At 59.9% G+C, this 47,270-nt stretch carries 22 protein-coding genes (1 of these 22 cut by a window edge); 14 read left to right on the forward strand and 8 right to left on the reverse strand.

What is annotated here, in order from left to right; genetic code table 11:
* Together TU73_RS10885 and metR are read left to right on the forward strand one after the other, a co-directional pair.
* On the forward strand, positions 1 to 243 hold the end of the coding sequence (locus TU73_RS10885) for a dermonecrotic toxin domain-containing protein (protein WP_057012175.1). The gene continues 5,331 nt to the left of window position 1, outside the view; the window shows 243 of its 5,574 coding nt (coding positions 5,332–5,574); its start codon lies beyond the left edge, outside the window; the stop codon is at positions 241 to 243.
* 82 nt (positions 244 to 325) lie between these two features.
* Positions 326 to 1,243: a transcriptional regulator MetR gene (metR, locus tag TU73_RS10890; protein ID WP_057012200.1), complete on the forward strand. Its 918-nt coding sequence runs from the start codon at positions 326 to 328 to the stop codon at positions 1,241 to 1,243.
* A 498-nt stretch (positions 1,244 to 1,741) separates the two neighbouring features.
* On the opposite strand, the gene TU73_RS10895 is transcribed toward metR, so the two are convergent.
* Both TU73_RS10895 and TU73_RS10900 read right to left on the reverse strand, forming a co-directional pair.
* Positions 1,742 to 2,239: a GNAT family N-acetyltransferase gene (locus tag TU73_RS10895; protein ID WP_057012176.1), complete on the reverse strand. Its 498-nt coding sequence runs from the start codon at positions 2,237 to 2,239 to the stop codon at positions 1,742 to 1,744.
* Positions 2,236 to 2,646, reverse strand: coding sequence for an NUDIX hydrolase (locus TU73_RS10900; RefSeq protein WP_057012177.1), 411 nt, complete (start codon positions 2,644 to 2,646; stop codon positions 2,236 to 2,238). The genes TU73_RS10895 and TU73_RS10900 overlap by 4 nt, the downstream gene beginning before the upstream one ends.
* A gap of 197 nt (positions 2,647 to 2,843) precedes the next feature.
* Here TU73_RS10900 and TU73_RS10905 point away from each other — a divergent pair, with 197 nt between their 5' ends.
* Entirely contained in the window at positions 2,844 to 6,959 is a 4,116-nt protein-coding gene (locus TU73_RS10905) for a DUF6543 domain-containing protein (protein ID WP_057012178.1), read from the forward strand.
* Here TU73_RS10905 and nosR read toward each other — a convergent pair whose 3' ends face one another.
* Positions 6,960 to 8,273 (reverse strand): response regulator c-di-GMP phosphodiesterase, NosR family, encoded by a 1,314-nt coding sequence (nosR, locus tag TU73_RS10910; RefSeq protein WP_057012179.1) that lies wholly within the window; start codon positions 8,271 to 8,273, stop codon positions 6,960 to 6,962.
* Positions 8,274 to 8,471: 198 nt separating this feature from the next.
* Here nosR and TU73_RS10915 point away from each other — a divergent pair, with 198 nt between their 5' ends.
* Genes TU73_RS10915 through TU73_RS10930 form a run of 4 tightly spaced genes read left to right on the forward strand, consistent with a single transcriptional unit; the run spans position 8,472 to position 14,530 of the window.
* The gene (locus tag TU73_RS10915; protein ID WP_057012180.1) at positions 8,472 to 10,346 is read left to right on the forward strand and encodes a putative bifunctional diguanylate cyclase/phosphodiesterase; all 1,875 of its coding nucleotides are present in this window, start codon (positions 8,472 to 8,474) and stop codon (positions 10,344 to 10,346) included.
* A 25-nt stretch (positions 10,347 to 10,371) separates the two neighbouring features.
* Positions 10,372 to 11,340 (forward strand): cytochrome-c peroxidase, encoded by a 969-nt coding sequence (locus TU73_RS10920; protein ID WP_057012181.1) that lies wholly within the window; start codon positions 10,372 to 10,374, stop codon positions 11,338 to 11,340.
* The gene (locus tag TU73_RS10925; RefSeq protein ID WP_057012201.1) at positions 11,337 to 13,154 is read left to right on the forward strand and encodes a DAHL domain-containing protein; all 1,818 of its coding nucleotides are present in this window, start codon (positions 11,337 to 11,339) and stop codon (positions 13,152 to 13,154) included. Before TU73_RS10920 ends, TU73_RS10925 begins: the two co-directional genes overlap by 4 nt.
* Entirely contained in the window at positions 13,151 to 14,530 is a 1,380-nt protein-coding gene (locus tag TU73_RS10930; protein WP_057012182.1) for an ATP-binding protein, read from the forward strand. The genes TU73_RS10925 and TU73_RS10930 overlap by 4 nt, the downstream gene beginning before the upstream one ends.
* 20 nt (positions 14,531 to 14,550) lie before the next feature.
* Here the strand turns inward: TU73_RS10930 and TU73_RS10935 are convergent, their stop codons facing one another.
* On the reverse strand, positions 14,551 to 14,823 hold the full coding sequence (locus tag TU73_RS10935) for a type B 50S ribosomal protein L31 (RefSeq protein WP_016970719.1): 273 nt from the start codon (positions 14,821 to 14,823) through the stop codon (positions 14,551 to 14,553).
* A 715-nt stretch (positions 14,824 to 15,538) separates the two neighbouring features.
* Here TU73_RS10935 and TU73_RS10940 point away from each other — a divergent pair.
* The 5 genes from TU73_RS10940 to TU73_RS10960 all read left to right on the forward strand — a co-directional run bounded on the left by TU73_RS10940 (position 15,539) and on the right by TU73_RS10960 (position 24,284).
* Complete coding sequence (locus TU73_RS10940) at positions 15,539 to 17,158, forward strand: FMN-binding glutamate synthase family protein (protein WP_057012183.1); 1,620 nt, start codon at positions 15,539 to 15,541, stop codon at positions 17,156 to 17,158.
* Between the two features lie 12 nt (positions 17,159 to 17,170).
* Positions 17,171 to 17,455: a putative quinol monooxygenase gene (locus TU73_RS10945; RefSeq protein WP_057012184.1), complete on the forward strand. Its 285-nt coding sequence runs from the start codon at positions 17,171 to 17,173 to the stop codon at positions 17,453 to 17,455.
* 61 nt (positions 17,456 to 17,516) lie between these two features.
* Positions 17,517 to 17,813, forward strand: coding sequence for a cupin domain-containing protein (locus TU73_RS10950; RefSeq protein ID WP_057012185.1), 297 nt, complete (start codon positions 17,517 to 17,519; stop codon positions 17,811 to 17,813).
* A gap of 132 nt (positions 17,814 to 17,945) precedes the next feature.
* Entirely contained in the window at positions 17,946 to 19,076 is a 1,131-nt protein-coding gene (locus TU73_RS10955; RefSeq protein ID WP_057012186.1) for an OpgC family protein, read from the forward strand.
* A 99-nt stretch (positions 19,077 to 19,175) separates the two neighbouring features.
* The gene (locus TU73_RS10960) at positions 19,176 to 24,284 is read left to right on the forward strand and encodes a hypothetical protein (protein ID WP_057012187.1); all 5,109 of its coding nucleotides are present in this window, start codon (positions 19,176 to 19,178) and stop codon (positions 24,282 to 24,284) included.
* Between the two features lie 80 nt (positions 24,285 to 24,364).
* Here TU73_RS10960 and TU73_RS10965 read toward each other — a convergent pair whose 3' ends face one another.
* The 3 genes from TU73_RS10965 to TU73_RS10975 all read right to left on the reverse strand — a co-directional run bounded on the left by TU73_RS10965 (position 24,365) and on the right by TU73_RS10975 (position 33,460).
* Positions 24,365 to 29,572 carry a dermonecrotic toxin domain-containing protein gene (locus TU73_RS10965; RefSeq protein ID WP_057012188.1) on the reverse strand — a complete coding sequence of 1,736 codons (5,208 nt, stop codon included), beginning with the start codon at positions 29,570 to 29,572 and terminating at the stop codon, positions 24,365 to 24,367.
* Between the two features lie 288 nt (positions 29,573 to 29,860).
* A complete protein-coding gene (locus TU73_RS10970; protein WP_167347561.1) occupies positions 29,861 to 31,720 on the reverse strand; it encodes a M3 family metallopeptidase in 1,860 nt (619 codons plus the stop codon).
* A gap of 318 nt (positions 31,721 to 32,038) precedes the next feature.
* Positions 32,039 to 33,460 carry an amino acid permease gene (locus TU73_RS10975; protein WP_057012190.1) on the reverse strand — a complete coding sequence of 474 codons (1,422 nt, stop codon included), beginning with the start codon at positions 33,458 to 33,460 and terminating at the stop codon, positions 32,039 to 32,041.
* Positions 33,461 to 33,894: 434 nt separating this feature from the next.
* Here TU73_RS10975 and TU73_RS10980 point away from each other — a divergent pair, with 434 nt between their 5' ends.
* A complete protein-coding gene (locus TU73_RS10980) occupies positions 33,895 to 36,990 on the forward strand; it encodes a transglycosylase domain-containing protein (RefSeq protein WP_057012191.1) in 3,096 nt (1,031 codons plus the stop codon).
* On the opposite strand, the gene TU73_RS10985 is transcribed toward TU73_RS10980, so the two are convergent.
* Positions 36,977 to 41,614, reverse strand: coding sequence for a hypothetical protein (locus TU73_RS10985; RefSeq protein WP_057012192.1), 4,638 nt, complete (start codon positions 41,612 to 41,614; stop codon positions 36,977 to 36,979). The genes TU73_RS10980 and TU73_RS10985 overlap by 14 nt on opposite strands.
* A 133-nt stretch (positions 41,615 to 41,747) precedes the next feature.
* On the opposite strand from TU73_RS10985, the gene TU73_RS10990 reads away from it, so the two are divergent.
* A complete protein-coding gene (locus tag TU73_RS10990) occupies positions 41,748 to 46,814 on the forward strand; it encodes a dermonecrotic toxin domain-containing protein (protein ID WP_057012193.1) in 5,067 nt (1,688 codons plus the stop codon).
* Positions 46,815 to 47,270 lie beyond the last annotated feature (456 nt).

Genomic DNA, 47,270 nt, shown 5'->3' on the forward strand with positions numbered 1-47,270 from the left:
CTTCACGACCGCCAGCAAACATCGGATCAACCGCTGTGGTACGCCCATTTTCACTATGTCGAGGCCAACTCAGCGTTCGACACCTTTGCCAAGGCACATGTGAAAATCCCTGAGCAACGTTTTCAGGGCCTGCACTGGCAAATGGCGGCAGAAGGGCGTGGCGTCGGCTTCGCCGACTTGAAAATCTGGCGCGGAAATATTGAAAAGCCCTTCGCCAATAAACACTTTGCAGCGATCGAATAACCATTGCGGGCGGCCTCGCTATAAACATGAACAGAACTCAATGGGTTAACATTGAACACAAATTCTGCTCATGGAGGCCACCGTGCTGGAAATACGCCACCTCAAGACCCTGCACGCCTTACGTGAAGCCGACAGCCTGGTGGAAGCCGCTGAGCGCCTGCACCTGACCCAGTCCGCTCTGTCCCACCAGTTCAAAGAGCTGGAAGAGCGCCTGGGCATGCAGCTGTTCGTGCGCAAAACCAAGCCGCTGCGCTTCACCAGCGCCGGCCTGCGCCTGCTGCAATTGGCCGATGCCACCCTGCCGCTGCTGCGCGGCGCCGAGCGGGACATTGCGCGTTTGGCCGGTGGTACCGCCGGGCGGCTGCACATGGCGATCGAGTGCCACAGCTGCTTCCAGTGGCTGATGCCGACCATCGACCAGTTCCGCGATGCCTGGCCGGAAGTCGAGCTGGACCTGGCCTCGGGTTTTGCCTTCGCGCCGCTGCCAGCGCTGGCCCGTGGCGACCTGGACCTGGTGGTGACCTCCGACCCGCTGGAACTGCCGGGCATCACCTACGTGCCACTGTTCACCTACGAAGCCATGCTGGCCGTGGCCAACCAGCATGCGCTGGCGAACAAGTCCTACATCGTCCCGGAAGACCTGCTGACAGAGACCCTGATCACCTACCCGGTGGAACGTGACCGCCTGGATATCTTCACCCGCTTTCTTGAACCGGCCGACGTCGAACCCGCCCAGGTGCGGACCTCGGAGTTGACCGTGATGATGATGCAACTGGTGGCCAGCGGCCGTGGGGTGTGCGGCATGCCCCATTGGGCACTGCATGAATACAGCTCACGCGGGTATGTGAAGGCCAAGCGTTTGGGTGAGAAAGGGTTGTTCGCCACGTTGTATGCAGGCATTCGTGCCGACATGCTGGATGCGCCCTATATGCGCGACTTCTTGCTGACGGCCAAGGACACGTCGTTTTCCACATTGGATGGGGTCAGCGCCGTGCGTTGAGCGGGCTTGTGTGGGAGCCGGGCTTGCCCGCGATGCAGGCACCGCGGTGGTTCAGTTACGCCGTGGTGATGCCATCGCAGCATGGGTATCTACACAACTTTGGTACGCCGCTGCTCCTATGCAAGGGTGCTTGCTGCCTGGCAGCTTATAGCTATCTAACTGATGCACCGCGATCCAAATGTGGGAGGGGGCTTGCCCCCGATGGCGGCCTGACAGCCGACCAGGATGTTGGATCAGACTGAGTACATATCCGTTATTTAGGTAACGGCCACTTAGGGTTCCGCCCTTACGGCGGCTAAACCGCCATCCCTGCCGGTTTACCCCCCAAATCCCTGTCGAATTCCGGCCAGCGTGGTTTAACGGGGCGCCTAAGATCAAAAGCAGATCAAGAGCGGCTCGCTTCGCATCGTGGTTACGGTTGAGTCGGCTGATATAAAGTTGTGTAGATACCTATGGCCATCGCAGGCAAGCCAGCTCCCACAGTGAACTTCAGTCAACCTATAGTTCGCGCCACATATGGATCTTGTCGAAATACTCGACGCCCACCCGCACCGCCAAAGGTTCCAGGCCGTACTGGATAAACCCGCACCGCCGGTAGAGCGCAAAGGCTGCGTCATTGCCGGCGGTGACGGTCAGTTGAATCAGCTTGAGGCGAGGATGTTGGCGTGCCTCTTCGAGCGCCGCTTCCACCAGCTGGCGCCCCAACCCTTGCTGTTGATAAGCCTCGGTCACGTACATACCGAACAAGGTCACCTTGTGCCGTGCCTTTTCCCGGGGCTCGAACGCCAGGCCGACAATGCCCGCCAACTGATCGCCCTCGAACGCGCCAAGCAGCCGGTCCAGCGGGCTGTCGAGGCGCTTCTCCCACCAGCTCAACGGCATCGCCGCGCGCTCAGCCACGCTGGAGGTGAACGCCTGCGGGTAAGCGCTGTAAGCCTCGAGCATCAACGCCCGATAGGCTTGCGCATCGTGGGTGAGCAGTTGACGGATCATCAATCGGTAGCCAGCGAATCGCGATAGAACGGCAGGATCAAATCGCGCGTCAGAGGTGCCAGGTGCAGGCCGCCGTCGCCCGCAGGATCGATCCAGCATATTTCTTCGATCTCCGCAGCAGGGGCCACCACCTCGTTGACCTGCATTTGGAACAGCTCGGCCTGCACGGTAAACCCGGGTTCATTGGCGGCAGGCGCCGAGAACTGTCCTAGGTAGACGGCGGTACCCGGATCGATGCGCAAGTTCAACTCCTCATACAATTCACGAGCAAGCGCCTCGACGGGTTGTTCACCGGCGTCGATCTTGCCACCAGGCTGCATGAAGGCCTGGGTACCGCGCTTGCGTACCAGCAGAGTCTGACCATCGTCGCGGATCAACAGCGCGGCGGCAATGCGGATTTTTTTGGCCATGGGAAGCCCTTCCCCTCAGATTAAAAAGTCGTCAAGGATCCCATGCACAGTCGGCGCAAGCAACTCGCTCACCACGACGACATTTTGCCGACATACATGCACCGCAAGGCCCACTGCCGCCAACTCTACACTCGCAAACTCAATTTAAGCCGCGCTCGCCGCCCCTGTGCGCCATGCCCTTTTACAAGAGTTTATCCATGCATATTTCCGCTCAAGAACCGTCTGCCGACGAACCACAACCGCAGCAGGCCGATGAACAACTGAATGACCTCATCCGTAAACTCGACCAGCTCAATGCCCAGACATCACAGTTGATCCAGCAACAGCCCAGTGTGGGCGGCGTATACCAGCAACAACTGGCAGAGATGTTTCCCGATGTGCATTTGCCCATCGATCCAAATCAGATTTTTTACAGTCGCTATCGCGAGGTCCAGGACGGGCAGAAGCAATTACTGTCCTGCGAATCTCTGGGCTCGCTGCTGACCAGGTTACGCGCCCCGGATGCCAAGACCTATCTGACCGAAGAGAGTGGTGCTTTCTACCGGCAATGCGACACGCTGGACGCTGACCAGCGCCTCAGCGCCACTGCCTCGCCGGCGATCTTGGCCGTCAGGCTGGAAATGGCCATTACCCAGAGCCTGAACACATTTTGGGAATCCGCCGAGCCTGGTCAACCCACTCCAGAGTCACAACTGATCGCATTGCGTCGCCAGGTGCTGGCTCAACAACTGGCATTGCGCACACTGGATGGCACGCTGTCGGCCCAAGGCCGGGCGCTGGCGGACGCGGTTCTCAAATATCCCAGTGATGCGGCGCGGGAAAAGGCGCTCGCCGCCGAAAACCGGCCGCAGGTCTATCAGTTGGCACTGGAGGACGGCAGTGAGTTCGCCGCAGCCTTCATCCTGAGCCCCCCACACGACACGTCTGCCAAGGGCCGCGTGATGCTGTATAGCCCGAGCGAAGAGTTTGAGGAATTTGACAACCTGCAACGTTTGAATGAAACCGTCTCGGCGCGCATAGCAGAAGGTGGCCCGGCAGGCCAACTGCTGATCGCCAGCCTGTTGAACGCCTCGGGCGCCGCTCTGAGCGGTGCATACATGCTGGCGGCACAACCCCCACGGATCAGCACAGACGTGATTGCAGCCAGTGTTCGCTCACTGCGCATGCTGCAACATTATGCGATCCGTTACGCCGTGCGCAGGGCAGTATTGCCGGAGCCAGACGAGCTCGATCGGGTTGCAGACCTGGCGCTGCAACTGGATGTCGCCGGCGCTTTCGCCGCACGCAACCTGCGCCTGGTGGACGTAGAACCGACGTGGTTGAAAACCGTCAGTGCGCAAGATCAAGCCCTTTACCGACAACTGGACAAGGCGTTGCTCGACAGTAACCAGGTGCTTATTCCGTTACTCGAGAACATATCGAGCCTGGAGGCGTTCTCTGAAACGGAAACCGACAGGGTACTCAAAACCCAGAAACCGGCGTATGCCGACGTGGACGTCGACACTTACAGAAGCCTGGTGTATTTGCGTGCGTCAGCGGAGCAGGCATCCAGGTCGGTGGAGGTGCGCGGCTATCGCGACATAGACAGCGCCGTCGTCTACGTCAGCGAAGACCCCAAAATCGATATCCCGCAGTTTTTACAGGGTAAACACCTGACGTGGGGCACCTGGAGGACCTCCGTTCTCGTAGACCTGCGCACATTGGCCAGTTATGCCCGACGCAACGTCGAACCGTTTTCCGTGGGCGGCCTGCTGACAACGATCAGCGCTACCGCCAGTATCGTCGACACCGCCGGCGTCCAGCATGGCAGGCTCGGCAATAGCGATTTGCGTGCGCTCGCCCAGGCGGCCGACATTGGTCAGAAATACGACACATACCTGCGCAGCGCCTTCGCGCACAGTGGCGCCGGGCGCACCTTCGCCACCGCCTGGCAAAATGCCTGTGCGGCGCAATTGAACCTGGATGCCCTTGAGGCTCGGCTGAACCCCGATGCCCATAAGCTGTTTACCTTTCACACCCCCGGCAGCGGGCTCGACTGGATACAGGCGATAGCGCTGCACCCCGACTCAACCAACCGCCCCAAAGTCAGCGACCACGATATAGAGGTCAACCTGCTGGTAATGGGCGGTGCGCAAGCCAGGGGGCAAGGTGGGCAAGTGATCAATCGCGTGCTGGTCATCAATCGCAAGGGCACCCAGCCATCCGGGGTCAGTGTGCTGTATACACCGCAGTCACCGGATGGCATGCCCTTCAGGGAGCTGGCCAACGGCCTGGCAGACCTGGATACGCTTAAGGCAAAACCCGAATGGCAGGCTTACTTCAGGCCGCGAATGGCGACTCAGGATGCACAGGAAGTTGAACGCATTTTCAACGATAAGCGCGATGTACACCGTTATGTCTTGACGCCCATCACCGGGCATTTGCATGCGTACTTGTATTCGGCGCAACTGGGCTTTCAACTGGCGCACGCCGATTACCGTACCCGCAGCAATGCGCAGATTTTGCGCGAATCGGTGGTGAACACCCTTATGTTTGGCGTTGATGCAGCCGATTTGCTGGTGGGACTGATCCCCGGTAAGGCCACGCTGTCGCTGCTGCGTCGAGGTATCAATCGTGGCCTGGCCCTGTCCAAACGGCTGGGGCGTCGGCTCCCTGGGCTGGTCAAGAAAATCGGTACTGATAAGCACACCAGCATCGTGCTGACCAAGGCCTCAATCCGCCCGTTGGAACCGGCCTGGGTCGATGTGGCGCCGTATCGGTTGCCTGAACGAATCGAGGCGTTCTTTGACGTCGAGGAGTTTGCCCTAACTCACCGATACAAGTTGTCACGCCAGTCCGGCAGCGCGCCGTTTTTTTTGGACAAACACAATAACCAGTTCATCGCAATGCGCGACCAGACAGGCCGCTATCACCTGTATCAATCCTATGTGGACGACGGCGCACGCTATGTAAAAGACCCGGCGGGCAACAAGGTGGACTTTATGGTCGTGCCGGGAGACGCAAAAAGCTGGAAGCCGCGCTTCCAACGCAACGCCCAAGGCGGCGGTTCCGTTCTAGGTGCCCTGCGCGCTCCTCTCACCCCTGAACAGCAAGTGGATGCGGACCTGATCGCCGCCACACGGATTTTCGCAACAAACGAACGGGAGATGCGCGACTTCTTGAGCGTCATAGAACAAACCGGCGCCTCCCAGAAACTCAACTTGATCACGCACGCCCGACAACGGCTCGGCGACCTTGATGAAGCTGAATTTCGTCGTTGGCTGTCGAACCAGAAACGCTTGAGCCGCGCCAATCAGGAGCGATTACATAACGCCCTGTTAAACCTGCGGTTCGAACTGGCCACGCTTGAACATATACACCTGTCGACACAGCACTTTACGCCCCCTCTATCTGCGCTGGACAAGGAGGAACTGTTTAAAAAAGTCAAAAGGCTCATTGGCAAAAACGACAACTTCAACAAACAAATCAGAACTTCGATTGCCGTTGCCGACCCCGATACAGGCGCACAGTTTGTCGGGTATGCCATCACGAATAAACACCAGACGGCGATGGATAAATTCTCGGCTAAATATGAACTTGCTACCTGGCGAGACGCTGCGCTAATAGAATTTGCAAACGATCCCGCACGCCTCGCACGCATTCATGAACTCGCCTCAAATCTCGGCATTACACGACAAGAGGCGACCTATCGATTCTTATTGCTGCCTGAGACCCAAGAAACCCTGAAGGCATTCCTCAGAGATACCGTCAAGGCAAAACTCGCCAGGCTTCAAGTCCCCTCCTTTTCAGAAGATTTCAAAAAAGCCGGCATTCCCTATATCGCCCTATCCCGAGGCCAGCCTGGTGCAGGCGCTGGCGTAGCCATGGTGGACAGTCAAGACGTCACAGCTTTTGAAAAAGCCCTGCCCAAGTTTTCAACGCCTCTGGAGTTTGAAGTGCCCCGCGCTCAAACCCATAGGGTTGACAGGCCAGGGCTGCCACCGCAAGTCGTCCCGGAAGTTCTGCCCACTCGCGATCCACTGATCAACATCGTGAAGCTGGATGATCTGGCGCAAACCCAGAAAAAACTCCTGCCCGCCTCCGCCACCGCCAAACTTGAGCAAATCACCCAGGATATCCAGGCCGGCCGTCTCAGCCGCAAGCGAATAGGTAACTTCACCTATGTCGATCTGCCCCAGGTACAGGCAGGCTCGGGCCGTGGTCTCTGGCGCGTGGCAATTGAACAAAACGGCATAGAAGACGGCAAAGATGTCTACATCATCAGGGGCATCTTTGATTACCACGGCAGCAAGCACGTAGCCTGGGGCGTATAGCTACAGGAGTGGCGCCACCTCGTCGGGCATCTTGATAAACACACTGTACTTGGCGCCCTCCATGGCCTCGAACGCGATCAGCTTGTCCACCAGCGGCAAGTTCAGTACCTTGCCGGCATTGAGCAATAACATGCCGTTGTCGGCATTGAGGTTGCGCGCCAGCACCATACCGGCTTCCAGCTCACGGGTGGTGAGGACTTTGACCGTAGGATCACCCAGGGTCACATCGCTGAGGAAAGCCGCGCAGGCTTGCACAAAATCTTCCACCAGCGCCGGGTCATACAGGCGCCCGGCGTACTTGCGGATATACAACAGCGCTTCGTCGCTGTTGAGGTGCCGCTCCAGGATCAAGCCTTTCTGCAATTCGATAAAGTCCACCGCCAGCTTCAGCAGCCGTGAGCCGGGCGGGATCGTATCGCCCTTGAGGTGGTCGGGAAACCCCGTGCCGTCCCAACGTTCCTGGTGATGACGAATGATGCGCGCCGCGTCCTTCATCGGTTCCAGGGTCATCAACAGCGACTCGCTTTGCGCCGGATACTCCCGGTACAACCCACGGTCGGTGCTATACAGCTTGTCCGACGGTGCAATCATCATGCTGTCGGTCCAGCTCAACTTGCCGATGTTGTACAACGCGGCGGCCATGGTCAGGTCACGGGTGCTGGCTTCGTCCATGGCCTGGGCGGCGCAGTACACCCGAATCAACTCGATCAGCGCGCGGTTGGTCTGTTTATCCTTGGGCAAGCGCAGGTTGGCCAGCAGCGAAAACACTTCGGTGCCGGTCACGTAGCTGCGCTTGAGCTCGTCGTAGGCCAGGTCGAGCATGTCGGCGGTTTGTTGCAATTCGGCGGTACGCGCCGCCACGCGTTTTTCCAGGGTGGTGTTGAGCAGCTTGAGTTGTTCGGTCTGATCCCGAGCCAGGCGCTCAAGCCGTTGATGCTCAAGGGTCTGCTGCAACACCAGCTGCAACTCATCGTCACTCCAGGGTTTGCTGATGTAGCGGTGGATCTGCCCGTCGTTGATCGCCTTGATGATGGTGGTGAGGTCGGCGTAGCCGGTGAGCAGGATGCGGCTGGTGGCGGGATACAGCCGGTGGACCTCGGCCAGCAGCGTGGCGCCGTCCATGCCGGGCATGCGCGCATCGCTCATCACCAGATCGATGGGCCGGGTCGCCATAATCTCAAGCGCCTGGGCGCCGCTGGTGGCCAACACCACATCATAGGGCTGGCCGCGCAACAGGCGGCGCAGGCTGTTAAGGATCGACTCTTCATCGTCGACCAGCAAAACGGCGGGCTTCGTAGCGAGTTGTTCTTCCATGGCGACTCTGCCTTCAAATTAAACGAAGTTAAGCTAAATTGAATCCGCGCAATACAAAGCGCGATTGATTTGACGCCAACTGGCCGTCGATATCAAGGGAACTCAACTATGCTGCATTGCATGTTGTGTCCCGTTCTGTTGTCGAGCCAGGGAAGGAGTTGTCATGCTATCAAGCCTTTTGCATGTACCGAGCGCGCCATGAAGACGGCGTCGGGCCGGGCCAACCGGCGCATCCTGATCGTCGACGACACCGCTTCGATCCACCAGGATTTTCGCAAGATCCTCTGTGCCGACGAGCACGGCGAGCCCTCCCTCGACACCCTGGAGTCCGCCCTGTTCGGTACCACGGCGCCGGTGCGCCAGGCGTTTGACCTGGATTCCGCCTACCAGGGCCAGGAAGCCTTGACGCTGGTCAAGAAAGCCGTGGATGCCCACTTGCCTTACGCCATGGTGTTTATCGACATGCGCATGCCCCCTGGCTGGGACGGCCTGCATACCGTCGAACAGTTGTGGGAGGTGGATCCCAACCTGCAAATTGCTCTGTGCACGGCCTATTCCGATTATTCCTTTGAGGCCATCGAAGCGCGACTGAAATACAACGATCAACTGCTGATCCTGAAAAAGCCCTTCGACCACCTGGAAATCCGCCAGATGGCCAGCGCCCTGACCTGGAAATGGCAACTGGCCCAGGACGCGGCCCTCAAGGTAATCAGCCTGGAGCACACCATTGAGGAGCGCGTACAGGAGCTGCTCAAGGTCTCGCATTTGTTGCAATACGACGCGTTGACAGAGTTACCCAACAGCACGTTGCTGGGCGACCGCCTGACGCAGGCGATCGCTTTGGGCCGCAGGCACGACACGCAACTGGCGGTAATGTTTCTGGGGCTCGACCGCTTCAAGCGCATCAACAACGCCCTGGGCTATCCGGCGGGCGACGAGGTGCTTGCGCAAGTCAGCCTGAGCCTGGTAGCGGCGGTGCGGGCGTCAGATTCGGTATTTCGTTACGGCTCCGACGAATTCGTGGTGCTGCTCAACGATATCCAGCATCCCCAGCAAACCCAGCACATTGCGCAAAAGGTGCTCAATGCCGTCAGCGCGACTCGCCATGTCGCGGGGCATGACCTGAGTGTGAGCGCCAGCCTTGGCATCAGTATTTACCCCAATGACAGCGATAATGCCGTGGGCTTGCTCAAGCACGCTGAAACCGCCATGCGCACCAGCAAAGAACGCGGCCCGGGCGATTTGAGCTTTTACACACAAGACATGAACCTGCGCGCCCAGCACCAGCAAAACCTGGAAAGCGCGATCCGCCAGGCGCTGGACCGCGATGAGTTTGTGCTGCACTACCAGCCCAAGCTGGCGCTGGAGTCCGGGCGTATCGTCGGAGCCGAAGCGCTGACACGCTGGTTTCAACCGCAGTCGGGTTGGATCAGCCCGGCGGATTTCATTCCGGTCGCCGAAGACAGCGGCCTGATCGTGCGCCTGACCCAATGGGTATTGCGCCAAGCCTGCGCACAAGCCCAAGAATGGCGCGAGATGGGCCTGGCGCCCTTGTGCATGTCGGTGAATATCTCGGCGATCGACTTTCGCCAACGGGACTTCGTCGACAACCTGGCCGCTATCCTCAAAGAAACCGGCCTGCCACCCACCCAGCTGGAACTGGAAATCACCGAAAGCGTGCTGATGCAGAACGTCGATGAAACCGTGGAGACCCTGCAAAAGATCAAAGCCATGGGCATCCGCCTGACCCTGGATGATTTCGGTACCGGTTATTCAAGCCTCAGCTACCTGCGGCGCTTTCCCATCGATGTGCTGAAGATCGACCAATCCTTCGTGCGTGGCCTCAGCGTAAATAGCCAGGACGAACAGCTGATCAGCGCTATCATCGGCATGGGCAAGAGCCTGGAGCTGAACATCATTGCCGAAGGGGTGGAAACCGTCGAACAACTGAATTTTCTCAAAGCCCAGCGATGTGAAGAGGGCCAGGGTTTTCTGTTCAGCAAGGCGTTGCCGCCCAAGGATTTCGTCCAGTTGCTGCAAACGGGTCGCGCAACACTGATGCCCGACCAATAGCCATAGGCCTGCAAGGAGTGCTCGCTTGAGCAACGTCGTAAACCACCGTTTTGGCCTGATGTTCGCGTTGTGCCTGGGCACCGGCGCACCGCTGTCGGCCGCGCCGCTGAACGAAGCGCTCAAGCCATTGCCGCCGGTTCCAGTACTGGACCCGGCCAAGGTAGAGCTGGGTCGCCAGCTGTTCAACGAGCCACGCTTGTCGGTCAACAACACATTGTCCTGTGCCAGCTGCCACCAACTGACAACCGGTGGCGCCGACAACAAGCCGTTCTCCATTGGCTTCGATGGCAAACCAGTGCAGATCAATACCCCTTCGGTGTTCAACGCCAGCCTGAACTTCAAACAGTTCTGGAACGGTCGGGTGGACACGCTGGAAGCCCAGGTCGCACAGGTGGTGATCAGCCCGGTGGAAATGGGCAGCGACTGGAACACCGTGGTGCACAACCTGGCCGCCCTGCCCGCCTACCAGAACGCGTTCAAACAGGCCTACCCCGATGGCGTCACCGCTTCCAATGTGCAAAACGCCCTGGCCACCTATGAGCGCACGCTGCTGACACCGAACTCGCGGTTTGACCAATACTTGCTGGGTAACACCGAAATCCTGACCACCCAGGAAAAATACGGCTACCAACGCTTCAAGGACTACGGCTGCATTGCCTGCCACCAGGGCGTGAACATTGGCGGCAACATGTTCCAGAAGTTCGGTGTGATGGGCGACTATTTCGAGAAGCGCGGTAACCCGCTGGAATCGGACCTGGGGCGCTACCTGCTGACCCAGGATGAAGAGGACCGCCATGTGTTCAAGGTGCCCAGCCTGCGCAATGTGGCCGTCACCGCACCCTACTTCCACGACGCCTCGGCCAAGACGCTTGAAGAGGCGGTTGACGTGATGTTCAAGTACCAGTTGGGGCGCAACCCTTCCCAGGAAGACAAGGACCTGATTATCGAGTTTCTCAAGACCCTGACCGGCGAATGGGCGGGCAAGCCGCTATGAGACGAGTGTCACGCCGGCGCACCAGCCAAATACTGCTTGGCCTCATGGCCTTGCTCCTGGCCTCCACCCTGGTGTTTTTGTACCTCAAGTCTTCTCGCGACCAGACAGCCACTTATACCCAGTCGCGGGACTTGATCCGCCAGCTCCAGCAGCTCAATGCCCAGTGGGACAGCGAAGTGCTCAAGGCTCGGATCGCGATTACCCACAACTACGATCCACTGGTCACACCGCTGACGGACATGACCCGCCTATGGTCCGACCTGCAGGGCCGTGACACCTACCACAACCCTGCCGACCTGCCAGGTTGGCAAGCCAGCCAAGCGGAGTATCTGACGGCCATCCAGGAAAAAGCCCGGTTGGTGGACCAGTTCAAGTCCCACAACGCGGTGCTGCGCAACTCCCTGGCCTTTTTGCCGACCGCCGAAGACGACATCCAGGCCCAATTCAATCGCATTAACGATGAAGGCCGACTGCAATTGCAAGGCGTGGCCACCGACACCTACGACCTGCTGCTCAGCAGCCTGGAGTTCGCCCAGGTCACCAGCGACGATCGCGCCGCCGATATCCTGGTGGGCCTGGGCAAACTGGCAATCAACAAAGAGAGCCTGCCCAGTGAGTTCCAGGCGCCGGTGGATATCCTCAGCAATCATATTTCGCTGATTCTGCGCGAACAGCCGGTGGTCAACAGCCTGCTCGAACGGATTGCCGCTGTGCCTGTGGCCGCACGCCTCGATGACCTGACCACCCACCTCAATCAGGACCAGCAGGCCGCGGACCTCGTTGATCATCAGTATCATCGCTACCTGCTGATCTTCTCGACGCTGCTGGTGGTGCTGTTGCTGTACCTGGCGGTCCGTTTGCTGCGCAGTTTCGCCGAGATCAACCGCGTCAACCGTGCCTTGCAGTCAGCCAACGAAACCCTGGAGCAACGGGTGGAGCGGCGCACGCAACAACTCAAGGATGCCCAGAGCGAGCTGATGGACAGCGCCCGCCAGGCCGGCATGGCGGAGATCGCCACCAACGTGTTGCACAACGTCGGCAACGTGCTCAACAGCGTGAATATCTCCGCCGACCTGGTCACCCGCAAACTGCGCAGCAGCAAAGCCCTGGGCCTGGGCAAAGCCATGCAGTTGATCAACGCCCATCAGGGCGATCTGGGTACGTTTCTCACCGAGGATGAAAAGGGCAAATTGCTGCCGGGCTATCTGAACCAGTTGGTCGAAGCGATTGCCGTCGAACAGCAAGGCATGAGCGATGAGCTGACACAACTGAGCAAAAGCGTGGACCACATCAAGGACATCGTCTCGACCCAGCAATCCTATGCGGGCGCGTCTAAGTTGCTGGAGCCGGTCAACATCAGCGCCTTGATGGACGATGCCCTGCGCATGAACGCCGGCGCGCTGAGCCGTCACCATGTCACGGTGCTCAAGGCGTACGCACCGGTGCCGGAAATCCTCGGGGACAAACATCGGTTACTGCTGATCATGGTCAACCTGATCAGCAACGCCAAGTACGCCATGAGCAACCTTTCTGAGCGGCCACGGCAAATTACCCTGACGGTTGAGACGGAGGGCGACGATACGTTGAAGATCAGCGTGAAGGACGACGGCGAAGGCATACCGGCCGAGAACATGACCCGCATCTTCACCCACGGTTTTACCACCCGCAAAGAGGGCCATGGCTTCGGCCTGCACAGCTGCGCCCTGGCCGCCGTGGAAATGAACGGCCAGCTCAGCGCTCACAGCGACGGGCCGGGCCTTGGCGCCGTCTTCACCTTGACCATCCCCCTGACCCTTGCCGGAAGCAGCTCATGAACCAACCTCCCAACCGGCGCATCCTGCTGATCGATGACACACCGTCCATTCATGAGGATTTTCGCAAGATCCTGATGCCCGACGAAGCCTCCACCCAGGCGCTGGATGAGATGGAGTCAGCGTTGTTTGGCGACGCAGCCAAACCTCAAGCCCAGGCGTTCGAGCTGCACTGCGCCTATGGCGGCGAGGAAGGCCTGGGCCTGCTGACCACTGCCATGGCGCAAGAGCAGCCTTATGCGTTGGCCTTCGTTGACATGCGCATGCCCCAGGGGTGGGACGGCGCCAGGACCATTGAAGAACTGTGGAAAGTGGCCCCCGAGTTGCAAGTGGTGGTGTGTACCGCCTATTCGGACTATTCCTGGGAAGACCTGTTGTCTCGCCTGCACGCCTTTGACCGCCTGCTGATCCTGAAAAAGCCGTTCGACAATATCGAAGTCCAGCAAATGGCCAACACCCTGGCTAACAAATGGGACATGGCCCGGCGCGCCTCCCTGCAAACCTCGCAGTTGGAGCAGTTGGTGGAAGAACGCACCCAAGCGCTGCAACTGGAGATCGACGAGCGCAAGCTCCTGGAAAGCCAACTGGTGCAGTCGGAAAAGCTCGCCTCACTGGGGCAACTCGCGGCCGGCGTCGCCCATGAGATCAACAACCCGGTGGGCTTCATTTCGTCCAACCTCAGCACCCTCGACAACTACTTCAAGCAATTGCAACAAATGCTCGATGCCTACCAGCGCAGCGAAGCACACATCGACGCGCCAGAACATCGCGACCCACTCACGGCATTGCGCAGCGAGCTGGAACTGGATTTTCTCAAGGACGACATTCCGATCCTGATCCGCGAATCCAAAGAGGGCATTGGCCGTGTGGTGCAGATCGTCAAGGACCTGAAGAACTTCTCACGGGTGGATAACGGCCAGACCTGGCAGTTCGCCAACCTGCAGCAAGGCATCGACTCGACGCTGAACATCGTCGCCAGCGAACTCAAGTACAAGGCCGATGTGGTCAAGCAATACGCACCGCTGCCGGACATTGAGTGCCTGGCTTCTCAACTAAACCAAGTCGTCATGAACCTGGTGATCAACGCCGCACAAGCCATGGGCCCTGAGCGCGGCACCATTACCATCAGCAACGGGGTGGAAGGCGAAAACGTGTGGCTGGAAGTGGCAGACAACGGCTGCGGAATTGCTCCCGAAACCGTGCAGAAAATCTTCGACCCGTTCTTCACCACCAAGCCGGTGGGCGAAGGCACGGGGCTGGGGTTGTCGTTGTCCTACGGGATCGTCAAGAAACACCGGGGCGATATCAGCGTCAGCAGCGAGGTGGGCAAGGGTACGAAGTTTCGGGTGGTACTGCCGATTCGGCAGACGGCGGCGTAGGGTACGCCGCCGAATCATGCTCATGCGTCAGCTTTTTTTGGACTAGACCCAAACGACGCAAAGCGCTTGTTGAAGCCTGCAATACGGCCTTCGGCCTGGGTCTTGCGCTGTTGGCCGGTGTAGATCGGGTGCGAGGCGCTCGATACGTCCAGCGGGATGTAGGGATAGGTGTTGCCGTCGCTGTGTTTATGGGTGCGATCGCTGTCGGCGGTGGAACCGATAAGGAAGAACACGTCGGCGGCGGTGTCGTGGAACAGCACGGTGCGGTAGTCGGGATGGATACCAGCTTTCATAAGGCCTCCTGGGCATCTGGGTGCAGTTGATGTGTTATACAGTAACACGATAAATGCATCCAAACGAGAACCTATTGCAATAAGGTTAGGCCAAGCGCTTCTATAATAGCCGCTGTTGAGGCCGGCTACAGACTGTCAATTTTAATAGTGGACGAACCGACCCAACCGCCGCCAGTTGTCTATCCCGGGCCAGTCTGTCCCACTGATGGGCATAGGTATCTACACAACTGCGATACGAAGCTGAACCCGTGGCGAGGGAGCTTGCTCCCGTGACGGCCTGACAGTCGGCGCCTATCTCCCTAACGTGCCGCGATCCAAATGTGGGAGCTGGCTTGCCTGCGAAGGCGGCCTGGCAGCGAACTGGGAAGTTGGATCAGACCGCGTACATATCCGTTATTTAAGTAACGGCCACTTAGGGTTCCGCCCTGACGTGAACTGTCCCCCAAAGTAACCAAAGGGCTCTTGCCCCACCACTCGGCACCTCGCCTTGGCTCGGCCAGCGTGGTTTAACGGGGCGCCTGAGATCAAAAGCAGATCAAGATCAAGAGCGACTTGCTTCGCATCGTGGTTACCGTCGGCTGATACAACCTACAAAGTTATGTAGATACCTATGCAGTGATGGGGTCAGACTGAATATTCCCACAGGTTGTCTATGGTTTCCTGACAAGCGCAGAATGGTGGATCGACCTGAAGAGTCCGAACCCAAGGAAACCGTATGAGCCTGTCCTTGTTAAGCCGCTACGCCTTCTTTGCTGTATGCGTCATTTTCACCCTCGCCAGCCTTCCTTTTATCGAACATGAATGGTTGTGGCCTATCACGCTCGTCACGGCTGTACTCAGCCTGATCGGTATTTTCGACCTGCTGCAAAGCCCCCACGCGGTGCGCCGCAACTACCCGATCCTGGGCAATATCCGCTACCTGGTGGAAGCCATCCGCCCGGAAATCCGCCAGTACCTGCTGGAATCCGACAGCGACGCCCTGCCCTTCTCCCGCGCCCAGCGTTCGCTGGTGTACTCGCGGGCCAAAAATGAAACCGCCGACAAACCCTTCGGCACTTTGATCGACGTGTACCAGTCGGGCTTCGAGTTCATCGGCCACTCCATGCGGCCCGCACCGCTGAGCGACCCCAGCGCCTTTCGCGTGATGGTAGGTGGCCCGCAGTGCACGCAGCCGTACTCGGCGTCGGTGTTCAATATCTCGGCGATGAGCTTCGGCTCGTTGAGCGCCAATGCGATCCGCGCACTCAACCAGGGCGCCAAGCTCGGCAACTTCGCCCACGACACCGGCGAAGGCAGCATCAGCCCCTACCACCGCGAAAACGGCGGCGACCTGACCTGGGAATTGGGCAGCGGTTATTTCGGCTGCCGCACCAGTGACGGCCGTTTCGATCCGGAACGCTTTGCCGTGCAGGCGCAGAACCCGCAAGTGCGCATGATCGAAATCAAGATGAGCCAGGGCGCCAAGCCCGGCCATGGCGGGATTCTGCCCAAGCACAAAGTCACCCAGGAAATCGCCGAGACCCGCGGCATCATAATGGGCGAAGACTGCATCTCGCCGTCACGCCACAGTGCGTTTTCCACCCCCATCGAACTGATGCAATTCATCGCCCAGTTGCGTGAACTGTCCGGCGGAAAACCAGTGGGTTTCAAGTTCTGCCTGGGCCACCCGTGGGAGTTCATGGGCATTGCCAAGGCCATGCTCGAAACCGGCATCCTCCCGGACTTTATCGTGGTGGACGGCAAGGAAGGTGGCACCGGCGCCGCCCCTGTGGAGTTCACCGACCATATCGGCGTGCCGCTGCGTGAGGGGTTGCTGTTTGTGCACAACACCCTGGTCGGCCTGAACCTGCGCGACAAAATTAAACTCGGCGCCAGCGGCAAGATCGTCAGCGCATTCGATATCGCCAGCGTCCTGGCCATCGGCGCCGACTGGGCCAACTCGGCGCGCGGTTTTATGTTCGCCATCGGCTGCATTCAGTCACAAAGTTGCCACACCAACAAATGCCCCACCGGCGTAGCGACTCAAGACCCGCTGCGCCAGCGCGCGCTGGTGGTGCCGGACAAGGCCCAACGCGTGTTCAACTTCCACCGCAACACCCTCCACGCCTTGGCGGAAATGCTCGCCGCCGCTGGCCTGGATCACCCGTCGCAATTGTCGGCCAAACACTTGGTGCGGCGGATGTCGGCGACGGAGATCAAGCTGTTCTCGCAGTTGCATGTGTTCTTGAAGCCCGGAGAATTGCTCACCGGGGACGTGAACGGCGAGTTCTATTCGCGCATGTGGCAGATGGCACGGGCGGACAGCTTTGAGCCCCATGAAACCGTTGCAGCCTGAAGGAGGCCTACCATGCTAAAAGTCATCGCGGAGGACTTTATCAAGCCCGAACACCTGGAAACCGTGCGCCCGTGGTACGCCGAATTGGTGGAAAAAACCCGCCAGGAACCGTTGTGTATCGCCTACGATTTGTTCATCGATCAAAAAGACCCGGGGCACTTTGTTTTTATTGAACAATGGCCCGATCAGGCGGCGCTGGATGCGCACTGCCAGACCGAGCACTTCAGACGGTTGGTGCCCCAGATCAATGAGCATCAAGCCAAACCATGCCGGGTCTTGTTGATGGATGCTTTCTGAAAACACCCATTGCCCGCTGAGCCGGACCACAGACGGCATCGTTAAAAACAAGGAGTCATACATGCCGTTATTGGATTTCACCGCCATCGCCGAGCAATTACCAGAAAGCTGGAAATCCATCGGCCTGGGCCAGGTTGGTCCGGCGCGGATCAAGGTATTGCGCATGGATGGGCAGGCGTATGAGGAAGAAACCCACAACTACAACGAAGGCTTGTTGGTGATCAGTGGGTACTTGCATCTGTGCATCGGTGATCAAGCCATTAGGGTGGACGCCGGCCAGATGTACCTGGTGGAAGCCGGCACTGCCCACGGTGTACTCACCGGCAGCCAAGGCATTCTGGTGATCATTGATGTCTAGAGACATTCAGTAATATCCAGCCTTTGCAATTGCTTACAAATACCGCCACCCTGCGCCCGCCCGACGTGCGGCGTACGACAACGCACGCGCTCACCTATCGTCATTCAACAACTTGTTCAAGAGCCCGCTGCCATGCTGAACGGACGCGACCCGCGCATCGATTTTTTTCGGGGCCTGGCGTTGATCTTCATTTTCTGGGATCACGTGCCCCACAACCCCCTCGCCAACGTCACCGTGCAGAACTTCGGGTTCAGTGACGCCGCGGAAATCTTCGTGTTCCTGGCCGGCTACGCGGCGGTACTGGCTTACGGCAAGATCCTGCAGCGCGACGGCTATTTCATCGCCTGTTTGAAAATCCTGCGCCGGGTGTGGACGCTCTACGTGGTGCATATTTTCCTGCTGGCGCTGTTGATGGGCATCGTGATTTTCGCCAACAGCCATATCGAAACCCGCGACCTGGTGCAGGAGATGGGCCTGGAGTATTTCCTCAACAATACCCAGCAGGCCTTGGTCGATGAGTTGCTGCTGCGCTTCAAACCCAACCTGACCGACCCGCTGCCGCTGTATATCGTGCTGATACTCAGCCTGCCCCTCACGCTGCCGTTGCTGTTGCGCGTGCCCAAGGCCACTGTGGCGATCTCGCTGGTGGTGTACCTGCTCGCACCCTGGCAGGGCTGGAACCTGCCGGCCAGCAACGGCGGGGTCTGGTACTTCAATCCCATCACCTGGCAGTGCCTGTTTATTCTCGGCGGCGCAGCGGCCTTGCGTTCAGCGCGCCCTACCGTGCAGCAGCCACTGCTGCGTCAACCGTTGTTCATCGCGGCTGCAGCGTATGTGCTGACGACCTGCATGATCGCCCTGTCATGGCGCTGGCCCGACGTGCACGATGCCTGGATGCCACACCTGATCGGAGAATGGCTGTACCCCATCAGCAAGACCGACCTGTCGCCGGTGCGCTTGCTGCACTTCCTGGCCCTGGCCTACGTCACCGCCAAATTGCTCCCCGGTGTCGGCTGGACGCAACACTGGTTGGCGCAACAACTGACGCGGATGGGGCGCTACTCCCTGGAGGTATTTTGCCTGGGTGTGGTGCTGGCGCCGTTGGCCGATATGGTCAACGCCGTGACCGGTGACAGCTTCGCCATACGACTCGTCACCGCTGTGGTGGGAGCCGTGGTCATGGCCCTGTTTGCCGCGTGGCTGGAGTTCAACAAGCGCTTGGACCAACGGCGAAGCACTGCGCCCCCCTCTCCTGCTACATAGATAGCGCCAGGCTCGCCCACCGTGGTGGTTCCATTTCTGTCCACTTAAACAGTGAAAGGGTTGCCTATAGGGTTGCTCTTCTCGACAGGAACCCCACGGATGACCCCGCTGAATCAAAGCAAGAGCCTGCGCCGCGATGGCGACAGGCTGATGACCAGTGCCTTGGTCGAACATCTCAAGGCCGCCACGCCAACGTCCGGCGCATCATTGCCGATCCCCACCCAGAGTTCTCTGGGCTGCTGGTTGCAGCTGTACCGCCAGGCGTTCGAGCGCCCACGCTTCCTGGACTGGGCCCGGCGGCAGTCGTTGAACCTGGCTGACCTCAGGGTACACAACGGTACGCTGCATACCCAAAGTGAAACCTTCACCCTTGACGACCAGAGTGACTGGTACCAGCTCGCGCCTCCCATCCTGGCCATCAGCCGGGTACTCGACCCCGACGCGATGGGCTTGCCGTTTCCCGGCGAACACCCGGCACTGAGCGCCCGACAGATTCTGAGGTTTTACGGATACCCACAGCCGACCACGGGCGCCCTGCGAGGCGCTCTGATTGACACCTTAAGCCAGCTGCAATCGTTTTTCTGGCGCGCCGAATCGCCGTTGTCAGAAGCCTTCAAACAATTGGAAGAAGACCGTCAGACAGTGGCGCAGCAGCTGGTGGCCGGGATCGAAGCAGAGGATGACAACGACCGCGCATTCAGCCTGTTCACCCTGTACCGTATCCGCTGCTGGCTGACCTCACTCTCGTTTTGGGCGACCAGCATGGCAACCGCCTCGGCCCTGCTCCAGGGCATTACTGAACACCCGAAGTTCCTGGCACTGGAGCAAACCAGGGACCTGGACCCCGAGCACTATCTCTTTGACGTCACTCGGCAGTCGATCAGGGGAGCGGGGCCCAGTGGTACACCGCTCGAAATCGACTACGAACATCTTGCCCAGTTGCCTCTGGATGGCGTCTTTGAACGCTTGCAAGCCCTGGCAAACGCCATGCAGCTGTCTATCTCCCTGGATGGCAAATTCAACCTTGCGCAACTGCTTGCCCTGCATGAACTGCCTTTACCCGATACCCGCGAAGCAGCCTGGGACCTGATAGGACAGTTGCGGCGCCCGTCCCCCGTCAGCGTTCCGCCGATTTGCGACCAGGCCGATTCCGACATGGCCATGCAGGTGCATCGGCAATCGCTCATCATAGAACGCGAGCGCGATAACCAAGCCCACGCCCAAGGCTCCCGGCTCGCATGGGGGCCGCCGGTAAAGCCGCGCCTGGGCAATTATTGGGAAGGCCTGGGCCTGCCCCAATCCGGCGCATTGACGCTGTCGGCCGAGCAACGCGTCACGGTCGTGAACATCACTCGCAGGTTTCTGCCACAGCCCAATCAAGGGCTGCTTGAACTGTTGAGCGCCGACCTGTTACCCGGCCCACACGAGGAACAGGTGTACCAGCTACTGGCCCGTCCAGCCGCGCAAATATTGGCCGATCAATTAATCGACGCCATGCAATGGTACGGTCATGCCCCAGGTCAGTTGGCCAACCGCTCCAGTCGTGACACCTTGGTGCTGAGCGCCTTGATCCTGGATCTCGACCCCCAGGCCGGTCAAACCCGTTACACCCTCGCCGGCCTCAACCTGAACCACCGCGATTGTTGGGGCCACCGCTATACAGACCTTCGCCGCACAGTGGAACTGCACCTGATCGAGAGCGGTGCCGCCACCTCGCGCTCCACCGCATTGGCTGCGCACCTGCTGCTGGCCGGTATCGCCCCGGAGTTTCTGGTGGGCAAGCTCCCCGACTCGCTGTACTTCATGACCTCCCATGCCTGGTTGCTGTTAAAGCAAGGTGTGATGCTGGCGGAAGCGCTCGCCTGCGGCTCATCGCGGCACCTGCGGTTCAACGACATCGTAGCGCTCGCCACCCAGGAGCTGGACGCGGCCGAACAACCCCTGTGGCGTACTCACTACACCACCAGCACCTTGATTGACTGGGGGCTTGCACAGGGCCAACTGCCTAGCGGCGATGAGCACGACACCTATAACCTTGAGAACATCCACACACTTCAAAACACCCTCACAGCACGTGTCGATGCGTTGGGCGATGCGTCCAAAACCTTACGAACCACGCTCGTCACACGCCGTCGTATTGCGCTCAATGACTTGAAAAAAATATTCCGGGGAAACAGGTTACTGAAGAGAAAATGCCTGCGCTGGGGACAGGGGCCACTGCGGCGACCGTCTTATCTCCCAGCCCACGGCACACAGCTGCAATCGCTGGTCGACCTGCACATGAGTGGAGCCCTTCAGGCTATCGCGCAGCAGTGGAACTCGGTCGACCCGGCGCTGAATTTGACCGAGATGAAACAGCACTTCAGCCGACTGAACAATGTCAACAACCTGTTCCAAGAGGCCAGCGTCGCCCATGTCGCGCGCCTCAAGGAGGCCTATACCACTGTCATCCGTTACCTGCTCGCACAATTACCCTTCAAGGATCGCGAGCACTTGCAAAAAGCCGCCGTGCAATTGCTGGTACTGAGGCAACCGGCGAACAAGCCACAGATCGAAGAACAACCGGGGCAGAAAATGGCCCGCACCGGCCGCTTCGGCTTGATCCTGCGGTGCGAGGAGCTGAACGGCCACCATGACTACGAACTGTTCCCCCTGTTGAACCTGGCGTATAAAAACCTCCGCCTTCCACACACCTTGGACCTGGGAGGCACTCCTCTGACGGTCAAGACGGGCAGCCCCCATAGCACGCAGCCGACCTCGCAGCTGCATCTGGGTAGTTCGCTGGCCCTTGACGAAGCAGCCTACATGACCGGCAGCCCACCCAGAGCGGATCAGTCTTCAACGGTCATCATCGATCGGTTGTGGCGCGTGGAGGCATCGGAGTCCGCCAGCCAGGCGCTGACGTTCGATTCGCCCAGGGCCTTCACCCTGGCGACGGCCATCGTCAATCAACACTTCTTCCTCGACATCGATGCCCTGGTGGTACAAGCCAGAGGCTCAACACTCCAGGAAGACCGCCAGAAGACCGCAGAAGCGGTTTACCAGGCGTTGCTGGGCCTGATCCCGTTGTGGTCATGCACTCAGGATCTGGCCTCGGGCGATACGAAACGCATGATCGCGGGCGCCTATGGGTGCTTCTTCGATGTGTTTGGCCTGCTTGCACCCACCAAAGGCTTACTGCTCACCGGCATGGCGCGCCTGGGCAAAGCCGCGCCCGCCTACATCAAGCTGCTGCAACTGGCCACGCTGGGCGCCACCTACCTGAATGCGGTATTCAATCCTTTCGACAGCTTGCCGTCATTGCTACGCCTGGGCCGTCATGGCCTGGTACGTCTGAATCAAGCCGGCATGCGCGCATTGGAGGGCGCTGTCCGGCATACGCGCCTGCGGCTGGCACCCGGGGCCGCCGTTGACTACACCCGCTTGCTCAACAGAGCCGACATCGCACCCGCCACCCTGATGCATGCCGATGGGGTGACGCAGGTGCTGGCGATAAAACGCGCCAGCGCCTGGTATGCCTTCGACCCTATCAGTGCAAGACCTTATGGGCCGCCGCTTGCAGACCTGCGGCTGGACACGGCGATAACGGTCATCCCGTACCGCTCGGTGGATGGCTATAAGGCCAGGATGACCGAAACACTCTTCGACAAGCCACCGCTGCTGATTCAGCGTGCCAACGCCACCGACCTGCTGGACCAAGGCCGCGTGTGGCGCTTACCCCACGATGGGGCCACACACATGAACGAACTCACCTCACCGACCTATGCCCGGCAAGTCGATACCTTCGACAATCTGTGCACGATACGTAGAAATAAACGCAGCCCCGTCCCTATCGTCTGCTTCACTAAAAAACTGCATGAATATGCGCATTCGATCCACTTGCGCCGGGTCCAGGCGCTGGACCATGTTCGCCTGATACCCGCTCCGTTGGCCGGCGAACAAAAGCGTCAACTGGTCTATTACCGATGCATCCATGAAGTAACGCCGCGCGTTACCGAATTCGAACTGACACCGCTGCCTGCATCGGCCCCCCTGACTTACAAAACCCACATCACCGGCAGACGCATTGATAACGAGCCCCAGTTCGGCCTACCGGTAGACGATCTGGACACCGTGCTTAGCCGACAGACTCAGGTGGTAGAACTCGACGGCATCGTTGACGGCATCAACGACAGCCGCACCCTGAGAGCGTTGCTGGTCAGTGTGCCTGGTACGGACCACTGGGTGGTCGAAGCCGATGTCGGCGTCTTTTATCGAGTGCCCGCAATATCCATCGGGCCTGGCGCTCTGCGCTTTGAACAACTGGATTACAGCGTCGGTGGCGAGCATGTCGCACTGATCGATGCCTTTGGTGAACGCAAAAATCAATTCTTGAAAGCGGCGGAGCGCCTACCCGACCAGCCATTGGTTGCACTGCCGACGCTGGAAGTCTTGTATCGACAGTTAGCTCGCCGTGGCGTCAGCGCCGAAAAAATCGAGCGGGTCCGTGAGCGGGCCGCAAGCCTTAGAACCATCAAGCAACGCGAGCTGCTGCTCCACCTCAGCGACCAAGGACGCAGCTTGAACTTCAACTTCGTGTCCCGTCCTGTGCAGCTCGATATCTGGCCGCCCCGACCTGACACACCCGCACGACCTACTGCCTGGCAGATCAATCGCCACCTGGCCGAAAAAGCCAACGCCAGCACCTCGGCGCTGATAGAGAGAACCCAGCTCAAGTCCGCCAATGTCCAAGGCCCCACGCTGGATGAACTACGCCGGGTGCAGGAGGCCCAGTCCGTGGTGATGTGGGAGTACAGCAAGATCGGCCAGCCGCACTACACGGAGATCATCCTCAAGACCGGTGCCGGCAATTGCGATCAGATGGCCCATGCGGCGTGCGAAATGATACGAACCAATGGCGGGACGGCCCAGGTCTGGGTCTGCCAGGTTCACACCTTTGTCGTGGTGGGCACCCTACCCGCGGGCTTGAACCTGACGTTGGATTTCCAGGAAAGCGGGTGGGCCGATTTATGGATCAGTGATCCTTGGGCGGCCATCACTTGCCCGGCAAAGGAGTACATGAGAACGCTGCATATAAAAATGCTCACCTGGGACCTTGAAGATATTGCGGTGTTTTTCAACGACGGGAACGCCTATCGCTGGGCGCGAGCTAACGACCCGGACTGGTTGCGGTTGTTACTCACCACGCCCAAACAGCCACGGCCATAAAGGCCGCACACAAAAACCCCCGGTCCGTCAATTAACGGCCCGGGGATTTTTTCAACACCCATCTCGATGAGCATTACGAGTCAGGGCGAATCGCTGGTTGCACCAACAGGTCTCTCTTTTCGACGTCCCAGTTGTGCAATCAGGTAGGCGACGGAGTCGGCGTTGTTAAGTACCGTAATGATGCGTTTAAGCGGATCGGTACGGAAAACCCGCCGGGCATCGGCAAGGGTCTGGGTGCCAGTGACGCTGAGCAGCCTGTCGAGCACAGGCTGTGTTGACGTGCCCTTGGCCGGGTCTGTTTTGAGGCCGGTTGCAATATCGACAACCTTGAACAACTCCCGGATCGGGGTATTGAGCGACAGCCTTGCAAGATGGCGGTTTTCCAGGGCTATTTTAGTTTTACTGCCCTCAGGTGTTTGGGGGTCAATCAGGTCATGAAAGGGATGGGCGGAATGCACGTAAGCCAAGTCCAGCGTCTCACATACATGATGGGTGATTTCGTGAATAAGGGTGGTCGCACGGGCATGGACGCTGACATAGAACGGTTTCATCAGCAAATGACTGTATTTCAGGCCCGGACTGAAAAACGCCTCGGTCAAGTACACCAGCTGAAGGGGGTCGGGGACAATCGTAAAGGCCATCAACGTGTGTACGCCCTGAAGGGCCGGCACCCGCGAACGACCAATGACAAATCGCGTAGAGTTCGAGGAGGTCAGTGAGGGCTCCATCAACGCAATGCATACCTTGTCGACGGTCTCCTGAATTTTTTCAAGGTGTTCGACCTCAAGCGTCTGCAAACCGAAAAACGTTTTGATTTGGCTGACGAGCTCAGGTGCAGCAAGGGGCGTTTGTATGATCAGGCGCAAATTTTCCTGGGCGTTCTGTGTATAAAACGTCGCCAGAGCAAGTGCATCGGTGATAAGCCAAGATTCCCGAGCGTAAAGCGCTCGAATCTCGCGCATTCCGCTGGCCAGGATATTCATACTGGAGCGCGCAAATGGCTCGGAGTAAAAGCGATTAGTCAATCGTGCAAGGGTTCGTCGCCCCGTCAGCAATAGGTCAGTGCTACTGAGCATCCACTGTTGTCGAGTGTTGCTGTGCACCACAGGGCCGACTTCGCCATCACCGGTGATGCGCCAATCCAGGCCGTGCTTGATGACTTGGAACACTTTCCCTGCCACCGCCGCGTAGTAGTGGTTGGAGGCCGATAGGTAAAGGTTGAGTGAGGTGTCTTTGCTCAGGCTGGCCAGGCTCGGCTCAAGGGCTTCGAAACGCTGGAGCCGGGTGCGTGGCGCAGCGGTAATGTCCAGCGCGGGCCAGGACACCACAGAGGTCGCAGGCGTGGGAGGCGACGGGCTCGGCTCGGGCGCCGCAGGTATGCCGCCCTCTGATACGGGAGGCATGGAATCGCGCAAAGCGACCAGCAAGGCGACACCGCTTATAAAATGCCCCAGTGCCTCATGCCATTGGTGGGCTTGCAGCTCCTCGGCAGACGCTTTGAACAGTTTATAGCTCTGCCAGACCAAGAAGGGGTAAGCCAGTTTGCCGGCAAAAAACACAACAGCCTGCTGCACCCCCTCGGAGAACACGGCTTTGGCCGTCTCCCAAGCAGTGCCTGCATTGGCCGTTTTTTGGCAGCCCAGCAGCGTTGTCAGCAATTCGACATTGTCGGTGAACAGCTGTTTGAACAGAGGCGCATTGATGGGGTTGCATGCCAGTTGGAGGGGGGTACTGGCTTGGGGTTGCTCCAGCGCGCTTGTCAGTGCCGAGAGGTCAACGGCCGGGACCACCTGTCGAAGCCAAGTCTGTAAGGCACCGGAGGCTGTCAGCTCAGCACGCAGAGCGGCCTCAACGGTGTATTCCTTGAGGGTGTAGCCAGGACTGTAGGGAGCATAAAGAACTTGAGGCCCCTCTGCACATGAGGCGGGACCGATCAGGTAAGCCCCAGGGACCTTGATCGTTTTCTTTCCGGCATCGACCAACAGCTCCAGCGGGCGGATCATGGCGTTGGCGCCCACCACTGTCGCACGGGCGATCGCATCGGGCATGTCCATGATCTGTTGAATGAGCCCGAAGGCCGCCGGTGAAAGCTGGCCTTGCAACGTCATGCTGTGAGCGTATTGCATCAGTTGCCACGGCAGTTGCTTGGCAAATCGCGTAAACCGCTGCTCAAAGTCCGGGCTGGCAGGGCCCAGGAAGGACTTGATATACGTTTGGTAAGCCGCATTGATGTTCAGCGCCTGTATCCGCGTTTTCAGCGTCTGCGCATCCAGGGTGGAGGGCAACGGCGTTGTACCGGTACTGGCGAAGAGAGGCACCTCATCGTTCCAATACGATTGATGACTCAAGGCATAGTCCAGCAGCGACTGGTTGCGGGCCGGCGTACTGCCCTGCGCGGGCAGCCCCACTTCGATTTCGTCAGGTGTGACGCTGCCCTGATCGTCAAGCTCCTTGAGTAAAGCGCTGAGTTTCTTGCGCGTGAACTGAGCCAGCGAGTCGATCCCGTGCAGGTAATCCTGATTGTCGGTGACGTTGTTTCGATATTGCTCCAACAATTCGACATGGAGCTGTTGATCGACGGCACTGGCGTTGCCGAACCATTGCAAACCCTGTTGCAGGATCATGGCCTGGACCATGTCCATGGCACGCTGCACGTTGGTGGGAGCCAGGTCTTGTGTGGCTTGAACTTGCCACAGCTTGCGCAACTGTTCGACCGACAGTTTCATGGACAGGATTTGCGCCAGTTCACGGTCTTTTTGTTGAGCATAGGTTCGTTGCAAGTGCTCGACGAGGTTGCCTTCGATCAGTTCAAGGGAACTGAGCGCATAGGTCGGGTGTGAATGCCAGTCCGGTTGCGCCAGGTTCGCCAGGAAAACCTGGCGTTCGTCCGGGATTGCCAGGCGTCGATCCACCTCTGCTTTGAAGTGACTCAATGAGTGGAAACTTTCCAGGCCCAGCGCGGGCGTCCACAACAGTGTGCGACCGCAATACTGAGGGTCAAGCCCGCCGCGCTCGGTCAGCACGAAACAGTTAATGAGTACCCGCGGAGTATTTTGCCCAACAGGTGTGACGCTCAAAGAAAACGCGTCAGGGCGAAATCCGTTGACACTAAGGCGTAAGTCTCTGGCGTAAATACCCAGTACGGTCAAGAGCACTTCGTAGTCGGGGCGTAATAAAGCGTTGTTCCAAAGCCTGAGCTGCGTTTCTCCGGTCAAGCCCATCTCCATTGCTTTTCTCAGCAGGGGCTCCATGTTGGGGGATACGCTGTGGGTTCTACGCAGATACTGGTTAAAACCGTCGACGGCACTGTCGATCAGCGTATTGAAGGTGGTGAGCTCCAAGCTTGAGATCTTAGTGGCGGGTTTGTCAGGAGCGGTTGAGTAGACGTGGGTGTTCAGCGGGTCGATGAGTGGATCCACTTCGCCACATAAACGTGCCAGGAAATAGTCGACCATGCGGCTCGATGACAGCAACTGAGGTGTGGCAGTGTCGCTCGAGGGGCTGCTGTATTGGCGGACCGAGAGGCATGCAGCCTGCAGGTGTTGCTGCCCGATAGCGTACAGTCTGGTGTTGAGATAGGTGGTGGCGCAATGCTCAAGCGAAGGGCGAAACGCTACGTGCCGTTCGATTTCGGCGCTGATGTTTTCGAGCAAATGTACGGTGGTGCGCATTGCAGAGAGCGTTGGCGGAATGCTGGGTTCTGTCACCGTCGCCGTCCAGGTGTCTGCCAACTGGGTACTCCAGCGCCCCATGGGTTCGAAGGTCAGTAACTTTGGATCAATCATGCCACGCACATCCAGCACGTTATCCACCAGGGCGTCGATGTCCATCGTGCCCTGGCTCAGGCGGTACTGATCGAGCGCGTACTCAAGGTTGCAACCTTGTTTTTCAATGATGCCCTCCATGATGCTTTGGAAAATAACCTCGGTGATCGGGGCTTGGGTGACATCGCGAGCCAACAGCTCGGCTTCGCTATAGCGCTGCGACCTGGACAGGTGTTTTCTCCAGGCATCGGAATGCTGTCGGGGGTTGAGACGCTCGATAAGGTGGGTTTTCAGCGCATCCAGTTCGCTAAACGTTTGCAGGCCTTGGTAGGGGGTATAAAGCAGCCAGGGCGAGTCATCCGCGTTCTTTTTAGTGCTGATGATGAGTGTGCCTGCCAGCTCAACAGGGGACTGGTCAGGCGCTTTCAGCAGTGCCTTTTCAACATTCATGGCCGGAGCAAGCGTTGCCGCAGGGAGCGCAGCCTTGAGCGGCAAGGCCTGTAGTTGCAAACGCTGGTCAACCGTAATCGTTGTTTGCTGTTGCTGGTCCAGCGCCACCGTGAAAAAGGCATTGGCCATGGCATGGGTAAACAGTTGCAGCCGTGAGCATCCGGTGGAAGCAGGCTGCTCCCAGAATGTCTTGGGCTGTTGCTTCATATGGGCTTTCAAGCCCCGGGCCAACCCTCGGACGCAGGCTTCCCAACGCAACTGATCGTCAACCGCCTGAATGGGCTGCTGGGTATCAGGGACATGTTGGGGGTTGTAGTAGCGCCGGGTTTCCCCCGCAGGCCAGCCATTGGCAACGAAATACCTGAGGACGGTTTCGCTCAAGGAGCGGGTGGTCGTGTGTCGGGACGTTGGCGTACCAGAGTTGCCTGATTCGCTGGAGGCATCGATGACATAACTCTGCACCTGGATCTGGCGATGATCGACACCCGTAAAAGACTGCGCCAACTCAGTGGAAATGTATTCATCCAGCAGAGAAGTGAAACTGGGCAGTTTGAGCAGCTCCTCGCGCATCAGACGGGCATTTTCAAGCAGGTTATTGGAAAGGGTCGTTTGTTGTGCTTCGAAGACAGCGCCGGCCACGGTATGCGCGGTAATCGTCAGAGTCGCAGTGGGCGTCAGGGTGACTTGCTGGGAGATGGAAAGATAATCAAGCAACCCTTGGCGCTGCGACGCGTCTTTGAGCCACGCCCCCAGTTGCGTCTTGAGTGTTTCATGGCTTTCCAGCTTTTCCAGACCACGCGCTGGCGTATAGAGAAAAACCCCTCCTTGCGGAGCGGGGCTCATGACGAATGCGCCCGCCAGTTCAATAGCCGGTTGACCGAGCACGTTCAGTTGCAGGGTTTGCACGTGCATCGGCGCTTTTTGTGCCCGCCGCAAAGCGTCGGTGGCCAGATAGACGGAGTCGAGCCAGTCAAGGTCCTTGAGGGTGAAGTTGCGTGTGCGTTGGCGCTCGCTCAGCTGTGTGCGATCGGTTTGGGTTTCACTGAAAAAATACGGTGGGTTGTCAGTAACCATTGAGTGCTCTCCATGCCGGATTGGCTGCAGAGGTGAGCAGCCGTGAGTGATCTGAGAGGATCACTCTGGCGTTTCAAGTTTCAATCGAGAGCTACATATGCACCCGCGCTTCATGCCCTAATGCCGTTCAGTTAAGCGAACACAATGCTCAAAGCAACGAGGATCAAATGTGGGAGCTGGCTTGCCTGCGATGGCGGTTTATCAGTTACAGATTAGTTGACTGACCCACCGCCATCGCAGGCAAGCCAGCTCCCACAGGAAATTTGCGCTTAACTGAACGGCATTACCTCATACCCCGGTGGAATGCTCGACGCATCGCCCACCTTCACCCCGAAAAAGCGCCAGCGAGCTCGACAGCGTACGGGTATCCCCCTCAGTGATGAACAGGTCACGGAAGGCTTTCCCGGTCTGCGGGTTGAACAGGCCATCACGCTCAAACCGTTCAAAAGCCTTGCGGGCCAGGACACCAGACCACGCGTAGGAATACATTTTGGCCCCATAGCTGCCCATCGGTTGTTCGAAACTGTTGATCGGGCGCGCGCCATCAGGCCACTGCATATATCCGACTTCACGGTTGACCTGGGTGAAAACCTCATGGGGTGTACGTCCGTCGCCGTAGGTACGGTGCAATTCGAAGTCGACGAGGCCTGTGAGTAAAACGCTGGCGGTTTCCTGACTGGTCTGAGTGTGAACAAATCGGCTCATTTGATGGGCCACATCGTCAGGCAAGGGATCTTGCGTTTGGAAATGGCCGGACAGCCAGATCAGGAACGAGGGAGTAAAGCAGAACTGCTCCAACACTTGCCCGAAGAACTCCGCCGTATCATGGCTTAACTGGCCCATACCGGAAATCGCCCGGTAGGGAGCGGCGCTCAACAGGTGCTGCAGGCAGTGGCCGAATTCATGCAATAAGACCCTCAATTGCAGATGATCCAGTAAGCAGGGCTGGGTCGCTGTAGGTCGTGGCAACTGGCTGCGTAGCACGGCTATGGGCCGTTGTGGACGCCCCTCGGCCGTCATCCGGTGATTGCGCAAGCCCGAGGCGGCGCCAATCTCGCCGCCCGCCACACGACGATAAGGGTCAATAAACAAATGTCCGATCGGCTGCGCGTATTCCCTGAGTTCAAATACCCGCACATCCGGGTGCCAGGTATCGACAGTGGTTTGTTCGATCAGCTCAACGCCGAACAGGGTTTGGGTGAACGTGCACAATCGTTGCAGCACCGTTTCCAACGGGAAGTAGTTGCGCACTGCGTCCTGGGAAACCCCAGCCACGGCCTGGCGAATTTTCTCCGAGAAATAGTTGTAATCCCAGGGTGCCAGGGCATCGATCCCCCGTTGCGCGGCATAGCGTTGCAGTTGTTGTGTCTCATAGGCAAATGTCGTGCGGGCCTGATCAATCTGCTGGTGCACAAATGCCGTGACCTCATCGGTCGACTCCGCCATTTGCTCCACCAACGCCAACTCGGCGAAGTTGGCATAGCCCAGCAGTAGTGCTTTCTGGTGACGACTGTCGAGCAACACGGTCAGCACCAGTTCATTGTCGGTGGCAATGGCGTCAGGGCCCGTGCCCACGGCACGGCTGTAGTAAGCCAGCATCATTTCCTGACGCAAGGCTCGATGGTCGGCATAGCTCATCACATCCCGAAAGCACTGCTCGCAAAGGGTTACTAACCAGCCATCCAGGCCTGCGTCCCGAGCCGCGACCTCCATGCGTGCCAGGGCCGAATCAGGCAACCCGCTCAGCAGCGCCTTGTCTTGGATGTGCTTACGCCATGCATGGTTGGAATCTCGCACGCGGTGCAGGAATTCCTGACTGAGTTCGTCGATTTGCAGGTTCAACGCTTTCAGCTTCAGTTGCTGCTCAGCAGAGAGATCAAGGCCAGCCAAGTGGTACTTGCGCAATATTTTACGCAACGCGCTTTGGCGTTGTTCATTGAAAAGGGCCGCGATCGGGCTATCGGCAAGTTGTCGATGGAGCTGATACAGGTCATTGTTCGCGGCCAACTCGGCGCGGTACTGCATTGCAAGCTCATAACTGCGGTGTGATGCCAGCTTCCATGCCGCCCCTTGGGGAAGGGAGTCAAACAGTTCAATGATTTTGAGAACGCTATCCAGACGGGCCTCCAACGCCTCAACTGCTTGCACCAGGTCATCCCAGGTGGGGAATGGCGCCTGGCTGGCAATGATCGTGGCGGTGGTGTTGCGGCTTTCAGCGATGATCTGCTCAATGGCGGGCACCAAGTGCTCTGCTCGGATGGCTGAGAACGGTGGCAAGTCGAAGGGCAGTAGAAGTGGATTGCTTTCGGACATGACGTCACTCTGCAAAGGTAGCTGTCGAAGCAGCCAGCCTAGGGAATGAATCATCGTTGAAGGGATAGATAGGTATGGGTAAACGGACCAGAAAAGCGATAACGCGGGCAGTCGAATACCCCCGCGTTATGCTCAAGCGCGTCGCGCAGGCAGTCACATGTCCTTAAGTGCCGCGCCTTCGCCCGCGTTGCTCGGTTGCAACTTGAACACGTAGAACAACACCGTCAACAGCACCAGGAACGCAGGCCCCACATACAGCGCCACGCGGGTATCCGGGAAGTACGCCATCAGCCCCACCACCAGCACCAGGAACGCCAACGCCAGGTAGGAACTGACCGGGTACAGCCACATGCGGTACTTGAGACCCGCCTGCTCGGCCGGGCTCAGGCCTTTACGGAATTTGAGCTGGGCCAGCAGGATCATCAGCCAGGTCCAGATCGCACCGAAGGTGGCGATGGAGGTCACCCACACGAACACCTGGTCCGGCACCAGGTAGTTGAGCAGTACGCCCAGCAACAAGGCAAAGATCGACAGCAGCAGCGCCTTGCGTGGCACGCCGTTACTGGACGTGGTGCCGAACGTCGCCGGCGCCTGGCCGTTCTGCGCCAGGCTGTAGAGCATGCGCCCGGTGCTGAAGATGCCGCCGTTGCACGAAGACAGCGCGGCGGTGATCACCACGAAATTGATGATGCCCGCTGCGGTCTTGATCCCCAGGCGCTCGAACGTCATGACGAACGGGCTGCCCTGGGTGCCGATTTCGTTCCACGGGTAGATCGACAGGATCACGAACAGCGCGCCCACGTAGAACAGCAGGATGCGCCAGAACACCGAGCCGATGGCGCTGGGGATGGTCTTTTGCGGGTTGCGCGCCTCACCGGCGGTGAGGCCGATCATCTCCACGCCCAGGTAGGCGAACATCACCATCTGCAACGACATCAACACACCCTGTACGCCGTTGGGCATGAAGCCGCCGTGGGCCCACAGGTTGGAAATGCCCAGCGCCACGCCGTCGTTACCGAAGCCGAAGGCAATAATGCCGACGCCGCCGATCACCATGGCAATGATGGTGACGATCTTGATCAGTGCGAACCAGAATTCGAACTCACCAAAGGCCTTGACCGCGATCAGGTTGATGGTGCCCATGCTGATCAGCGCCGCCAGGGCCCAGATCCAGCGCGGCGTATCGGGAAACCAGACGCCCATGTACACCGCCACGGCGGTAATTTCCGCCACGCAGGTCACCAGCCACAGGAACCAGTAGTTCCAGCCAGTGAGAAAGCCTGCCAGAGGGCCCAGATAATCTTGTGCGTAACGGCTGAACGAGCCGGCGACGGGGTTATGCACCGCCATTTCGCCGAGGGCGCGCATGATCACCAGGATCGCCAGGCCACCGATGATGTACGACAGCATGATCGCCGGGCCGGCCATTTCGATGGCCTTGGCCGAGCCAAGGAACAGGCCGACACCGATACAGGCGCCGAGCGCCATCAGGCGGATATGCCGCTCACCGAGTTCGCGTTTGAGCGGGCCGCCTTGAGCGGTCTCGCCAGGGGGCAGTGGTTTGCCGACAGGCATAGGAATACAACCTCGTTTTTATTGGAGTTAGCCACCAAGTCTTCGGCATGCAGGCGGATGGGCCTGTACACCGGCTTGACCGGGTCTGCCTCGTGGGCAGAGCCGCCTGGCCGTGGTCATCGGCCGGGTCAGCGGGCATGCAGTATAAAAAGCTACCGTCAGGGCTTTTCACTCAATAAACAGCAATATTTGGCGATAAGCCCCGATAAAAAGCCAATCGACGGAGGGCTTCGCCAAGCGTCTAGATCGGCCCTCATGGCGCAAAACGGCGCAGAGTATTACATATCGGCACTGCGCCTGAGACTTCAACCGCTCACATCGACGTCATCGTTCGCCTCCCTCCTCGAAAAACCTCAGCGCGCCTCGTAGCACCAGCAATCAGCGTCTACGCTTCACACAGGTCCGATCAATCTGCCGGCATGGATCAATCGACTATGGGCGCTTTGTGGCAAACCGATCCGAACAAGGCTGAAGTCGATCCCGACGGCCCATCACCCGCGCCTTTGCCGAAAAAACCCACCCCAAGCCGCCCCTGGCGCCGGTTGTTCTGGCTGATTGGGTTAATGGCACTGCTTGCCCTGGGTTATGCAGCCATGCGCGAGGCGCAGACCGCCCATTGGCAGTCGCGCCTGCTCAGCCAGTGGGCGTCCCGTCTGACCTACACCGTGGCCCCCGGCGCCAGCGACGCGATTGTGTATCCCGGCGCCGGCCCGTTTGACCGGCGCCTGGGCTACAGCGCTCTCGGCGAGTGGCTGCCACGCCTGCTCAAGCGAAACTATGTGGTGCAATCCCAGGCACGGTTCTCCGAAGCGCTGATGGACTACAGCCGTCACGGCCTTTTTATTCCCTATGCGGAGAAAATACAGGCTGGGCTGTCCATCACCGATTGCCGCGCCGCACCGCTGTATCAGTTCAACTACCCTACCCAGCTGTATAAACGTTTCAGCGACATTCCAGGGCTGATGGTCCACAGCCTGCTGTTCATCGAAAACCGCGAGCTGCTCGACCCCGACCCACCCCAGGCCAACCCGGCTGTGGACTGGCCGCGCTTTGCCAAGGCCGCATGGTCGCAGGTTGCGCGCCAGTTGCATCTACCGGGGCAAACGGCAGGCGGCAGTACCCTGGCGACACAGCTGGAGAAGTACCGTCACTCGCCGGACGGCCTGACCCTGTCGGGCAGCGAGAAGCTGCGCCAGATGCTGTCCGCCAGCGTACGCGCCTACCAGCAAGGCCCCAACACCCTCGCCGCGCGGCAAAACGTGGTACGCGACTACCTCAACAGCGTGCCCTTGTCGGCCGTGCCCGGCCACGGCGAAGTGCATGGCATGGCCGAGGGGCTGCGCGTGTGGTACGGCGCCGACTTCACCCAGGTCAACCAGGCGCTGGCCGATCCCACGCAGACGCCGGCCAGCCTGGCGGCGCGCGGCCTGGCATTGCGCCAGGTACTGTCACTGATGATCGCCCAACGGCGCCCCTCCCATTACTTGACCAACGGTCGCGATGAACTGGCGCAACTCACCGACAGCCACCTGCGGCTGCTGTCCCGGAACGCCGTTATCGACGCCGCGCTGCTCAAGGCCGCCCTGGCCGCCCATGTCACCTACCGCGACTGGCTGCAACAACCGACACTGCAACCGAACGACACCAACAAGGGCATCAGCGTCGCCCGCAGCCGCCTCGCAGCCCTGCTCAACCGGCCGCTGTACGACCTCGACCGCCTGGACCTTGCCGCCACCAGCACCCTGCAGGCCGAGCTGCAAAGCCAAGTCACCGGCTATCTCAAGCAATTGGCCGACCCCGCTTTCGCCGGTAAAACCGGCCTGCTCGGCGAACGCCTGTTGACCCCGGCCAGCACGCCTCAGGTGCGCTACAGCTTCACCCTGTTCGAACGGACTGCGGACGGCTCGCGCGTACGCGTGCAAACCGACAACACCGACCAACCTTTCGACATCAATGAAGGCAGCAAGCTGGAACTGGGCTCCACCGCCAAGCTGCGGGTGCTCACTACCTACCTGCAAATCATCAGCGAACTGCATGATCGCTACGCCGCGCAAGCGCCCGCCACGTTGAAAAAAGCTGACATTGCCGAGCAGGATCGCCTCAGCCGCTGGGCCGTCGACTACCTGGTCCAGGCCCCGGACAAATCCCTGGCCAGGATGCTCGAAGCGGCCCTCGACCGAACCTATTCGGCCAACCCCAACGAGGGCTTTTTCACCGGCGGCGGCATGCATTACTTCCACAATTTCCGCAGCCAGGACAATGGCCGCAACCCCACGCTGCGTGATGCTCTGCGCGAGTCGATCAACCTGCCGTTCATTCGCCTGATGCGCGACCTGGAGCGTTACGTCACCTACGCCGGCCCCAATAACAGCGCGCAGTTACTCAAGGATGACCACGACCCACGGCGTCAGGAATACCTGGCCAAATTCGCCGACCGCGAAGGCACCACGTTCCTGCTCAAGTTCTGGAAGAAGTACCAGAAGAAGGACACCCAGGCGCGCCTGGAAACCTTCCTCGACAGCCTGCACCCCACTGCCATACGCCTGGCGGCGGTGCACCGCTATCTGTTTCCCGAGGCCAACCCGGACACGTTCAAGCGCTTCGTACGCTCACACCTGATCAGCAGCAAACTCACCGACGAGCGCCTTGAGCGCCTGTACACCGACTACGGGCCCGGCGCCTATGACTTGCCCGATCAAGGCTATATCGCCAAGGTCCACCCACTGGACCTGTGGCTGCTCGGCTACTTGCTCAACCATCCGCAGGCCACCTTCAGCGAGGTGGTCAAGGCCAGCCAGTTCGAACGTCAGGAGGTATACAGCTGGCTGTTCAAGAGCCGTCATCAACGCGCGCGTGACAGCCGAATTCGCACCATGCTGGAGGTCCAAGCGTTCCTGGATATTCATCAGCGCTGGCAAGCGCTGGGCTACCCGTTCGACCACCTGGTGCCCTCCCTCGCCACCGCGATCGGCAGCTCCGGCGACCGCCCGGCCGCGCTGGCGGAACTGATGGGCATCATCCTCAACGACGGCGTGCGCGGCAAAGTGCTGCGCATCGACAGCCTGCACTTTGCCGCCGGCACGCCCTACGATACTCGCGTGGTCAACAGCCCCGATCCGGGTAAACGGGTGATGCCGTCCGAGGTCGCCAGCGCGTTGCGCGGCGCGTTATCCCAAGTGGTGGACGCGGGCACCGCCAAGCGTGTGTCCGGCAGTTTCATGTTGGCCGACGGCGCACCGATGGCCATGGGCGGCAAGACCGGCACCGGCGACAACCGCATTGCAGCGATGGGCGCCGGTGGGCGGGTGATCAGCTCAAAGTCGATCAACCGCACCGCGACCTTTGTGTTCTATCTGGGGGACCGTCACTTCGGCACCCTCACCGCCTTCGTGCCCGGCAGCCAGGCCCAGCAATTCACCTTCACCTCGGCGCTGCCGGTGCAAGTGCTTAAAGGTATGGCACCGATTCTGCTGCCGTACTTGCAGCCGGGCAGCCAGACCCTGTGCCGGCCGCAGGCTAGTCCACACTGAAAAACAGGCGCCGGGCAAACGGCCGGGTGATCTTCGCCCGGTCGATTTCCAGGGTCTGGCGCACACGCCCGGTCTGGCCGGTGCGCATGCGCGCGAACGCTTGGGCCTCGACCCTGGCCTGAGCCCGGCGCCCCAGGCGTTCCTGCTCGGGGCTTTTGAGGTGCGGGTCGCCCTCGTAGTGATCATCCGGACCTTGACTGCGCTTGTAGTGAAAGTGGGCGAAGCACAACGCTCGATTGATGTCCCGCGCATCGACGACCTTATACACCTGCAGATAATCATCGGCTTTGCCCTCGAGGCGAACGCGTGGGCCCTGGCGAAAAATTCGCACCTTATCGTGGCGGTGAAGAAAGTCGACATGCTCCTGGGTGGTGGGGCGTGCGAGCGTCGCTCTGATTCGAGCATCCAGCCCGGCGGCCTTCAAACGGTCCACTGCCAGGCGCAGCTCGCGTTCCATCGCCAATGCCTTGGCTTGTTGCGCAGCCAGCAGCCGGGTGGTTTCCATGCCCTGGCGCCGACGGACTATTGCCTCAGCGGTCCACAGACGCGTGTTGGCCTGGGCCTCGAGCAAGTATTCCAGCGAAGACACATCGTTGACGCGCTCGATCAGGGCCTCGACCTGCTGGATGGCTCTGGACTCGTCGTCGAGCAAAGCCTGGGCTTTTTTCATCAGGCTGCCGAGCTGTGCATCGGGCCTGGGGGCGGGCTTGATGGAGTCCCAAACGCCGTCCTGCGCCTCGGTGAATGAGCCGATGACCTCGCCGCCCGCCTCGTGCAGCTCGGCGGTCGCCGGCGCCTGCTGGGTGGCCTCGCGGATCTGCGCCACATACATATCCTGATTGCGCGTGCGGATGATTTTTTTGCGCCGGCTGCCCTGAGGCGCGGGCGCTGGAGAAGGGAGCGGTGGCGCCTGCTCGGGTTGCAGAAGGTCAGCCAGGTCCTTTTCGACCTCCTGATGCAGACGGGCCAGCAGCTCTTGAAGTTTCTGCAGGTAGCCCAGGTCGAACTTGTCAGGCTCCATGGCACGCCAAAACTCAATCTGATCGTCGGTCTGGGCATAGATGCCATCAACATGCTTGAGCAACTCGATACGCTCGGAGGGGGTTGTTTGTATCTGTTGCAAGTCCGCCAGGGTGCGACTGGCCCGGCGCGCACGGTTAACGGTTTCACTGACACTGTTGAAAAAATCATCACTCATCGCCGGGCCTGCGACATCAATGGAGATGCCCCACAGGGTGGTCAGTTGCAAGGATTGCAGGTCCCGTATCGAAGGGCGTGCGATTATAGCCAGCCCCTTGGCTTTATTCCGGCCCAGGCGTGGCACCCGGTTCAGTTCGTCCAGGTATCCGGCTTCCAGCGTCCGCACGCGAATGGCATTGTCCTGCACGGTCGCCAATTCGCGCATGATCATCCCCAGCTCGGCGTGATCCTGACGGTTGATATCCGACTCGGCCTCGTCTGCTGTCTCATCGCTGAGCCGGTCCAGCAACGGCCTGAGCCTGGCATTAAGCGTCGTTATATGGTGCCTGGAGTCGCTGTCCAACAAGCGCGCGGTCAGAATTACACTCTCCAGCGCGTCGCACAGTTTCTTTTCATAGTCAGGGCGAGGGGCCAGCTCGCGCATTCGCTTGAGTATTTCCAGTTCATTTTGCGCAGATGTGAATGTGTTGCTCATTTCCCGGGCATAGCGCTCCCATGCCTGGCTGCGCTGCTGCTCGGTGATCTGCCCGGCGGGCCGGTTCGCCAGGGTACGTGCCAGGCCCATGGCCGTAGTGGCGCGTGTATGGTTCGCCTTGGCTTTTTCGTACTCAACCTCGAGCGCCGCAAGGGTGGCCGGCGGCGCTTGGCGGGTACGTTCAAGGGCCTCGTCCGCGTTACCGCCGGCCAACCGCAGGCGCAGGTCAAAGTCCCATTGGCCACGTCCCACATGCCTGAGCCAAGGCCCAAGGGTGGCGCCGTCGGCGCTGACCACCCTGACCTTGCCCTGTTTGACTTGCACGCGATACAACGCGCCTTGCACCAGCGCTTGCCATTGCTGTGGAACCTGGGAAGTGTCGCGCAGCAACCCCCAGGTAGCGCCACGGGTCTCGGCATTTTCCAGGGTCGTCGGCCAGGGTTTGGCGAACGTCTTCAGGCGTAACGGCTCAAGCCGTGCACGCTGCTGCGCTGTGAGCACCTGCCGCGCATTGGCCCAACGCATCGGCGGCTGGAACGTCGCGGGTACGGGCACCGCCGTGAGCGGCAACACGCGGTGCGCAGCCTGCGCCGCCCCGACGCGCGCCAAAGGCGCAAACACCGGGTGTTCCAACGCCAGAGACTGGTGGGCATCCTCTGGCGCGGCTTGATGGGCGACAATCGCCATCAGGTTGGCGAATAAATCGGTGAGGGCTACGCTGCGCGTTTGCCCATCGCCACTGCTCAGGCCTTCGATATCGTGCTGTGCACTGTCCACCAACTGCACCAGCCCCCCCCCCAGTTTCAACGGCCCGTTGAGCAGCGGCAGCAGGGTATTGAACAACAACCAGCCGGCATTTTTCAGGCTGCGCCAACGCTGTTCGGCGTTGGACACCGACTGGCGGTCCGCCAGGGTCACCAAGGCGTTGGCGGTGGCGCTGAACACCTGATGTGCCGGGTCGCTGGTGACCACCTGCTTGCTCAGTTGGGCCGGCGCCGGTTTTTCATACACGGTGAATTCATCGCCCGGTAGAAAGCGGCGGATGTGCGGCTCGTTAAAGCCATTATTGGCATACACCGCCTGGCGCGAAGCCGCGATCCAGGCCAACACGTTGTCCTGTAACGCGCCAGGGGTCTTGATGGCGGTGAACAAAGCCTCCAGCGACGCATACTCCTGCAACGGCGGGCTGAACAAAGGCCGATATAACAGGTGCGGCCCGCTGTCGCCCTCTAACGGCCCGATGACGAACATATTGGCCGCCTCATCTGCACGGGCATGTTCCGAGGCCTTGAACGCCAACGGCCACAGCGCGACAGCTTGCCCCTGCACCGTGCGTTCGCCAGCGCTGGCCTGCAGGGCGGCCCGTACCCTCTGAAAGCCGCTCAAGGTCAAACCGTGCTCCCCCTTGATCTTCGACTCCAGGGCCAGCATCGGTAGTTGCACACGCAATTGCCGGCTGAACTGTTGTCGACGGCGAGTGGCCTCAGCGACATCGTCGATCAAGCTCTTTTTCAGCAAGGCAGGGTACACCTGCCCCACGTCCGCCTCATTCACACACTGCTTGATCCGCTCATAGGTCAGCCACGCCGGTGCCGCCGCCCCGCTGAGCGTGATGCGCTTGGCGGTGTGCGTGAAGCCGGCAAGGTTCTCCAGGGCCAGCTCGGTCAGTGTCAGCGTCACAGGTTCCACCTCCCCGGCGATGAACCCGCCCGGTACCGGCACTGGCGCGGCGATGATGCGTTCGAAGGTCAGTGAAACCTCGTCCAGCCGGATGGCTGTTGCACCGGGCTGCCTCTTCAGGCAGTGCTGCAAGCGACGTTCGGCGCAAGCCTCAATCGATTCGATGCCGTCGAGAAAAGAGCTGGCCCCGCTTTCATGCTGAGCCAGCACCCACTGCTGCAACAGGTGTGCATAGGCGATGCTGTCCTCGGCGCTCGCCTGGGCCAGCCACAACGGTAATGCCTGGCGCAAACGCTGCTGGCGCGTGCTCAGCTCGCCGATAAACCAGCGGCGCGGATTGGTGATGTAGGTCAGCAGCGCCGGATACTCTTCAGCCGTTCGCGGCACATTGCGCTGGATGCTGTCGATCTCCAACAGCTGACGTGCCAGGTAGCTCGCTGCCAGGGCATCGAACGGATCGCCCTGCACCTGTTGGGTGAACCATTGATCAGCCGCATCGGTGAGTGCCGCACTGGTGTACGCCGGTAGCCACGCGCCGATGTCGTCCAGGCTGTCGAGCACGTGAATGCCGCTGGCCGGGCTGAACAGCAGCGTGTTTGAAGCATGGCTGAGTACCAAAAGGGGTAGCATTTGCGCCTGCTCGCCGGTTTGTCCCGCCCCCAGCAGATGCACAGTGCGCAGCTGCAACGGGCCTTCCTGCGCATCCCATTGCGGATCGGGCCGTGACGGCCGTAACAGGGCTCGGGGAAACAAGGTGGCGAAACGCGCTGCGTCCATGCCGGGTGGCTTGGGTGAATCGTAGAGCAGCGCCATCAGGTGGTCGGACAGGGCTCCCCAGCGCACCCTATTGGCCGGTACAGATTCACGCCACCAGGTTTGCAGGCGCTGGGCATAGGAGGTCAAGAGCGCAGGGCCGCAATGGTTGATCAGCCTTTCCAGCTCGGCAAGCGTCGGCCCGCCGGGTGCGTAGACCTCGCGTACCCGGTGGACCACGACATGATAGTTCTCCACCAGCAAAGTCGGCCTGGCGTCTGCCAGGCGCTGCACCACAAGCTCAGGCAAGGATTGGTAAGTGAAGGAGGTATTGTCTGCGGTTGGCGTGGCCAGATAGAGCAGCCCGGCGGGCCAGAGTTTCGTCTGCTCATTCAGGTAGGCCTGGGCTGCCTCCTGCGCCACCGCCTGCAACGACGGCGGATCGCGAAACAGAGCCTTGATGTGCTCGATATGGGTTTGGCGCAGGGATGCTGAGTTTTGCGGAGTAGACGTCATGAGTGGGTCTCTCAATAGGATAGATCCCCGACGCTACAGGCTGTACGACGCTCGGTGTCGATAGACAGCTACCGCCCGGCAGGTCTCTGCGCAAGCCTAGTCTAGGCGCCCGAGCAACCACGAAAGACGCGCCATGACTGCACAGAACTCCTCGACCAACGACGACAAAGGCCAGCACTACGAACTGATCCGCACTGCCTTGCCCGACTGGATCAACACGCTGACCCCAGCACGTATCAGCGCCTTGAAAACCAGCCGAAAAAGCATTCCGGCCTGGTACAAAAGCACTTCACCTCTGCAGCACCAGCTACTCAAGACCGAGATGGCTGAATACTGGAAAACCCAGACACTCATCGACCGCAAACTGGTCCCCATCACCGACCTCAAGCGCTTTGCCGAACCCTTGTTGAGAGCTGCCCTGAAACGGCACCACAACCTCGACGTGGACGTACGCAGTACCTATCTGCGCCTGTATGCGCCAGCCACACAACCCTGGTGGGTCAAAGACTTCAGCGCAGGCGTGCGCAGCCGCACGGTATCGTTGCTGGACGCCGCACTGCATAACTTTGCCGACACCGAAACCTTCAGCGCCGACTCGCAGTTCATCACCCAGCCCGATGCCTTGGGCCACTTCGACGTGTTGCCGCTGGCCCGCACGCTATCGATCGCGCAGTTCAAGACCCTGGTGCGTAACCTGGACATTGGTGCCCAGTACCAGCAGCACCTTGAGGAGCACCTTGGCCGTACCGCCCCGGTGGTGGAAGGCGTGCTGCGCGCCCGGGTGGTGCTCAACCAGCAGGCCGCACTCAAAGTTGCCGCACGCATGGCGCTGGCCAAAGGCGACATCCAGGCCGAGGACCATGCCCTGATCAACGCGCTGATCGAGGGGCGTACGGACCTGACGCTCGATGGCAAGGCCGCGCACAGCCATGACCTGAGCCTGATGGATGCGACCTTGAGCGGTGTCGTACTGATCGCCGCCGACCTGGAAAACAGCCGCGAGGCACTGCCCGTTATTGCCTATGTGCCAGATGACCCACAGCACCCCTTGAAGCGCTATGCCTCAGCGCTCGAGTTCATGCAGGCCCTGACCCGGCAACTACGACAGCCCGACTACCAACCATTCTTCAGCCGGTTTGTCGAACATCAGTACCAAGGGCATTTCTTCAGTCAGTTGGGGCAGCGCTTGCATCGAGTGAAGTGGCATCCACATACGCCAGGCGACCCGCAGCCCAGCTGGCGCGAAGTGGCACTGGACAACCCCAACCTGCAGTTCAGCCTCAGGCGCGTGCGAGCGCCGCTGTGGGAGCACCTGTACACGCAAAAGCTCAACAAAACCCTCAACGATGCGCGTGAACTGGCGGTGTCCACCGCCTACGCCGACCGCATGGCGCGCTGGGCGTGGTGGGACAATCTGGAAAAAATCTTCTCCGACATCCTCAACGTGGCGTTGCTGGTGGTGACGCCGTTCGTACCGTTTTTGGGCGAGCTGATGCTGGCCTACACCGCGTATCAACTGGCCGACGAAGTGTTCGAAGGTCTGCTGGACTGGGCCGAAGGCCTGGGCGTCGAGGCCATTGAACATGTGGTCGGGGTGGCGGAAAACGTATTGCAACTGCTCGGATTCGGCGCTGCCGGGCAACTGGCCCACCTTAAGCTTTCGACCTTTGTGGAGGGGTTGAAACCTGTGACCCTGGCCGACGGAAAAACGCGTTTGTGGCATTCGGACTTGAGCCCCTATGAGCAAAAGAATCTGATCCTGCCCGCCGATGCGGCAGCCGACGCCCAAGGTTTTCACCACCACGCCGGCAAAAAAATCCTGCGCCTGGACAATAAACACTATGAGGTCAACCAGACGCCCGACTCCGACCAGCATCACCTTGTTCACCCGCAACGTCCGCAGGCCTATCGTCCCGAGGTAGTGTCCAACGGTCGCGGTGCGGTCGTGCTGGAGGGCGAGGAACCCAGGGCCTGGGACGACACACAACTGCTGCGCCGTCTCAATCCGCAGACCGCCACCTGGCCCGAGGCGCGCCTGCGACAGCTGCGCGATACCAGTGGCGTGGAACCCGGCGCATTACGCCACATGTACAGCGAAAACCTGCCCCCACCACCGCTGCTGGCCGACACTCTGGAGCGTTTCGAACTGCGCCGGCAGATCGAAACGCTCGCGGAACCAGGCGCCGACAGCGGCGACGCAGCGTATTGGTCGGCCGACATGCTCACGCGCATGGACGGCTGGCCCGGCGGCAAAGCCATCACGGTGTTCGAGGCCTCGGACCTGAGTGGCGAGCCGATCCGTCATGGCGCACTGCAAGCAACACCGCAACAGACACTGGCGATCAGCCGTGAAGACCTGCAGGCAGGTCGCCTGGCCCAGCGAGTGGTGGACTTTCTCGACGCCGATGAACTCACCGCCTTGCTCGGCGAGCCGTTGCCCGCCGATCCAAGCGTGCGAGCTCAAACGCTACGCGAGCAACTGAGCCGCTACGTGGCCTCGCGCAAGGGCGACATCTTCGAGCATCTTTACGGCTTCAAACGCCAGTCGAACAGCGCCCATGGCTTGCTGCTGCAACAACGCTTTCCCGACCTGCCCGACAGCCTGGCCCAAGCGATACTGGCCCAGGCTCGCCCCGCCGAAGTGCAACACATGGACCAGACGCAGCGTGTGCCGTTGCGCCTCAAGCATCAGGCCAGGGAGTTGCAGTTCGAGGCACGAGCCACACATGCTTATGAGGGTGTCTGCCTGGATGACGCCCCAACTCCCGACAGCGAACGCTTACTGCTCAATGCCTTGAAGATTCACAGTGACGCCTTCGGCCAGCTGCGCGTGAGCATTCGCGAGCAACTGCCCAACGGACAACTGCGTTGCCGTATAGGCCCCGACGACGCAAAGACACAAGCACTGCTGATCCGCATGGCGCCGGGACGCTACGCCCTTCACGGTTCAAGCGTCGAGAGCACATGGGATCTGTATGAAGCCGTGCTGCAGATACTTCCCCCCGATACCCTGGGCTTTGCCCCCGGCCAAGGTGAAGCCTTGCGCCAATGGCTCACGCGCACCCTGCAACCGCCAGCCGAACGCCGCGCCGTGCTGGCCGAACCACCGATCCTCAGCATCGCCCCTCCAGACACCGAGCACCTGCTGCAAAAGCCACTGTTCAGCGCACTGCGCCAAAGGCTGAGCCGCGGCCACGGTAATAGCCATGTTGAGGAGCGAATCAAGGCCCTGTATCCGACATTGACCGATGAGCAAGTGACGGACTACGCCCAGTCCTTCAATTCGGCCGAGGGGCAGCGCCTGCTGCGCACACTTGAAACCCAGAAGACAAACCTGCACAAGACTCTGAAAAAATGGCGGCACCTACCCGCTGCTGGCACCCGGCAGCGTCGGCCGGCACTGCCGGAGCAGCTGTTCAGAAAGCGCCTGAGCGCGCTGATACGCGAAAGCTGGGAGAACTCGGCCCTGGGCCATGACACGGATTTCGGCGAGCGCCGATTAGGCAGCGAACTGGACCTGCGCGGTGAGACCATCTACGGCTTTCTGCAGAACTTCCCTCAACTCGAAACTCCGTTGAACCACGTCACCAGCCTCAACCTGGCGGGGACCCACTTCACTGACGCCGATACCCCGTTCCTGCACAACTTTCCCAACCTGCGCAGCCTGGACATTACCGGCATGCGCCTGACCACCCTGCCCAATGCCATCGTCGGCATGCGCCGGCTCACGCACCTGGGCCTGGCGGAAAACCCGATCAACTGGCATGCGCAGAACCTGGAGCATCTCCAACAGTTGAACCATCTCAGGGTCCTGGTGCTTTCCCACAATGAACGTCTGATCACACCGCCGGACATCAGCCGCATGCCTGAACTGAAGGTGCTGGCGCTCAACAACACCGGCCTGAACCAATGGCCGCTGGGCCTTTTCGACCTGCCCCGTGCGCCGGACTTCCACTTGAACCTGCTGAACACCGCCATCACCCAAGTGCCCATCGTCGAGCCGGGCTCGGCGTCGGCGGAACTGGTCGCACGCACTCGCCTGGATCGCCAGAAGCTTGAGCTGGACGCCGAGGATCGAATGGTCAGCTACCGTCGTGCCGCCGGCCTGGACCCCTATCGCACCTACCCACCACGTGGCGAGCAGGACAGCCAATTCTGGCTCGGCCACCTGCCGACCGAACAGCGCCAGGGGTGGCAGGAAATCTGGGATGAGCTGGAGTGGGAACACGGCTCCCAGGGTTTTTTCGAGGTCATCAGAAGCCAGCAACAGCCAGCCCCCGAACTCGTCCAGACGCCGGATGACCTGCTGCGCTATCAGCACAACCTGGCGCAGCTGCGCATCAACGTGATGCGTCTGTTAAGGGCTGCCGACAGCGACGAGCCCACCCGCACGGCGTTGTTCAACCTCGCTGCCGAGCCCATCCGATGCGCCGATGCGGGTGCCCAATTGTTCAACGCCATGGGTGTGGAAACCCTCAAGCTCGAAGCTTCGCGCTTGCCCACCGCCCAGGCCCGGAGCAACGCGCTGGTGCTGCTCGCCAAACAAAAGGCGCGGCTGGACAAGCTCAATCAAATCGTCAAGCAGGACATCCAGACGCGCCTCACCACCCCCACCCGCAACGAGGACGGCAGCGAAGGCCCGCCCCTGCGGCTGACCACCGATATCGTCGACGGCGTACCCGGCACGCTGGACGAGGTCGAGGTGTACAGCGCCTACCAAACCGGTCTCAAGGCACGCCTGGGCCTGCCGTGGCTGGCCGACCACATGCTCTACCGTGAGACCGGCAATGTGCAGGCCAGGCAGTTGGTCAGTGCCTACAACAAAGTGATCGAGGATGAGCAAGGCGACGGGCTGGTAGAGCAGATGCTCGAGCAGATGTTCTGGAGCGATTACCTGCTTGAGGCCCACCCCGAGGCGTACCGACAGATCAAGTGCCAGCATGAACAGGCCAGTGAAACCATCGATGACTTGCGCCAGGCCCAGAACGCCTTTGCCGTAGCCGAAAAACAAGCGCAGGAACAACTCAGACAACGCTTGATCGAGTTGGCAGACACGCTCAACGTCCCCCATGAGCAAGTCCTGACCGGCGAACCCATGACCGATGAGGTGTACTTGAACCTGTTTCTCAAAAGCTTTCACAACGAGCAGGAACTGAGCCGACGCCTGACCCGCCAGGCCCTGATTGCCGCCGGGCTCTAACCTTCCACCGCAAACCAATGTGTGGCTGGCTGGCTTGCCTGCGATAGCGGTGGTTCAGTTAAAGATTCAGCGACTGACACTCCGCTTTCGCGGGCAAGCCCGCTCCCACAGGGGATCTGTGCCAGGCGTTGATTCTGTGGGCAATACATGACCAATGTGGGAGCTGGCTTGCCTGCGATGGCGGTGGTTCAGTTAAAGATTCAGCGACTGACACTCCGCTTTCGCGGGCAAGCCCGCTCCCACAGGGGATCTGTGCCAGGCGTTGATTCTGTGGGCAATACATGACCAGTGTGGGAGCTGGCTTGCCTGCGATGGCGCTGGTTCAGTTAAAGATTCAGTGACTGACACTCCGCTTTCGCGGGCAAGCCCGCTCCCACAGGGGATCTGTGCCAGGCGTTGATTCTGTGGGCAATACATGACCAATGTGGGAGCTGGCTTGCCTGCGATGGCGGTGGT

Source organism: Pseudomonas libanensis, from assembly GCF_001439685.1.
GTDB classification, from domain to species: Bacteria; Pseudomonadota; Gammaproteobacteria; order Pseudomonadales; family Pseudomonadaceae; genus Aquipseudomonas; species Aquipseudomonas libanensis.

Coding starts and splice junctions, on each gene's coding strand:
- TU73_RS10930 (WP_057012182.1), top strand. CDS start 13,151: ATGAACCAACCTCCCAACCGGCGCATCCTGCTGATCGATGACACACCG.
- TU73_RS10950 (WP_057012185.1), top strand. CDS start 17,517: ATGCCGTTATTGGATTTCACCGCCATCGCCGAGCAATTACCAGAAAGC.
- TU73_RS10915 (WP_057012180.1), top strand. CDS start 8,472: ATGAAGACGGCGTCGGGCCGGGCCAACCGGCGCATCCTGATCGTCGAC.
- nosR (WP_057012179.1), bottom strand. CDS start 8,273: ATGGAAGAACAACTCGCTACGAAGCCCGCCGTTTTGCTGGTCGACGAT.
- TU73_RS10985 (WP_057012192.1), bottom strand. CDS start 41,614: ATGACGTCTACTCCGCAAAACTCAGCATCCCTGCGCCAAACCCATATC.
- TU73_RS10990 (WP_057012193.1), top strand. CDS start 41,748: ATGACTGCACAGAACTCCTCGACCAACGACGACAAAGGCCAGCACTAC.
- TU73_RS10905 (WP_057012178.1), top strand. CDS start 2,844: ATGCATATTTCCGCTCAAGAACCGTCTGCCGACGAACCACAACCGCAG.
- TU73_RS10935 (WP_016970719.1), bottom strand. CDS start 14,823: ATGAAAGCTGGTATCCATCCCGACTACCGCACCGTGCTGTTCCACGAC.
- TU73_RS10945 (WP_057012184.1), top strand. CDS start 17,171: ATGCTAAAAGTCATCGCGGAGGACTTTATCAAGCCCGAACACCTGGAA.
- TU73_RS10955 (WP_057012186.1), top strand. CDS start 17,946: ATGCTGAACGGACGCGACCCGCGCATCGATTTTTTTCGGGGCCTGGCG.
- TU73_RS10900 (WP_057012177.1), bottom strand. CDS start 2,646: ATGGCCAAAAAAATCCGCATTGCCGCCGCGCTGTTGATCCGCGACGAT.
- TU73_RS10925 (WP_057012201.1), top strand. CDS start 11,337: ATGAGACGAGTGTCACGCCGGCGCACCAGCCAAATACTGCTTGGCCTC.
- TU73_RS10960 (WP_057012187.1), top strand. CDS start 19,176: ATGACCCCGCTGAATCAAAGCAAGAGCCTGCGCCGCGATGGCGACAGG.
- TU73_RS10940 (WP_057012183.1), top strand. CDS start 15,539: ATGAGCCTGTCCTTGTTAAGCCGCTACGCCTTCTTTGCTGTATGCGTC.
- TU73_RS10975 (WP_057012190.1), bottom strand. CDS start 33,460: ATGCCTGTCGGCAAACCACTGCCCCCTGGCGAGACCGCTCAAGGCGGC.
- TU73_RS10965 (WP_057012188.1), bottom strand. CDS start 29,572: ATGGTTACTGACAACCCACCGTATTTTTTCAGTGAAACCCAAACCGAT.
- TU73_RS10980 (WP_057012191.1), top strand. CDS start 33,895: ATGGGCGCTTTGTGGCAAACCGATCCGAACAAGGCTGAAGTCGATCCC.